The 55655-nt window shown below is 72.7% G+C and carries 54 protein-coding genes, 1 pseudogene and 1 riboswitch (2 of these 56 cut by a window edge); of the genes and pseudogenes, 34 read left to right on the top strand and 21 right to left on the bottom strand.

Annotation, left to right across the window (positions count from 1 at the left end):
• A protein-coding gene (locus tag IRY44_RS21710; protein ID WP_194802088.1) for a S9 family peptidase crosses the window boundary here: on the bottom strand, positions 1 to 1012 show its start. The gene continues 1082 nt to the left of window position 1, outside the view; 1012 of the gene's 2094 nt are visible here — the first part of the coding sequence; it begins with the start codon at positions 1010 to 1012; the stop codon falls past the left edge of the window.
• Positions 1013 to 1112: 100 nt separating this feature from the next.
• Here IRY44_RS21710 and IRY44_RS21705 point away from each other — a divergent pair, with 100 nt between their 5' ends.
• Positions 1113 to 2543 (top strand): FAD-binding oxidoreductase, encoded by a 1431-nt coding sequence (locus IRY44_RS21705; protein WP_228532554.1) that lies wholly within the window; start codon positions 1113 to 1115, stop codon positions 2541 to 2543.
• Between the two features lie 186 nt (positions 2544 to 2729).
• Here the strand turns inward: IRY44_RS21705 and IRY44_RS21700 are convergent, their stop codons facing one another.
• Positions 2730 to 4790, bottom strand: coding sequence for a SpoIIE family protein phosphatase (locus IRY44_RS21700; RefSeq protein ID WP_194802086.1), 2061 nt, complete (start codon positions 4788 to 4790; stop codon positions 2730 to 2732).
• Positions 4791 to 4960: 170 nt separating this feature from the next.
• On the opposite strand from IRY44_RS21700, the gene IRY44_RS21695 reads away from it, so the two are divergent.
• A complete protein-coding gene (locus IRY44_RS21695; RefSeq protein ID WP_194802085.1) occupies positions 4961 to 9325 on the top strand; it encodes a HAMP domain-containing protein in 4365 nt (1454 codons plus the stop codon).
• Positions 9322 to 9879 (top strand): two-component system response regulator, encoded by a 558-nt coding sequence (locus tag IRY44_RS21690; RefSeq protein WP_013283536.1) that lies wholly within the window; start codon positions 9322 to 9324, stop codon positions 9877 to 9879. Before IRY44_RS21695 ends, IRY44_RS21690 begins: the two co-directional genes overlap by 4 nt.
• A gap of 4 nt (positions 9880 to 9883) precedes the next feature.
• Here the strand turns inward: IRY44_RS21690 and IRY44_RS21685 are convergent, their stop codons facing one another.
• Complete coding sequence (locus IRY44_RS21685) at positions 9884 to 10408, bottom strand: GbsR/MarR family transcriptional regulator (RefSeq protein WP_269697991.1); 525 nt, start codon at positions 10406 to 10408, stop codon at positions 9884 to 9886.
• Between the two features lie 53 nt (positions 10409 to 10461).
• Here IRY44_RS21685 and IRY44_RS21680 point away from each other — a divergent pair, with 53 nt between their 5' ends.
• Both IRY44_RS21680 and IRY44_RS21675 read left to right on the top strand, forming a co-directional pair.
• Positions 10462 to 11406, top strand: coding sequence for an ABC transporter ATP-binding protein (locus IRY44_RS21680; protein ID WP_194802084.1), 945 nt, complete (start codon positions 10462 to 10464; stop codon positions 11404 to 11406).
• Positions 11403 to 12995 (top strand): ABC transporter permease, encoded by a 1593-nt coding sequence (locus tag IRY44_RS21675; RefSeq protein ID WP_194802083.1) that lies wholly within the window; start codon positions 11403 to 11405, stop codon positions 12993 to 12995. The genes IRY44_RS21680 and IRY44_RS21675 overlap by 4 nt, the downstream gene beginning before the upstream one ends.
• A 25-nt stretch (positions 12996 to 13020) precedes the next feature.
• On the opposite strand, the gene IRY44_RS21670 is transcribed toward IRY44_RS21675, so the two are convergent.
• Both IRY44_RS21670 and IRY44_RS21665 read right to left on the bottom strand, forming a co-directional pair.
• On the bottom strand, positions 13021 to 14100 hold the full coding sequence (locus IRY44_RS21670) for an IS110 family transposase (protein WP_194802082.1): 1080 nt from the start codon (positions 14098 to 14100) through the stop codon (positions 13021 to 13023).
• 365 nt (positions 14101 to 14465) lie between these two features.
• Complete coding sequence (locus IRY44_RS21665) at positions 14466 to 14798, bottom strand: STAS domain-containing protein (RefSeq protein WP_135242846.1); 333 nt, start codon at positions 14796 to 14798, stop codon at positions 14466 to 14468.
• A gap of 146 nt (positions 14799 to 14944) precedes the next feature.
• On the opposite strand from IRY44_RS21665, the gene hemL reads away from it, so the two are divergent.
• Genes hemL through ccsB form a run of 6 tightly spaced genes read left to right on the top strand, consistent with a single transcriptional unit; the run spans position 14945 to position 20936 of the window.
• Positions 14945 to 16282 carry a glutamate-1-semialdehyde 2,1-aminomutase gene (gene hemL / locus IRY44_RS21660; RefSeq protein WP_194802081.1) on the top strand — a complete coding sequence of 446 codons (1338 nt, stop codon included), beginning with the start codon at positions 14945 to 14947 and terminating at the stop codon, positions 16280 to 16282.
• Between the two features lie 2 nt (positions 16283 to 16284).
• Positions 16285 to 16932 (top strand): histidine phosphatase family protein, encoded by a 648-nt coding sequence (locus IRY44_RS21655; RefSeq protein ID WP_013283542.1) that lies wholly within the window; start codon positions 16285 to 16287, stop codon positions 16930 to 16932.
• A complete protein-coding gene (locus tag IRY44_RS21650; protein WP_091330408.1) occupies positions 16932 to 17507 on the top strand; it encodes a TlpA disulfide reductase family protein in 576 nt (191 codons plus the stop codon). Before IRY44_RS21655 ends, IRY44_RS21650 begins: the two co-directional genes overlap by 1 nt.
• On the top strand, positions 17507 to 18343 hold the full coding sequence (locus IRY44_RS21645) for a cytochrome c biogenesis CcdA family protein (protein ID WP_194802080.1): 837 nt from the start codon (positions 17507 to 17509) through the stop codon (positions 18341 to 18343). Before IRY44_RS21650 ends, IRY44_RS21645 begins: the two co-directional genes overlap by 1 nt.
• Positions 18343 to 19962: a cytochrome c biogenesis protein ResB gene (locus IRY44_RS21640; RefSeq protein ID WP_194802079.1), complete on the top strand. Its 1620-nt coding sequence runs from the start codon at positions 18343 to 18345 to the stop codon at positions 19960 to 19962. Before IRY44_RS21645 ends, IRY44_RS21640 begins: the two co-directional genes overlap by 1 nt.
• Positions 19962 to 20936 (top strand): c-type cytochrome biogenesis protein CcsB, encoded by a 975-nt coding sequence (gene ccsB, locus IRY44_RS21635; RefSeq protein ID WP_013283546.1) that lies wholly within the window; start codon positions 19962 to 19964, stop codon positions 20934 to 20936. Before IRY44_RS21640 ends, ccsB begins: the two co-directional genes overlap by 1 nt.
• Here ccsB and IRY44_RS21630 read toward each other — a convergent pair.
• Positions 20905 to 21120: a hypothetical protein gene (locus tag IRY44_RS21630; protein ID WP_030500721.1), complete on the bottom strand. Its 216-nt coding sequence runs from the start codon at positions 21118 to 21120 to the stop codon at positions 20905 to 20907. The genes ccsB and IRY44_RS21630 overlap by 32 nt on opposite strands.
• 96 nt (positions 21121 to 21216) lie before the next feature.
• Here IRY44_RS21630 and IRY44_RS30795 point away from each other — a divergent pair, with 96 nt between their 5' ends.
• Both IRY44_RS30795 and IRY44_RS30790 read left to right on the top strand, forming a co-directional pair.
• Positions 21217 to 21546, top strand: coding sequence for a hypothetical protein (locus IRY44_RS30795; protein WP_228532552.1), 330 nt, complete (start codon positions 21217 to 21219; stop codon positions 21544 to 21546).
• A gap of 46 nt (positions 21547 to 21592) precedes the next feature.
• Positions 21593 to 21736, top strand: a complete 144-nt coding sequence (locus IRY44_RS30790) for a hypothetical protein (RefSeq protein ID WP_228532551.1) — start codon at positions 21593 to 21595, stop codon at positions 21734 to 21736.
• 9 nt (positions 21737 to 21745) lie between these two features.
• On the opposite strand, the gene IRY44_RS21620 is transcribed toward IRY44_RS30790, so the two are convergent.
• Complete coding sequence (locus IRY44_RS21620; RefSeq protein WP_194802078.1) at positions 21746 to 22216, bottom strand: MarR family winged helix-turn-helix transcriptional regulator; 471 nt, start codon at positions 22214 to 22216, stop codon at positions 21746 to 21748.
• 63 nt (positions 22217 to 22279) lie between these two features.
• Between IRY44_RS21620 and IRY44_RS21615 the strand changes: the two genes are divergently transcribed.
• From IRY44_RS21615 to mqnP, 3 genes are read left to right on the top strand one after another with little or no spacing between them, the layout of a single operon-like run.
• Positions 22280 to 22837, top strand: a complete 558-nt coding sequence (locus tag IRY44_RS21615; protein WP_194802077.1) for a carboxymuconolactone decarboxylase family protein — start codon at positions 22280 to 22282, stop codon at positions 22835 to 22837.
• Between the two features lie 47 nt (positions 22838 to 22884).
• Positions 22885 to 24345, top strand: coding sequence for a menaquinone biosynthesis decarboxylase (locus IRY44_RS21610; RefSeq protein ID WP_194802076.1), 1461 nt, complete (start codon positions 22885 to 22887; stop codon positions 24343 to 24345).
• The gene (gene mqnP, locus IRY44_RS21605) at positions 24321 to 25247 is read left to right on the top strand and encodes a menaquinone biosynthesis prenyltransferase MqnP (RefSeq protein ID WP_370584989.1); all 927 of its coding nucleotides are present in this window, start codon (positions 24321 to 24323) and stop codon (positions 25245 to 25247) included. The genes IRY44_RS21610 and mqnP overlap by 25 nt, the downstream gene beginning before the upstream one ends.
• A gap of 20 nt (positions 25248 to 25267) precedes the next feature.
• Here mqnP and IRY44_RS21600 read toward each other — a convergent pair whose 3' ends face one another.
• Positions 25268 to 26233 (bottom strand): terpene synthase, encoded by a 966-nt coding sequence (locus IRY44_RS21600; RefSeq protein ID WP_194802074.1) that lies wholly within the window; start codon positions 26231 to 26233, stop codon positions 25268 to 25270.
• A gap of 145 nt (positions 26234 to 26378) precedes the next feature.
• Between IRY44_RS21600 and IRY44_RS21595 the strand changes: the two genes are divergently transcribed.
• Complete coding sequence (locus tag IRY44_RS21595; RefSeq protein WP_194802073.1) at positions 26379 to 27023, top strand: UbiX family flavin prenyltransferase; 645 nt, start codon at positions 26379 to 26381, stop codon at positions 27021 to 27023.
• Positions 27024 to 27080: 57 nt separating this feature from the next.
• Here IRY44_RS21595 and IRY44_RS21590 read toward each other — a convergent pair whose 3' ends face one another.
• Positions 27081 to 27347, bottom strand: a complete 267-nt coding sequence (locus IRY44_RS21590) for a BldC family transcriptional regulator (RefSeq protein WP_013473529.1) — start codon at positions 27345 to 27347, stop codon at positions 27081 to 27083.
• A gap of 256 nt (positions 27348 to 27603) precedes the next feature.
• On the opposite strand from IRY44_RS21590, the gene IRY44_RS21585 reads away from it, so the two are divergent.
• Genes IRY44_RS21585 through IRY44_RS21575 form a run of 3 tightly spaced genes read left to right on the top strand, consistent with a single transcriptional unit; the run spans position 27604 to position 30052 of the window.
• Entirely contained in the window at positions 27604 to 28062 is a 459-nt protein-coding gene (locus IRY44_RS21585; protein WP_018787850.1) for an Lrp/AsnC family transcriptional regulator, read from the top strand.
• A gap of 42 nt (positions 28063 to 28104) precedes the next feature.
• Positions 28105 to 28935, top strand: a complete 831-nt coding sequence (locus tag IRY44_RS21580) for an SDR family oxidoreductase (protein ID WP_194802072.1) — start codon at positions 28105 to 28107, stop codon at positions 28933 to 28935.
• Positions 28936 to 28957: 22 nt separating this feature from the next.
• Positions 28958 to 30052: a PLP-dependent cysteine synthase family protein gene (locus IRY44_RS21575; protein ID WP_194802071.1), complete on the top strand. Its 1095-nt coding sequence runs from the start codon at positions 28958 to 28960 to the stop codon at positions 30050 to 30052.
• Positions 30053 to 30068: 16 nt separating this feature from the next.
• Here the strand turns inward: IRY44_RS21575 and IRY44_RS21570 are convergent, their stop codons facing one another.
• The 6 genes from IRY44_RS21570 to IRY44_RS21545 form a co-directional block, all read right to left on the bottom strand.
• On the bottom strand, positions 30069 to 30689 hold the full coding sequence (locus IRY44_RS21570) for a putative glycolipid-binding domain-containing protein (protein ID WP_194802070.1): 621 nt from the start codon (positions 30687 to 30689) through the stop codon (positions 30069 to 30071).
• A gap of 75 nt (positions 30690 to 30764) precedes the next feature.
• On the bottom strand, positions 30765 to 30974 hold the full coding sequence (locus tag IRY44_RS21565) for an AlpA family transcriptional regulator (protein WP_194802069.1): 210 nt from the start codon (positions 30972 to 30974) through the stop codon (positions 30765 to 30767).
• Positions 30975 to 30985: 11 nt separating this feature from the next.
• Positions 30986 to 31201 carry an AlpA family transcriptional regulator gene (locus IRY44_RS21560; RefSeq protein WP_036311366.1) on the bottom strand — a complete coding sequence of 72 codons (216 nt, stop codon included), beginning with the start codon at positions 31199 to 31201 and terminating at the stop codon, positions 30986 to 30988.
• Positions 31202 to 31368: 167 nt separating this feature from the next.
• Complete coding sequence (locus IRY44_RS21555; protein WP_194802068.1) at positions 31369 to 33297, bottom strand: DEAD/DEAH box helicase; 1929 nt, start codon at positions 33295 to 33297, stop codon at positions 31369 to 31371.
• A 190-nt stretch (positions 33298 to 33487) separates the two neighbouring features.
• On the bottom strand, positions 33488 to 35131 hold the full coding sequence (locus tag IRY44_RS21550) for a hypothetical protein (RefSeq protein ID WP_194802067.1): 1644 nt from the start codon (positions 35129 to 35131) through the stop codon (positions 33488 to 33490).
• 109 nt (positions 35132 to 35240) lie between these two features.
• Positions 35241 to 36902 carry a C40 family peptidase gene (locus IRY44_RS21545; protein WP_194802066.1) on the bottom strand — a complete coding sequence of 554 codons (1662 nt, stop codon included), beginning with the start codon at positions 36900 to 36902 and terminating at the stop codon, positions 35241 to 35243.
• Positions 36903 to 37124: 222 nt separating this feature from the next.
• Here IRY44_RS21545 and mqnE point away from each other — a divergent pair, with 222 nt between their 5' ends.
• From mqnE to IRY44_RS21530, 3 genes are read left to right on the top strand one after another with little or no spacing between them, the layout of a single operon-like run.
• The gene (gene mqnE, locus IRY44_RS21540; protein WP_194802065.1) at positions 37125 to 38294 is read left to right on the top strand and encodes an aminofutalosine synthase MqnE; all 1170 of its coding nucleotides are present in this window, start codon (positions 37125 to 37127) and stop codon (positions 38292 to 38294) included.
• Between the two features lie 7 nt (positions 38295 to 38301).
• Positions 38302 to 38730 (top strand): hypothetical protein, encoded by a 429-nt coding sequence (locus IRY44_RS21535; protein ID WP_194802064.1) that lies wholly within the window; start codon positions 38302 to 38304, stop codon positions 38728 to 38730.
• Between the two features lie 26 nt (positions 38731 to 38756).
• Positions 38757 to 39053, top strand: a complete 297-nt coding sequence (locus IRY44_RS21530; RefSeq protein WP_194802063.1) for a DUF4229 domain-containing protein — start codon at positions 38757 to 38759, stop codon at positions 39051 to 39053.
• 90 nt (positions 39054 to 39143) lie between these two features.
• Here IRY44_RS21530 and IRY44_RS21525 read toward each other — a convergent pair whose 3' ends face one another.
• Positions 39144 to 40484: a C39 family peptidase gene (locus IRY44_RS21525; RefSeq protein ID WP_194802062.1), complete on the bottom strand. Its 1341-nt coding sequence runs from the start codon at positions 40482 to 40484 to the stop codon at positions 39144 to 39146.
• 205 nt (positions 40485 to 40689) lie between these two features.
• On the opposite strand from IRY44_RS21525, the pseudogene IRY44_RS21520 reads away from it, so the two are divergent.
• From IRY44_RS21520 to IRY44_RS21505, 4 genes and pseudogenes are all read left to right on the top strand, one after another.
• Positions 40690 to 42009 (top strand): annotated as a pseudogene (locus tag IRY44_RS21520) (M14 family metallopeptidase); the annotation flags it as partial.
• Between the two features lie 120 nt (positions 42010 to 42129).
• Positions 42130 to 42223: riboswitch (cobalamin riboswitch) on the top strand.
• 107 nt (positions 42224 to 42330) lie between these two features.
• The gene (locus IRY44_RS21515; RefSeq protein WP_194802060.1) at positions 42331 to 43263 is read left to right on the top strand and encodes an ABC transporter substrate-binding protein; all 933 of its coding nucleotides are present in this window, start codon (positions 42331 to 42333) and stop codon (positions 43261 to 43263) included.
• A gap of 44 nt (positions 43264 to 43307) precedes the next feature.
• Entirely contained in the window at positions 43308 to 44429 is a 1122-nt protein-coding gene (locus tag IRY44_RS21510) for an iron ABC transporter permease (RefSeq protein WP_228532550.1), read from the top strand.
• Positions 44426 to 45205, top strand: a complete 780-nt coding sequence (locus IRY44_RS21505) for an ABC transporter ATP-binding protein (RefSeq protein WP_194802059.1) — start codon at positions 44426 to 44428, stop codon at positions 45203 to 45205. The genes IRY44_RS21510 and IRY44_RS21505 overlap by 4 nt, the downstream gene beginning before the upstream one ends.
• Before the next feature lie 325 nt (positions 45206 to 45530).
• Here IRY44_RS21505 and IRY44_RS21500 read toward each other — a convergent pair whose 3' ends face one another.
• From IRY44_RS21500 to IRY44_RS21490, 3 genes are all read right to left on the bottom strand, one after another.
• On the bottom strand, positions 45531 to 46289 hold the full coding sequence (locus IRY44_RS21500) for a VOC family protein (protein WP_194802058.1): 759 nt from the start codon (positions 46287 to 46289) through the stop codon (positions 45531 to 45533).
• A gap of 94 nt (positions 46290 to 46383) precedes the next feature.
• Positions 46384 to 47121 (bottom strand): ABC transporter permease, encoded by a 738-nt coding sequence (locus tag IRY44_RS21495; RefSeq protein WP_194802057.1) that lies wholly within the window; start codon positions 47119 to 47121, stop codon positions 46384 to 46386.
• Positions 47122 to 47130: 9 nt separating this feature from the next.
• Entirely contained in the window at positions 47131 to 48018 is an 888-nt protein-coding gene (locus IRY44_RS21490) for an ABC transporter ATP-binding protein (protein WP_194802056.1), read from the bottom strand.
• A gap of 149 nt (positions 48019 to 48167) precedes the next feature.
• On the opposite strand from IRY44_RS21490, the gene IRY44_RS31065 reads away from it, so the two are divergent.
• The 4 genes from IRY44_RS31065 to IRY44_RS21470 are packed head-to-tail and all read left to right on the top strand — an operon-like array spanning position 48168 to position 50393.
• On the top strand, positions 48168 to 48488 hold the full coding sequence (locus IRY44_RS31065) for a type VII secretion target (protein ID WP_194802055.1): 321 nt from the start codon (positions 48168 to 48170) through the stop codon (positions 48486 to 48488).
• Positions 48489 to 48499: 11 nt separating this feature from the next.
• On the top strand, positions 48500 to 49426 hold the full coding sequence (locus IRY44_RS21480; protein ID WP_194802054.1) for a WXG100 family type VII secretion target: 927 nt from the start codon (positions 48500 to 48502) through the stop codon (positions 49424 to 49426).
• Positions 49427 to 49435: 9 nt separating this feature from the next.
• Positions 49436 to 49789: a YbaB/EbfC family nucleoid-associated protein gene (locus IRY44_RS21475; protein ID WP_013283579.1), complete on the top strand. Its 354-nt coding sequence runs from the start codon at positions 49436 to 49438 to the stop codon at positions 49787 to 49789.
• A 4-nt stretch (positions 49790 to 49793) separates the two neighbouring features.
• A complete protein-coding gene (locus IRY44_RS21470) occupies positions 49794 to 50393 on the top strand; it encodes a hypothetical protein (protein ID WP_194802053.1) in 600 nt (199 codons plus the stop codon).
• A gap of 79 nt (positions 50394 to 50472) precedes the next feature.
• Here the strand turns inward: IRY44_RS21470 and IRY44_RS21465 are convergent, their stop codons facing one another.
• Entirely contained in the window at positions 50473 to 52518 is a 2046-nt protein-coding gene (locus IRY44_RS21465; RefSeq protein ID WP_194802052.1) for an AAA family ATPase, read from the bottom strand.
• Between the two features lie 212 nt (positions 52519 to 52730).
• Here IRY44_RS21465 and IRY44_RS21460 point away from each other — a divergent pair, with 212 nt between their 5' ends.
• From IRY44_RS21460 to IRY44_RS21450, 3 genes are all read left to right on the top strand, one after another.
• Complete coding sequence (locus IRY44_RS21460) at positions 52731 to 53312, top strand: helix-turn-helix transcriptional regulator (RefSeq protein WP_194802051.1); 582 nt, start codon at positions 52731 to 52733, stop codon at positions 53310 to 53312.
• A gap of 40 nt (positions 53313 to 53352) precedes the next feature.
• On the top strand, positions 53353 to 54603 hold the full coding sequence (locus IRY44_RS21455; RefSeq protein ID WP_194802050.1) for an MFS transporter: 1251 nt from the start codon (positions 53353 to 53355) through the stop codon (positions 54601 to 54603).
• Between the two features lie 76 nt (positions 54604 to 54679).
• A complete protein-coding gene (locus tag IRY44_RS21450) occupies positions 54680 to 55531 on the top strand; it encodes a menaquinone biosynthetic enzyme MqnA/MqnD family protein (protein ID WP_194802049.1) in 852 nt (283 codons plus the stop codon).
• Positions 55532 to 55550: 19 nt separating this feature from the next.
• Here IRY44_RS21450 and IRY44_RS21445 read toward each other — a convergent pair whose 3' ends face one another.
• Positions 55551 to 55655, bottom strand: the final stretch of a protein-coding gene (locus tag IRY44_RS21445; protein WP_194802048.1) for a hypothetical protein. It continues 831 nt past the right edge of the window; only the last 105 of its 936 coding nucleotides appear in the window; its start codon lies off the right edge, out of view — the gene reads right to left on this strand; it ends in the stop codon at positions 55551 to 55553.

The raw sequence follows: 55655 nt of genomic DNA, 5'->3' as shown, positions 1-55655 counted from the left end.
TCTCGAACGCGTCGACCGCCTCCAGGCGGGTGCCGGGCGTGTGCGGGATCAGCGGCTCCCACTCACCCGGCGCGTCCGCCGAGGTGTACGCGAGTGCGAAGTCCTCCGCGCCGTCGTTGTGCAGGATCAGGAAGCGGTGGCCGTGGTGCTCCACCGCGTACTCGATGCCCTGACGCCGCGGGGCCACGACGGCGGGCGCACCGGTCGGGTTGGACGCCGGGATCACCCACACCTCGCTGGTGATCTTGCTGTGGATGTCGATGACCACGAAGCGCTCGGAGCGGGTCAGCTCGACGCCGACCCAGAACCGCTCGTCGTCCTCCTGGTGGACCACCACGTCCTCGGTGGACGGCGTCCCGACGGTGTGCCGCCAGACCCGGTTCGGCCGCCACGCCTCGTCCACCGTCACGTAGAACAGCGTGGACGCGTCACTGGACCAGGCCGTGCCGTAGAACGTGTCCGGCACCTCGTCCGGCAGCGACTCGCCGGTGGTCAGATCCTTGATCCGCAGCGTGAAGCGCTCGTCGCCGGAGAAGTCGGTGGAGTAGGCCAGCCAGCGCCCGTCCGGACTGACGTCGAACGCTCCGAGGGAGAAGAAGTCGTGCCCCTCGGCGAGCTGGTTGCCGTCGAGCAGCACCTCCTCGCCGTCGAGCGGGGCGCCGTCCACGCTGACCGGGGGCGCCGTCTCGCCCGCCCGCACCGCGCGGCGGCAGTGCACGCCGTACTGCTGCCCCTCGACCGTGCGGGTGTAGTACCAGTAGCCGTCCTTGCGCGTCGGCACCGACAGGTCGGTCTCCTGGGTGCGCCGGCGCGTCTCCTCGAACAGCTCCGCGCGCAGCCCGGCCAGGTGGGCGGTGCGCGCCTCGGTGTACGCGTTCTCGGCGTCCAGGTACGCGATCGTGTCCGGGTCGTCCTTGACGGCGAGCCAGGCGTACTCGTCGATCACGGTGTCACCGTGGTGGACGCGCTCGGACGGGACGCGCTTGGCGACGGGCGGTGGGGTTTCGGTCACGGCGCCACGTTACCGGTCGCCGGGCCGCCGCCGGGCTCGCCCGCCGACCGAAACCCGCGACTCGCCGCCAGGCCTTTCGAACATGTGTACGATAATCGGCATGGCGGATGCGGCACGTTCCACCCCTCGGCTCGGAGCCCTCGACATCACCCGGAAGCTGGCCGCGATCTGCGGCGAACCGTTCGCCCGATTCGCCGGCCCGGCCGACGAGGTGGCCGGCCGTACCGCCCGGTGGGTGGCAGTGCCGGGCGGTCCGCACGCCGCGGCGGAGGTGTTGCGGCTGGCCGCCGCGTACGACCTGACAGTGGTGCCCCGCGGCGCCGGCACGAAGATCGACTGGGGTGCCGCCCCGGCGCAGGTGGACATCATGCTCGACACCGGCCGCCTCGCCGGGGTCTGGCACGCGCCGCGCGACGCGGCGGTGGCCGAGATCGGCGCCGGTACGCCGCTGCGCGCGGTCCAGGCCACGCTCGCGCGCACCAACCGGCGGCTGCCCGTCGATGCGCCCTCGCCGGGCGCGACGCTCGGCGGGGTGCTCGCCGCCGACGAGTCCGGTCCGCTGCGGCACCGGCACGGCAGCCCGTGCGCCCAGCTCGTCGGGGTGCGCTACCTCGACGCCGACGGCGAGTTGGTCAGCGTCGGCGAGTCCGGCACGGAGGCGCTCGGCCGGGCCGCCCCGGGCGGCGGCGCCGGCCGGCCGGGTGGCGGGGACGCGATCCTCGGCCGGGGCGAGGTGCCCGGGCTCGACGTGGCCCGGCTGCTCTGCGGCTCGCAGGGCGGGCTCGGCGTGCTGGTCTCGGCCACCATGCGGGTGCACGCCGTGCCGGCCGGGCGGCTCTGGGTGTCCCGTCCGGTGTGGACGCCGCTGGAGGTGCACGACCTGGTCCGGGCCGTCCTGGCCGCCGACGTCGACCCGGCAGCCGTCGAACTGGACCTGCCGGTGCCGGTGCCGCTGCCCCGGCGTCGCATCCCGGCCACGCACCCGTCGGTGGTCAACCGCCCCGACCACCCGGCCGTGACCGGGCGACCGGCGGCGGGCAGCCTGGTGGTGCTGCTGGAGGGCGGCCCGGCCGACGTGGCCGAGCGGGCCGAGCGGCTCACCGCCGTCCTCGGTGCCGAGGCGATGGTCGGTCACCATGCGCCGGAATGGTGGGGGCGCTACCCGTTCGCGCCCGGCGACACGGCGCTGCGCATCGAGGTGCCGATAGGCGACCTGCACGCCGCCGTCTACGCGTTGCGCGACGCCACCGGCGGCCCGGTGCCGGTACGCGGCTCGGCCGGCTCGGGCACCGTGCACGCGGCACTGTCCGGCGCGCTGCCGCCCGAGCGGGTCGCCTCGATCCTCACCGCCGTCCGCAGCGTGCTGATCGCCCGGCGGGGCCGGTGCGTGGTGGTGGCCGCGCCGGCGGCGGTACGCCGTGCCGTGGACCTCTGGGGCGAGTTGCCAGCGTTGCCGCGCCTGCGCAGCGCCAAGGCCCACCTGGACCCGCACCACCGCCTGGCCCCCGGCCGCCTCCCCGGCGGCCTCTGACCGCCTCGCCCTCCCCGGCGCCAGCCCGCCCCGCCCGGCCCTGCCTGGCCTCGCCCCGGTGATCGAGGCGTCCGTGGCGTGCCGAAGTGGGTTGACCATGAAGTTGACGGGGAGGAAACGGGCGAATTGAGCGGTCAACTTCATGATCGACGGTGCGGGTGCGGGTGCGGGTGCGGGGCGGGAGGGCTAGGGGGTGTCGTTTCGGAGGACGAGGATGGCTATGTCGTCGCGCGGGGGCTCGACCGAGAACGCGATCGTGGCGGCGCGCAGCCGGGCGGCCACCACGTCGGCCGAGTACCCGGCCAGCGGCGCCGCCGACTCGCGCAGCCGGTCGGTGCCGAACAGCTCGCGTCCGCGCCGCCGCTCGGTGACCCCGTCGGTGTAGAAGATCAGCGCGTCCCCGGGCTTGAGCGTCAGCTCGGCGGTCGGGGTGGTGATCGTGTCGAGCAGGCCCAGCGCCGTACCGCCGACCCCGACGAACGTCGCCCCTCCACCGCCGTGCAGCAGCACCGGGCGGTCGTGGCCGGCCAGGTGCAGCGAGACGTCGAGCTGGTCGCCGTCGCCGGGTGCGACAGCCGCCAGCGCCAGCGTGCAGTAGCGTCCGCCGCCGCGCTCCACGAGCGTCTCGTTGAGTCGGCCGAGCACCTCGGGCAGCGGTTTGCCGTCACCGACGAGCACCCGGATCACGTCCCGGACCAGGCCGGTCACGGCAGCGGCCTGCACGCCCTTGCCTGATACGTCGCCGACTACCACGAGCCAGCGGCCGTCCGGAAGCGGGAGCACGTCGTAGAAGTCGCCGCCGACCTCCGCGTCGTCGCCGGTCGGGACGTACTCGGCGGCGAAGCCGATGCCCTCGACCACCGGGAGCACCGGTGGCAGCAGCGACTGCTGGAGCGTCTGCGCGACCCGGCGGCGCTCGGCGTGGATGCGGGCGTTCTCGATGGCGAGGGCGGCGCGGCGGGCCACGTCCTCCAGCACCGACACCTCGTCCGGGTCGTGCCGCTGCCGCTGGTGCCGGCCCACGGCGAGGGTGCCGAGCCGCTGGCCACGGGCGATCAGGGGTACGGCGAAGCCCTCCATCGGTCCGCCGAGCGGTACCTGGGCGGCGTTGCGGGACGCCTCGCGCAGCCGGGACTGGATCGAGTCCGGGCCGGTCTCCTGGAGGATCCGGTGCAGCTGCGGCAGCATCGCCTCGTCGGCGTGGCTCGACGCGGCGAGGCGCAGCCGGCCCCACTCGTCGGTGGTGTGCACGGCGCACCACTGGCCGAGCCGGGGCACCACGAGCTGCGGGACGAGTGCCATGGTCAGCTCGACGTCCAGCGACTGGGCGAGCAGTTCGCTGGCCTCGGCCAGGAACGTCAGCCAGGTGGAGCGGCGTACGTCGGCGCGGCGCAGCCGGTCGTTCTCCAGGTGCAGCGACAGCCGCTCGGCGGCCAGTACGGCGAGCGGCCGGGCGTACGCCGAGGGCGCCGCGTCCAGCTCCAGCTCCCCGGCGTACGGGCGGTGCACGGCGAGCGGTACGCGCAGCAGCTCGTTGCCCTCGCGAGGCGGCCGGCCGTACCGGGCGAAGACCTGGGTGCCGAGTCCGTCGCCCCGGTCCAGCCGGACGGTGCCACCGGCGGCGCCCACCATCTCGGCGACCCGGGTCAGCAGTCCGACGGCGAACTCGGGCAGCGGCTCGTCTGCGTACGCGTCAGGGGTGAGCTGCATCAGGTCGCTCATGGCCGCGGCGCTCGGCGTACCGTCGCCGGTCCGGTCCGGTTCGACGACGCGCAGCGGGCCGGCCGACGGCCGGGCGGACCCACCCGGGCCGGGCCGGTCGAGGCGGAACCAGACGCCCTTGCCGGTGGGCAGGTAGGTCGTGCCCCACCGGCTGGAGAAGTGGTCGACGAGCAGCAGCCCGCGCCCCCGGGCGGCGACCTCGGTGATGTCGGACGTGGTGTTGCGCACGCCCACGATCAGCTCGTCGACCGGGCCGGAGGCGAAGTCGGTGACTGTCACGGTGAGGCCGTCGCGGTCGGTGTCGACCTCGATGTCCAGTTCGGTACGCGCGTGCTCGACGGCGTTCGTGGTCAGCTCGGTGGTGAGCAGCAGCGCCTCGTTCAGCAGTTCGGGCAGCCGCGCTTCGAGCAACATGGTGCGGACCAGTGCGCGGGCCGCCGCCGGCGTGCGGCGGTCGGCGGGGAGGCGGACCCGGCGGACGCGCTCGTCCGCGCCGCCGCTAGCAGGCCCTGCCTCCGCTGACACCTTCGTATCCTCCACCGCGCCCACCCCGGGTGCCAAGCGTCCCGGCGAACCCACCATCCGGGGCGATACCGCACGTGACGCGCGATCACACGCGGTGACCTCGACGGATCGCGCGGCACAATGATGGGATGGCCCGTGTGACCGCACGAGCCCGAGCGGAGCGAGGAACGATGGCCACGGTGAATCAGTCGGTGACCGCTGACCCGTCCGCGTCCGACCACGAGGTGCTCCTCGGCGAACTTGTCGAGGCGTTGCGCCGGGTGGGGCGCGGCGATCTGCGGGTGCGCCTGCCCCGGCGGGCGGGTCTGCCCGGCGAGGTCGCCGACGCCTTCAACGACGTGGTGTCGTTGCAGGAACGGCAGCACCTCGACCTGCGGCGGATCAGCCGGATCGTCGGCCGTGACGGCCGCCTCACCGAGCGCCTGGACGACGAGGGCCTGGACGGCTCGTGGGCGGAGGGGCAGCGGGCGGTCAACTCGCTCATCGACGACCTGGGCCGGCCGACCACCGAGATCGCCCGGGTCATCGTGGCGGTGGCCGACGGCGACCTGTCCCAGCACATGGCGCTGGAGATAGACGGCCGCCCGCTGCGCGGTGAGTACCTGCGCATCGGCCGGACCGTGAACACGATGGTGGACCAGCTCTCGTCGTTCGCCGACGAGGTGACGCGCGTGGCCCGCGAGGTGGGCACCGAGGGCAAGCTGGGCGGCCAGGCCGACGTACGCGGGGTGGCCGGCACCTGGAAGGACCTCACCGACTCGGTGAACACCATGGCGTCGAACCTCACCGGGCAGGTGCGGTCGATCTCCCAGGTGGCGACGGCCGTGGCGAAGGGCGACCTGTCGCAGAAGATCACGGTCGGGGCGCGCGGTGAGGTGGCCGAGCTGGCCGACACGATGAACTCGCTCACCGACACGCTGCGGCTGTTCGCCGAGCAGGTGACCCGGGTGGCCCGCGAGGTGGGCACCGAGGGCAAGCTGGGCGGCCAGGCCGAGGTGCCGGGCGTGGCCGGCACCTGGAAGGACCTGACCGACAACGTCAACTCGATGGCGTCGAACCTGACCGCGCAGGTGCGCAACATCGCCCAGGTGTCGACGGCGGTGGCGAAGGGTGACCTGTCGCAGAAGATCACGGTGGCCGCCCAGGGCGAGATCCTGGAGCTGAAGGACACCGTGAACACGATGGTGGACCAGCTGTCGTCGTTCGCCGACGAGGTGACCCGGGTGGCCCGTGAGGTGGGCATCGAGGGCAAGCTGGGCGGCCAGGCGCAGGTGCGCGGCGTCTCCGGCACCTGGCGCGACCTCACCGAGAACGTCAACCAGCTCGCCGGCAACCTGACCAGCCAGGTCCGCAACATCTCCCAGGTCTCCACCGCCGTCGCCAAGGGCGACCTGGGTCAGAAGATCACAGTGGACGCGCAGGGCGAGATCCTGGAGCTGAAGAACACCGTCAACACGATGGTGGACCAGCTGTCGTCGTTCGCCGACGAGGTCACGCGGGTGGCGCGCGAGGTGGGTACCGAGGGCAAGCTGGGAGGTCAGGCCCAGGTCAAGGGCGTCTCCGGTACGTGGCGGGATCTCACCGACAACGTGAACTCGATGGCGTCGAACCTGACCAGCCAGGTGCGGAACATCGCCTCGGTCACCACGGCGGTGGCGAAGGGTGACCTGTCGCAGAAGATCACAGTGGACGCCCGGGGCGAGATCCTGGAGCTGAAGTCCACTGTCAACACGATGGTGGACCAGCTGTCGTCGTTCGCCGACGAGGTCACGCGGGTGGCCCGTGAGGTGGGTACCGAGGGCAAGCTGGGTGGTCAGGCCCAGGTACGCGGCGTCGCCGGCACCTGGCGCGACCTGACCGACAACGTGAACTCGATGGCGTCGAACCTGACCGCGCAGGTGCGCAACATCGCCCAGGTGTCGACGGCCGTCGCCAAGGGTGACCTGTCGCAGAAGATCACCGTGGACGCGCAGGGCGAGATCCTGGAGCTGAAGTCCACTGTCAACACGATGGTGGACCAGCTCTCGTCGTTCGCCGACGAGGTCACGCGGGTGGCCCGTGAGGTGGGTACCGAGGGCAAGCTGGGTGGTCAGGCCCAGGTCAAGGGCGTCTCCGGTACGTGGCGGGACCTGACCGACAACGTGAACTCGATGGCGTCGAACCTGACCAGCCAGGTGCGGAACATCGCCTCGGTCACCACGGCGGTGGCGAACGGCGACCTGGGCCAGAAGATCACAGTGGACGCGCAGGGCGAGATTCTCGAGCTGAAGAACACCGTCAACACGATGGTCGACCAGCTCTCCTCGTTCGCCGACGAGGTCACACGGGTGGCCCGCGAGGTGGGTACCGAGGGCAAGCTGGGTGGTCAGGCCCAGGTCAAGGGCGTCTCCGGTACGTGGCGCGACCTCACCGAGAACGTCAACCAGCTCGCCTCCACCCTGACCACGCAGTTGCGCGCGATCGCGCAGGTCTCCACGTCGGTGACCCGCGGAGACCTGACCCAGCGGATCAACGTGAAGGCGCAGGGCGAGGTCGCCGAGCTGAAGGACAACATCAACCAGATGATCGTCACCCTCCGGGAGACGACGAAGAAGAACGCCGAGCAGGGCTGGCTGGACTCGAACCTGGCCCGGATCGGTGGCCTGCTCCAGGGCCAGCGCGACCTGGGCGAGGTCTGCCGCATGATCATGCAGGAGGTGACCCCGCTGGTGGACGCGCAGCTCGGCGCGTTCTTCCTGGCGGACAGCTCCGAGGGCAGCATGCGGCTGCGGCTCACCGCCTCCTACGGGTACGTGGCACGCGGCCACGACGTCACCTTCGGCCCGGGTGAGGGGCTGGTCGGGCAGGCCGCCCTGTCCCGCCGGACGATCCGGGTCAAGGCGCAGCCGGACGGGCGCCTCGTCGTACGGTCCGGGCTGGCCGACACGCCCCCGGCCGACCTGGTGGTGCTGCCGGTCCAGTTCGAGGGCGAGCTGCTCGGCGTGATCGAGTTCGCCGGCGTGGCCACGTTCTCCGAGCTGCACCTGGCGTTCCTGGAGCGGCTGGTGCTCACCATCGGCGTCGCGGTGAACACCATCCAGGCCAACCGGCGTACGGAGGAACTGCTGGCGCAGTCGCAGCGGCTGGCGCACGAGATGCAGGACCAGTCGGCCGAGTTGCAGCGCACCAATGCCGAGCTGGAGGACAAGGCGAAGCTGCTGTCCGAGCAGAAGGCCAACATCGAGACGCAGAACCGGGAGATCGAGCTGGCCCGCCTCGGCCTGGAGGAGAAGGCGCAGCAGCTCACCCGGGCGTCGGCGTACAAGTCGGAGTTCCTCGCCAACATGAGCCACGAGCTGCGGACGCCGCTGAACTCGCTGCTCCTGCTGGCCCGGCTGCTGGCCGAGAACCCGGAGCGCAACCTCAGCGCGAAGCAGATCGAGTTCGCCCGGACCATCCACGGCGCCGGGTCGGACCTGCTGTCGCTGATCGACGACATCCTCGACCTGTCCAAGATCGAGGCGGGCCGGATGGACGTGGAGCCCACCGAGATCCAGTTCGCCGAGATCCGCGGCTACGTCGAGCAGGCGTTCGCGCCGCAGGCCGAGGAGAAGGGCCTGGACTTCCAGGTCCGGGTGAGCCGCGATCTGCCGCCCGCGCTGGTCACCGACGCTCAGCGGTTGCAGCAGATCCTGCGCAACCTGCTGTCGAACGCGGTGAAGTTCACCGACAACGGTGCGGTGACGCTGCGGATCGGCCCGGCGGCCGAGAACGCCGTCTTCGACGTGCCGGCGCTGACGAACGCGCAGCGGGTGATCGCGTTCACCGTGATAGACACCGGCATCGGGATCTCCGACGACAAGCTGTCGCTGATCTTCGAGGCGTTCCAGCAGGCGGACGGCACCACCAGCCGCCGCTACGGCGGCACCGGGCTGGGCCTGTCCATCAGCCGTGACCTGGCCCGCCTGCTCGGCGGCACGATCACCGTCTCGTCCGCGCCCGGGCAGGGTTCGACGTTCACTCTCTTCGTACCCGATGTGCTGGCGCCGGACGCGGTGGTGGCGCCGGCGCCACCGTCGCCGAGCCGCGCGGGCCTGCCGTCGTCGCTGCTCATGCCGATGGAGTTGCCGCAGCCGCAGGAGACGCCCGCGACCCGGCGCCTGGACGGCGTGACCGTATTGATCATCGACGACGACGTGCGGAACGTGTTCGCGCTGACGTCCGCGTTGGAACTGCACGGGATGACCGTGTTGTACTCGGACAACGGGGCGGACGGTGTCCGCCAGCTCGCCGAGCACCCGGAGGTGGACATCGTCCTGATGGACGCCATGATGCCGGACCAGGACGGGTACGAGACGACAGCGCAGATCCGCCGCAACCACCGGTTCGCGGACCTGCCGATCGTCTTCCTGACCGCGAAGGCGATGCCCGGCGACCGGGAGTCGGCGCTCGGCGCCGGCGGCAGCGACTACATCACCAAGCCGGTGGACCTGGACGAGCTGATCGAACTGATGGCGTCCTGGATCGGCCGGAGTCGAGGCGAGGAGAACGCGTGACGCAGACGGCCAAGGCCCTGCTGGTGGACGACCGGCGGGAGAACCTGATGGCGCTGGAGGCGATCCTCCAGGGTCTCCCGGTGCAGTCGGTCGCGGTGGAGAGCGGCGAGGCGGCGCTCAAGCAGCTCCTGGTGGACGACTTCGCGGTGATCCTGCTGGACGCCCAGATGCCGGACATGGACGGGTTCGAGACCGCCACCCACATCAAGCGGCGCGAGCGCACCCGGCACGTACCGATCATCTTCCTGACCGCCGCGGACAAGGACGCGCAGCTCGCGCTGCGCGGCTACGCGGCCGGCGCGGTCGACTACCTGACCAAGCCGTTCGACCCGTGGGTGCTGCGCGCCAAGGTGACGGTCTTCGTCGACCTGTGGGTGAAGACGCGGCAGCTCGCCGCCCAGTCGGACCTGGTGCGGGAACGGGACCTGCAGTGGCGGCACCTGACCGACGCGGTCGACGAGGCGACGGCGCTGCTGCGCGCCGACGACGACCCGTCCACCCGGGAACGCGCGGTGGAGCTGCTGGAGCAGGCGCGCTGGGGCAACACCCGCTGACGGTTCAGCCGCCGGCCGGGCCGCCGTGCCCGGTCGCGGCCCGCCGGGCCCGCCAGCGGTCGCCGAGCGATTCCAGTTCCTCCTGTACGAAGAGGAAGAAGTCCCGCATCTCGGCCACCCGCTCACCGGCCGGCGTGCTGCGGCCGTGCAGTGCGTCGACCCCGCCGGCGGCGATGTCGATGAAGTTCTTGTAGAGCGTGGTCTTGGTGATGGTCGCCTCGTACCACGGGTTGTCGGGCATCCGGTAGCGGTCACTCCGCGAGCCCTTGACCGGCTCGCGGATCAGCATGGCGAACTGGGTCAGGTAGCGCACCGCGCCGCTCACCGCCGCCGCGCTGACGCCGAGCCGGCCGGCGATCTCGCCCGCGGTGAGCGGGTCGTCGGCGCTCATCACCGTGAACAGGACCCGGGCGGCCATCCGGGGGAACCCCACCTCGGCGAAGGCCATCGCCATCCGCTCGACGAAGAGGTGGACCTCTTCCTCGTCGTGCTGGGGCGGCACGTTCATGGTCGGCTCCTCGACACTCACCCCGTGACCCTACAGTCTTCACAAGTTTGTGAAACGAGCGTAGCTTCTGAAGTATGGAAACGGCAATCGATGTGTCCGGCCTGGTGAAGACCTTCGGCCGCACCCGGGCCCTCGACGGGCTCGACCTGACCGTTCGCACCGGAGAGGTGCACGGCTTCCTGGGCCCGAACGGCTCCGGCAAGTCGACCACCATCCGGGTGCTGCTCGGCCTGCTGCGGGCGGACGCGGGGGCCGTCCGGCTGCTGGGCGGCGACCCGTGGCGGGACGCGGTGGCGCTGCACCGGCGTCTCGCGTACGTGCCCGGCGACGTCACGCTCTGGCCCCACCTCAGTGGCGGCGAGGTGATCGACCTGCTCGGCCGGCTGCGCGGCGGGCTCGACCCGAGACGCCGCGCCGAACTGCTGGAGTCGTTCGAGCTGGACCCGCGCAAGAAGGGCCGCACCTACTCCAAGGGCAACCGGCAGAAGGTCGGCCTGGTCGCCGCGCTCGCCTCCGACGTCGAGCTGCTCATCCTCGACGAGCCGACCTCCGGGCTCGACCCGCTGATGGAGGAGGTCTTCCAGCACTGGGTCCGCCGGGCCCGGCAGGACGGGCGCACGGTGCTGCTCTCCAGCCACATCCTGGCCGAGGTGGAGGCGCTCTGCGACCGGGTGACGATCATCCGGGCCGGCCGGACCGTCGAGACCGGCACGCTCGGCGACCTGCGCCACCTGCACCGCACCGCTATCGACGCCGAGGTCACCGCGCCGCTGGACGGCCTGGCCGAGCTGCCGGGAGTGCACGACCTGCGGGTGGACGGGCAGCGGGTCCGCTTCGACGTGGACACCGCGTCGCTCGACGCCGCGCTGCGCCGGCTCACCGAGCTGGGGGTACGCAGCCTGGTCAGCACGCCGCCCACGCTCGAGGAACTGTTCCTGCGGCACTACGAGACGGCGTCCTCTTCCGAAGCGGCGTCCTCCTCCGACGTGGCGCGCCCCGAGACGGCGGACCGGTCATGAGTGCGCTCACCGGCACGCGTCACCTGGTCCGGCTGATCCTGCGCCGGGACCGCCTCCTGCTGCCGCTGTGGGTGCTCGTGCTCGCGGTGCTGCCGATGACGTACGCGGCCAGCTACTTCGAGCTGTTCCCGACCGCAGCCGAGCGGGCCGCGTACCTGGAGGGCACCGCCCGCAACCCGTCGATCGTCGCGCTGCTCGGCCCCGCGTACGGCGACAGCATCGGCGGGCTGACCGCCCAGCGCAGCGGCTTCCTGCTGCTCATCGTCGCGCTGGCGAGCCTGCTCACGGTCATCCGGCACACCCGCACCGAGGAGGAGGCAGGGCGGCGGGAACTGCTCGGCGGCAGCGTGCTCGGGCGGCACGCCGGGCTGACCGCCGCGCTGCTCGTCACGTACGCCGCAGACCTGGTGCTCGGGCTGCTCACCGCCGCCGGGCTCGTCTCGACCGGGCTGCCGGTCGGCGGCTCGGTCGCGTACGGGCTGGTCACCGTGCTGACCGGTGCTGTCTTCGCCACGCTCGGCGGGCTGGCCGCCCAGCTCACCGAGACCGCGGGCGGGGCGCGGGGCGTCGGCCTCGCCGGTCTCGGCGCCGCGTTCGGGCTGCGCCTGGCCGGGGACACCGCCGGCAACGACTGGCCGAGCTGGCTGTCCCCGCTGGGCTGGGCAGCCCGCGTCCGGCCGTACGAGGGGGAGCGGTGGTGGGTGCTGCTGCTGCCGCTGGCCGCAACGGTGCTGCTCGCCGCGCTCGCGTACCCGATCTCGGTCCGCCGTGACCTGGGCGCGGGCGTGCTGCCGCCCCGGCTCGGCCCGGCCGGCGCGGGCGGCGCGTTGTCCGGGCCCTTCGGGCTGGCCTGGCGGCTGCACCGGGGGCAGATCCTCTGGTGGTCGGTCGGGTTCGGCCTGCTCGGGCTGATCCTCGGTGGCGCCGCGGAGGCGGCCGGCCGGTCCGTCGAGGGGAGTCCGCGGATGGAGGAGATCGTGGCCCGGCTCGGCGGGGCGTCCGGGATGGCCGATGCGTACCTGGGGGTCACGCTGAGCCTGGCCGGGCTCGCCGCCGCCGGGTACGGCATCCAGGCCGCGCTGCGGATGCGCGCCGAGGAGGCCGCCGGGCACGCCGAACCGGTGCTCGCCACCGGTACCCGGCGCTCGACCTGGCTGCTGTCGCACGTGACGTTCGCGCTGCTCGGCCCGGTGGTGGTGCTCGCGGTGACCGGGTTGGCGACCGGCCTGACGTACGGGCTGAGCACCGGTGACGTTCCCCGCCAGCTGGGCCGGATGCTCGCCGCCGGGCTGGCTCAGGTGCCGGCGGCATGGGTGCTGGCCGGGCTCGCCGTGCTGCTCTACGGCCTGCTGCCCCGGCTCGCGTCCGCCGCGTGGGTGGTGCTGGCGGTCTGCGTGCTGCTCGGACAGCTCGGCGCGGTGCTGGAGCTGGACCAGTGGCTGCTGGACGTGTCCCCGTTCACCCACACTCCCCAGGTGCTGCGCGCCACGTGGACCGCAACCCCGCTCTACGTCCTCACGGCCCTGGCGGTGACCCTGGCCACAGCCGGCCTGCTGACGTTCCGCCGCCGCGACGTCCCCGTCCTCTAGCGCCGTTGATCTGTGAGTGGGGTTGTCAAGTGGTGCGGTGGTGGTTGGTGATGGTGCGGTAGATCTGTCGGGCGATGTAGCGCTTGAGGCAGCGGGTGATTTCTTTGGTGGTGCGGCCTTCGGTGCGGCGGCGGGTGATGTAGTCGCGGGTTTCGGGGTGGATGCGGCGGCGGGTGAGGGCGATGGTGTGTAGGGCGCTGTTGAGGGTTCTGTCGCCGCCGCGGTTGAGGCGGTGTCGGTTGGTGCGGCCGCTGGCCACGGGGATGGGGGCGGTGCCGGCGAGGGTGGCGTAGGCGGCTTCTGATCGGACGCGGCCGGGGTGGGACCAGGCGGTGAGGGCGATCGCGGCGGTGACGGGTCCGATGCCGGGTTGGTCGAGCAGGGGTGGGCACAGTTCGGTGACGAGGGTGCGTAGGCGTTGGTGGTTGTCGGCGAGGGTGGCGTCGAGGGTCTGGATGTGCCGGGCGAGGGTGGTCAGTTCGCGGCGGCGGGTGTGTTCCTCGCAGGGCAGGTCGGTGTGCTCGGGTAGGTCGAGGGCGGCCAGGCGGGCGATCTGGGTGGTGGTGGATAGTCCGCGTAGCGCCTCGCGCAGGGTGTCGTCGGCGGTCAGGATCAACGCTTTGACCAGGTTGACTGCTGCGGTGCGGGCATCGGTGTGGTGTCGGCGGCAGATCAGCAGCAGACGCAGTGCCTCGCGTGGTCCGTCGCTTCGGGGCACGGCGATGCGCTCAGCGGGCAGGGCAAGCACCGTATGGGCGGCGGCGACCGCATCCAGGTGGTCGGACTTGCCGCCCCGACGACGGGACGCGGCGGGGGGTTTGGGTGCCTCGCAGACCGCTTCACCGGCAGCGTCCAGCACCCGGCACAGCCCTTGCCCGTGCGATCGGGTGCCTTCCACCGCCCACAACCGGCGCCCCTGCGGTGGGGTGTGCGCGACGGCGAAGGTCAGCAACCGGGCCAACCCGTCCGGGTCGGTGGGCACGGTGACCTGCGCCAACACGGCGCCGAGACGGTCGACCACGGCGGCGGTGTGCGTGTCGGTGTGGGTGTCGACCCCTACCACCACGTCGTAGCGATCCGCGACTCGCTCTACGATCCTTGTCATCTCGGATTGTTGCTCCTTTGCCAGCGACGACCGGGACAGTCGGCGTCGGCTCGGGAAGCAGTCACCTCGGCGGCAGATCTGTGATGGGCCACGTGTGCTCGCACGGGCAGGCTTCTGATCAGGCCAGCAGGGTGGGCCGGGCCGGCGCCGACGATCACCCGGGGACAGGTCTTGCACAAGGCACACCCACACCACGGGCAGCCGGATCAACGGAGAGTCACCCGAGTGATCACCAACGCCGAACCCTAACGGCAACCAGCCGAACCGATCACCACACACATAGAAGTGTCTTGCACTTGTGGCCCCGGCAAAAGGTGTGAATCACCCTCGCCGAGGGCCGCAAGTGCAAGATCGCGGGGGAGGGCCTACGGGGTGGCCTCGTTGCGGATCATCAGGGCGCTGCGGAGGCCGGTGATGTCCAGTACGCGGATCAGGAAGTCGCCGACGTTGGTGAGCATCAGCAGGCACTGGGCGTGACTGGCCTTGCGGCTGAGCACCACGAGCGTGCCGAGGCCCTGCGAGTCGCAGAACGTGACCCCGGCCAGGTCGAGCACGATGCGCGGGGGCGGATCCGCCAGCACCTCGTTGACCACCGTCGAGAGCTGGGCGGCCGTGAGCATGTCGATCTCACCGGCCAGGCGAAGCACTGCTTCGTCACCCGTCCGGTGTACGGTGATGGACAGTTCGGCACGATCCACCCGGTCAGCCTATCGCGATCTCGACCAACGGGCCTGTCGAGCGGATCGCCGTCGGCCCGTCGCCCCGCTCAGGCGGGTGAGCCTGGTAACCCCCGTCGCGGGGTGCCTGCCAGGCAGCACTCCGGCGCTGACACAATGGCCCCATCGTGACCGAGACCTTTTCCGCCGGATCCGGCCGTTACCCGGCCGACGCCCCGGCCTCCGAGGCCCTGTTCGACCGCGCCAAGGCCGTCGTGCCCGGCGGGGTCAACTCTCCCGTGCGCGCGTTCCGTGCCGTCGGCGGCACCCCGCGCTTCATGGTCCGGGGGGAGGGTCCGTGGCTCTTCGACGCAGACGGTCGTCGCTACGTCGACCTGGTCTGCTCCTGGGGCCCGCTGATCCTCGGCCACGCGCACCCGGCGGTGGTGGAGGCGCTGCGCGAGGCGGCGCCGCTCGGCACCAGCTTCGGCACGCCGACGCCGGGTGAGGTCGACCTGGCCGAGGAGATCATCGCGCGGACGCCGGTGGAGCAGGTGCGCCTGGTCAACTCCGGCACCGAGGCGACCATGTCGGCGATCCGGCTGGCCCGCGGCTTCACCGGCCGCGCCAAGATCATCAAGTTCTCCGGCTGCTACCACGGCCACTCGGACGCGTTGCTCGCCGCCGCCGGCTCCGGCGTGGCCACGTTCGGCCTGCCCGACTCGCCCGGCGTGACCGGGGCGGCAGCGGGCGACACCATCGTGCTGCCGTACAACGACCTGCGCGCGGTCGAGGAGGCGTTCGCCGCCGAGGGCCAGCACATCGCCGCGATCATCACCGAGGCCGCGGCCGGCAACATGGGCGTGATCGCGCCCCGCGACGGCTTCAACTCCCAGCTGGCCCGGATCGCCCACGCGAACGGTGCGCTGCTCATCGTCGACGAGGTGATGACCGGATTCAGGGTGTCCCGCGCCGGATGGCACGGCCTCGACCCTTCGGACGCGGACCTGTGGACGTACGGGAAGGTCATGGGTGGCGGCCTGCCCGCCGCGGCGTTCGGCGGGCGCGCGGAGATCATGGCGAAGCTCGCCCCGGCCGGCCCGGTCTACCAGGCCGGCACGCTCTCCGGTAACCCGCTGGCCTGCGCGGCCGGGCTCGCCACGCTGCGGCTGGCCGACGACGCGCTCTACCGGCGGCTCGACGAGACCGCCGCCGCGCTCGGCAAGCTCACCACCGAGGCGCTGTCCGCGGCCGGCGTGCCGCACCGCCTCTCCACCGCGGGCAACATGTTCTCGGTCTTCTTCACCGACGCGGACGTGCACGACTACGACAGCGCCCGCACCCAGGTGGTGCCGGCGTTCAAGGCGTTCTTCCACGCGATGCTCGCCGGCGGCGTCTACCTGCCGCCGAGCGCGTTCGAGTCGTGGTTCGTCTCGACCGCGATCGACGACGCCGCGTGGGAGCAGATCGCCGCCGCCCTGCCGGTGGCGGCGCGGGCGGCAGCGGCGGCGGGAAGCGGGGGATAACAATGGCGGAGACCGTGGTGCACGTGCTGCGGCACGGTGAGGTGCACAACCCGGACGGCATCCTCTACGGCCGCCTGCCCGGGTTCCGCCTCTCCGAGCTGGGCGTGCAGATGGCCAAGGCGGCGGCGCAGGCGCTCGCCGACCGGACCGTCGTGCACGTGGTGGCCAGCCCGCTGGAGCGCGCCCAGCAGACCGCCGAGCCGATCGCGGCGCAGTTCGGCCTCTCCGTCGGCGTCGACGAGCGCCTGATCGAGAGCGCGAACTGGTTCGAGGGCAAGAAGGTCTCGCCCGGTGACGGTTCGTTCCGCGACCCGCGTAACTGGTGGGTGCTGCGCGACCCGGTGACCCCGTCGTGGGGCGAGGCGTACCGGGCCATCGCCGAGCGTATGTTCGCCGCGCTGCACGCCGCCCGGGTCGCCGCCGAGGGGCGGGAGGCGGTGCTCGTGTCGCACCAGCTCCCGATCTGGACGCTGCGCCGGCACGTCGAGCGCAAGCGCCTCTGGCACGACCCGCGCCGCCGCCAGTGCGGCCTGGCCAGCCTCACCTCGTTCCACTTCGACGGCGCCAAGATCGTCGGCATCGGGTACTCCGAGCCGGCCGCCCACCTCGTGTCGATCTCGCCGACCGCCCGGACGGCCAAGGGGGCCTGATGCTCACCCGGAGGCTCGCCGCCGCCCTGCTCGCCGCCGTCACCGCCGGTACGGCGCTGGTCGGCTGCTCCTCCGGCAGCCAGGAGAGCCGGTGCGCGGCCGACGGCTCGACCGTCACCTGCGCCCCCGACCAGCGCTCCAAGACGCCGAAGGTGAGCGGTGAGCTGCTCACCGGCGGCAGCTACGACATCTCCCGCGACCGCGGCCAGGTCGTCGTGGTCAACTTCTGGGGCTCCTGGTGCGCGCCCTGCCGCGCCGAGGCGGACGACCTGGAGGCCACGTACCAGGCCACAAAGGGCTCCGGCGTGACGTTCCTCGGCATCAACGTGCAGGACAGCAAGGACAAGGCGATCGCCTTCGAGGAGGGCCGGGTCACGTACCCGAGCATCTTCGACCCGGCCAGCCGGCAGGCGTTGAACTTCGACATCCCGCCGAACACCACCCCGGCCACCGTCGTGCTCGACCGCGAGGGCCGGATCGCCGTGGTGATCCGCCGGGCCGTCACCCGTGACGAACTGCGGCCGATCGTCGAGGACATCGCGGCCGAGTCGCCGCCGCCGAACGGCGCCCGCTGATGGGCGAGACGTTCCGGCAGCTCGCCGAGTCCGGCCCGCTGCTGCTCGCGGTCGGCGCGGCGGCGCTGGCCGGCCTGGTCAGTTTCCTGTCGCCGTGCGTGCTCCCGCTGATGCCCGGCTACCTGTCGTACGTGACGGGTCTGGCCGGCTCCGACCTGGAGGGCCGCCGCCCGGGCGCGCCGCAGCCACCGGACCCACCGTCGACCGGGGGCGGCGTCGCGGTGGCGGAACGGACGCAGGCCCGGACCACCGCCGCCGTCAAGGGCCGGGTGCTCGCCGGCACGCTGCTGTTCATCGCGGGCTTCACCGTCGTGTTCGTCGCCACCGCGATCCTCTTCTCCGGCGTCGGCAAGCTCTTCTTCCGGTACGAGCGCACGCTGGAGATCGTCATCGGCGCGCTCGTGGTGGTGCTCGGCCTCGGCTACCTCGGGGTGATCCCCGGCATGCAGCGGGAGTTCCGCATCCGCTGGCTGCCCTCCGCCGGGCTGCTCGGCGCACCGGTGCTCGGCGCGGTCTTCGCGCTCAGCTGGCTGCCCTGCACCGGCCCGACGCTCGGCGCGGTGCTCGGCATGGCGGCCACCGAGGGCGGGACCGACCGGGCCGTGGTGCTCGCCGTGGCGTACTGCCTCGGGTTGGGGATACCGTTCGTCGTCTTCGGGCTGGGCTTCCAGCGCCTGCTCGGGGTCTTCCGCGCCGTCCGGCGCAACAGCCGCTGGGTCACCCGGATCGGCGGCGCGCTGCTGATCGCTATCGGCCTGGCGCTGATCACCGGTGGCTGGGTGAACGTGGTGATCTGGTTGCAGACGAACGTGGGCGTGGGCGAGGTGAGCATCTGATGACGACCGTCGACGACAGGCCGTCGACCCCACCCGCGCAGGCGCCCCGGCGGCGGGTCAACCCGGTGCTGGCCCTGCTGCGCAACTCGTGGCGGCAGCTCACCAGCATGCGTACGGCGCTGATACTGCTGTTCCTGCTCGCCATCGCGGCCATCCCCGGCTCGGTGCTGCCCCAGCGCGGCGTCAACCCGGAACGCGTCAACCAGTGGTTCGTCGACCACCCCGACCTCGCGCCCCGGCTGAACCAGATCGGCGCGTTCGAGGTCTTCGGCTCGGTCTGGTTCTCCGCGATCTACCTGCTGCTGTTCACCTCGCTGATCGGCTGCATCCTGCCCCGCGCCCGCGACCACGTCCGCGCGCTGCGGATGAGGCCACCGGCCGCGCCGAGACGGTTCGAGCGGCTGCCGCAGCACGCGGTGCTGGAGGCCCCGGCCGCCGCCGATCCCGAGGCGATCGCGGCGGTGCTGCGCCGCCGCCGGTGGCGGGTCACCGTGCGCGGCAACGAGGTCTCCGCCGAGAAGGGCTACCTCAAGGAGACCGGCAACCTGCTCTTCCACGTGTCGCTGGTCGCCGTCCTGCTCGGGGTGGCGCTCGGTTCCTGGTACGGATGGCACGGCAACCGCATCCTGGTGGCCGGCGAGGACAACGCGTTCTGCAACACCCGCCAGCAGTACGCCGAGGCGTCGCTCGGCCCGCGCGTGGACAGCTCCGACCTGCCGCCGTTCTGCCTGACGCTGGAGAAGTTCGAGGCCGACTACCTGCCGTCCGGGCTGGCGTCCCGCTACTGGGCCACGGTGACAGTGGACGAGCCGGGCGGCACGGAACGGACCGCCGGGTTCTCGGTCAACTCGCCGCTGCGGCTCGGCTCGGCGAACGTCTACCTGCTCGGCAACGGCTACGCGCCGCTGCTGAAGTACACCGACAAGTACGGCCGCAGCCAGACCAGCGAGGCGCCGTTCCTGCGCACCGGCGACTCCAACGCGACCGAGGAGGGCGTGGCGATCTTCCCGGACGCCAACGTCGACCCGAAGACCGGCGCGCGTGCCCCGGACCAGCAGATCGCCTTCGACGGGCTCTACCTGCCGACCGCGCCGGAGAGCGCGCCGTACGTCTCGTCGCAGTACCCGGCCGAGCGGAACCCGGCGGTGAACCTGACCGCGTACCGGGGCAACCTCGGACTGGACGCGGGCATCCCCGGCTCGGTGTACGCGCTGGACCGGCGGCAGATCGACGACGGCAAGCTCAAGGAGATCGGCACCAAGCTGCTGCGGCCGGGGGAGAAGTGGACCCTCGACGACGGCAGCACGCTGGAGTTCGTCGGCACCAAGCCGTACATCACGCTCGCGGTCCGGCACGCGCCCGGGCAGACGTTGCTGCTGGTGGCGAGCGGCACGCTGCTGCTGGGCCTGATGGGCTCGCTGTTCGCCCGGCGGCGCCGGGTCTGGTTCCGGGTTTCGCCCCCCGAGGGTGGATCTCCGACGAGCGGTAGTAGTTTGGTGGAGGCCGGTGGGCTGCCGCGCACCGAGCACCCTGGGTTCGCCGACGAGTTCGCGCAGCTCGTCGCCGCGGTGAGCGGTGACGCGCCGGACGTACGGCGGGCGCGAGAAGGAGACGACTGATGTCCGCACTCTCCGACCAGCTGGTCGCGTTCGCGATCCTGGCGTACCTGATCGCGATGATCAGCCACGCCGTGGAGTTCGCGCTGGGCAACGCGCGGAAGGTGCCCGCGGCCGCGCCGGCGCGGGAGCTGGTCGGCGCGGGCGTCGGCGGCGCCGGCGGCACGATCGACGAGCCGGCCGTCGCGGCGACGCCGCCGCGCCCGGACCGCACCGGCGCGCGGGCCGTGCTCGCCGGCCGGATCGCCGCCTGGCTCACCGTGCTGGCTGCCGCCGTGCACCTGGGCGCCGTGGTCACCCGGGGCCTCGCCGCCGACCGGATGCCCTGGGGCAACATGTACGAGTTCGTGCTGACCGGCACCTGGATCGGGGTGGCGGCCTGGCTCGTGGTGCTCTGGAAGCAGCCGTGGCTGCGCCGGCTCGGGCTGTTCCTGACGCTGGTCATGGTGCTGCTGCTGGCGTTCGCCGAGCTGAAGCTCTACGTGCCGATCGAGCCGCTGATGCCGGCGCTTCAGTCGTGGTGGTTCATCATCCACGTCTCGACGATCATCTTCGCCTCGGGCATCTTCCTGCTGGGCGTGGTGCCCGCCGCCGCGTACCTGATGCGGTCCGGCTGGGAGCAGGGGCGGCGCAGCTTCCCGTACACCCTGGCCCGCCGCCTCCCGGAGGCGGCCGGGCTGGAGCGGCTGACCTTCATGCTGCACGCCTTCTCGTTCCCGATCTTCACCTTCGCGGTGATCGCTGGGGCGATCTGGGCCGAGGCGGCCTGGGGTCGCGCCTGGGGCTGGGACCCCAAGGAGACCTGGGCGTTCATCTCCTGGGTGGTGTACGCGGGCTACCTGCACGCCCGGGCCACGCCGAGCGTGAAGCGCAACGTGGCGACCTGGATCTCCATCGTGGGCTTCCTGACCGTGATGATGAACCTGTTCGGCGTGAACTTCTTCTTCACCGGTCTGCACTCGTACGCCGGGGTGTAGTGCCGCTCAGCACCTCGTCCACCCGGCGCGTGACCTGGTAGGCCACCTCCGGCAGGTCGGCCAGTTCGAGGCGGTCCGCCCGCAGCGCGAACTGGGCGTGCAGCTCGCGGGCCACCGCGTCGCGGATCTCGGCCTGGAGCGGGCTGAGGCCGTCGGGGTCACCCACCACGTATGCGTCGTCCATCCGTCGATGATGAACCGCCGACGGCGAAGCTGTCAGTGACGCAGAATGTAGGACTTCACTTCTTAGAACTGTAGTTATAAGAAGTGTGGTGTAGGTATGCCGCTGCTCGGAAAGCCCGCGGAGATCTTCGACCGGGACGTCGAGTGGGCCGAACTGGCCCGGTTCGTGGCCGACGACCGGCCCGGCGCGACGCTCGGGGTGGTCAGCGGCCGCCGGAGGCAGGGCAAGACCCTGCTGCTGTACCAACTGGCGCAGGCGAGCGGCGGCTTCTACTTCGGCGCGACCGAGGCGACGTCGACGGAATCGCTGCGCCGGTTGGGTGAGGCGCTGGGCGCGTACTCCGGGTCACCAGGCCCCGTCCACCTGCCGGACTGGGGTGCTGCGGCTACATCGGGCGGAAGGCCACCGACCTCCAGCACCCGCTGACCGTGCTGGAGGACGCCGGACTGCTGGTGCGTGAGCCCGACCCGCTGTGCGGCAGCGACCCGGCTTCGACGCGGGCGGAGCGCGGCTGCTGCTGGCGAGCGGCCACGGCTTCGAGGACGACCTCCTCGACGCCGCGGCCGGTCGGGCGGATGTGGTCCTGGTCGACCCGGCACTTCTCTACGGGCGCTGAGCGGGCGCCTCACGCGCCGAACCAGCCGGGTACGTCGAGGCGGAACACGTCGGCGGGGACCATCCGGCGCAGGTCGTCCTCGATGGCGGCGACCCGGTCCGCGCCGAGCGTGGCCGCCCAGCGGTCGCGTAACTCGTCGAAGATCACAGCCGAGCGGTGCAGCCCGTCGCGGCCCTTCGCTGTCATCCGGACCAGCTTGCGGCGGGCGTCGGCGGGGTCGTCCACGCGTTCCAGGTAGCCGAGCGCGACCAGCCGGTCCACCGTCTTGCCCGCGGCCTGCTTGGAGACGCCGAGGCGTTGCCCGAGGTCGGAGGCGGTGGTGCCGGCCGGGCCGACGGCCTGGAGGACGAAGCCGTGTGCCGGGCGCAGCTCGGGGTGCCCCTGGCGGGCCAGTTCGGCGTGCAGGTCGTCGACGAGCGTGCGGAAACCGGCGAGCAGGAGCAGCGGCAGCGCGAAGCCGGGGCGGTCAGGCGTTGCCATGTTCGTCAACCACGTTTACTATTTCGTCAACCACGTTGACTATCTTACGAGAGGGGCCCTGTCATGTCCCGCTTCACCGCGTACGAGCCGGACACCGCGCCCGCCGCCGCCCGCCCGGTCATGGCCGGAGTACGTCGCTCGCTGGGGCACCTACCGGCCGCCGTGAGCCTGATGGCCGGCTCGCCCGAACTGCTGAAGGGCTTCCTCGCCGCCAACGCCGCGTTCGAGGCCACCGACCTGGACCCGGCCGCCCGGGAGGTGGTCGTGCTGACCGTCGCCACCCGCAACGGCTGCCACCTCTGCGTGGCCATGCACACCGCGACGCTGGTCCGGCACGGCGCCACGCCCGAGCTGATCGAGGCGCTGCGGACCGGCGCGACGCTGCCCGACCCCCGGCTGGAGGCGCTGCGTCGGTTCACCGTCGCCGTGCTCGACCACCGGGGCGCGGTCCCCGACGCCGATCTGGACGCGCTGCTCGCCTCCGGATGGCAGCGCCGGCACGCGCTGGACGTGGTGCTCGGCGTCGGCACGTACACGATCTCCACGTTCGCCAACCGGCTCACCGAGGCGCCGCTCGACGAGCCGCTGGCCGCGTACGCCTGGCAGCCCGCCCCCTGTTGACCGGGGGCGCGCCCGGCCCGAGGAAGCGAGTGCGGGAGGATGGGGGCATGGCGGCTCGCTTCCCGTACACCGATCTGAAGGACTTCCTCGCGGCGCTGGAGCGTGCGGGCGAGCTGCGGCGGGTGAGCGCGCCGGTCGACCCCACGCTGGAGATCAGCGAGATCGTCACCCGTACCGTCCGGGCCGGCGGGCCCGCGCTGCTGTTCGAGCGCCCCACCCGGGGCGAGATGCCGGTGGCGATCAACCTGTTCGGCACCGAGAAGCGGATGGCGATGGCGCTCGGGGTGGAGCACCTCGACGAGATCGGCGAGCGGATCGGCGACATGCTCAAGCCGGAACTGCCGCAGGGCTTCTCCGGGATGATGGGCGGCCTGGGCAAGGTCATGCAGCTCAAGTCGATGCCGCCGAAGAAGGTCAAGACCGCCCCCTGCCAGCAGGTGGTCTACCGGGGCGACGACGTCGACCTGAACCGGCTGCCCGGGTTGCAGGTGTGGCCCGGCGACGGCGGGATCTTCCACAACTTCGGGCTGACCCACACCAAGCACCCGGAGACCGGCAAGCGCAACCTCGGGCTCTACCGGCTCCAGCAGCACTCGCACAACACCATCGGCATGCACTGGCAGATCCACAAGAACTCGACCGCCCACCACGCGGTCGCCGAGCGGCTCGGCCAGCGGCTGCCGGTGGCGATCGCGATCGGCGCGGACCCGGTGGTGGCGTACTCGGCCAGCGCGCCGCTGCCCGCCGACATCGACGAGTACCTGTTCGCCGGGTTCCTCGCCGGTGAGCGGGTCGAGATGGTGGACTGCCTGACCGTCCCGTTGCAGGTTCCGGCGCACGCGCAGATCGTGCTGGAGGGCTACATCGAGCCGGGCGAGCGCCTGCCCGAGGGGCCGTTCGGCGACCACACCGGCTTCTACACGCCGGTCGAGCCGTTCCCGGTCATGCACATCGAGTGCATGACCATGCAGCGCGACCCGGTCTACCACTCGATCGTCACGTCCCAGCCGCCGCAGGAGGACCACGGCCTGGGTAAGGCCACCGAGCGGATCTTCGCGCCGTTGCTGCGCTTCCTGATCCCGGACATCGTCGACTACGACCTGCCCGCCGCCGGTGTCTTCCACAACTGCGCGATCGTGTCGATCCGCAAGCGCTACCCGAAGCACGCGCAGAAGGTCATGAACGCGATCTGGGGCGCGCACATGATGTCGCTGACCAAGCTGATCGTGATCGTGGACGAGGACTGCGACGTGCACGACTACAACGAGGTCGCGTTCCGCGCCTTCGGCAACGTCGACTACGCCCGCGACCTGATGGTCACCGAGGGGCCGGTGGACCACCTCGACCATGCGTCGTACCAGCAGTTCTGGGGTGGCAAGGCGGGCATCGACGCGACCCGCAAACTGCCCGAGGAGGGCTACAGCCGGGGCTGGCCGGAGGAGATGCGCATGTCGCCCGAGGTGGTCTCGCTCGTCGACAAGCGCTGGAAGGAATACGGGATCCGATGACGGCGGCAGTACAGGAACGACCCGGCCGGGTCTCGTCCTTCCTCAAGCTCGTCGCCATCGAGCACTCGGTCTTCGCGCTTCCGTTCGCGTACCTGTCGGCGCTGACCGCCATGCAGCTCAACGGCGGGCGGGTGCGCTGGGGAGACCTGCTGCTGATCACCGTGGCGATGGTCGGCGCGCGGACGTTCGCGATGGCCGCGAACCGCATCCTGGACCGGCGCATCGACGCGCGGAACCCGCGTACGGCGAACCGGGAACTGGTCACCGGCGCGGTGAGCGTGCGGACGGCCTGGACCGGCGCGGCCGTCGCGCTCGTGGTGTTCCTGGCCGCCGCCGCCCTGCTCAACCCGCTCTGCCTGGTGCTCGCGCCGCTCGCCGTGGTGCCGCTCGTGGTCTACCCGTACGGCAAGCGGTTCACCAACTGGCCGCACGCCATCCTCGGGGTGGCGCAGGCGGTCGGCCCGGTCGGCGCCTGGCTGGCGGTCACCGGCACGCTCGACGGCTCCGGCCCGGCCTGGCTGCTCGGCGCCGCCGTCGGCCTGTGGATCGGCGGCTTCGACCTGATCTACGCCTGCCAGGACTCGGAGATCGACCGGGAGATCGGCGTGCACAGCGTCCCCGCCCGGTACGGCCGGCGCTTCGCGCTGCACGCCTCCACCGTCGCGCACGTGGTGACGTTCGCGCTGTTCATCTGGTTCGGCGCCTGGGTCGGCTTCGGCTGGCTGTGGTGGATCGGGCTGGCGCTCACCGCCGTCGCCTTCGCCTACCAGCACATGGTGGTCAGCCCCACCGACCTGAGCAAGGTCAACCGGGCGTTCTTCACCGCGAACGGCTTCGTCGGCATCGCGTTGTTCGTCCTCGCGCTGCTCGACCTGGTGGTCCGGCTCGGCCTGCGGCCGTAACGGCGACGCCGGGCGCCGGGTCAGGACGCCGCGGCGAGCGGGTAGCGGGCGCTCTCCAGCGTCCAGTCGACGGTGCCGCGCACGGCGGCGGCCAGCCCGTCGAGGTGGATCGCGACGGCCTCGTCGAGCGTCGGGCCGAACGACGGCGCCGCCGCCAGGAGCGCCGCGAACCGGTCCATCTCGGCCCGCCAGTGCCCGGCCACCAGGTCGACCGCCGCCGGCAGCGGCACGCCCCGCTCGGCGGCCGTCGCCAGCACCAGGTTGTGCCCGCCGCCGGTGGCCCGGTCGCGCTCCAGCGAGGCGATGTCGTTGAACCAGGAGAGCAGGTCGTTGGCGAGGCCGGCGAGCCGCCGCAGCGCCGGATGGTGGTAGACCGCGTCGGGCAGCGGACGCCCGGATGCGAACTCGATCAGCGGGTACGACACGTACGCCGCCGACGTGGCCCGGCGCAGCCGCACGTACTCGGCGACGCCCGGTGGACGGCCGGACGTGGTGGCGGTGGCCTCCCGGTGGACCCCGTCGAGGTGGTCGGCGACCGCGTCGGCGAAGCGCAGCCGCCACCGGGCCGGCATCCGGCGGCGGGGTTCCCGCCACGCCTGCACCAGCAGCCGCCGCAGTGGGCCGGAGAAGCCCGGGTGGCGGGCGCGCGGACCCTCGCGCAGCAGGGCGAGTGCGCCGTCGCGCAGCGCGCGGATCTGCGGCGGGGTCAGGCCGTCCCGCCCGTCGCAGGCGTCGTCGACGAGGAAGAACCAGGTGAACAACGCGGTCAGCACCCGCAGGTCGGGCTCGGTGGCGTCCGGGTAGAGGCGGCCCGCGTACCGGGCGAAGCCGGCCCGCACCAGCCGTCGCCGGGTCACCGGGTCAGCAGGCAGGCCGAGCCGGTCGACCTGCTCCACCAGCCAGCCCTGCACGTCGTCGGCGTACGGGGAGAGGCGGGGCGGGATGGGGCAGTCGGAGCGCAGAGCCCGCAGCACCGCAGCCGTCATCACCGGCCCTTCCCACGGAAGTGGACTTGCCGATCGAAGAATTCCACGTCGCGGGAACTTCCGTGAACCCTCTGGACATCCCGGACGGGCCGACCGAACGGGGGTCGCCGCCCGCCGTCGGCGGCGACCAGGCACGCTTGAGGGCATGCGCGAATCATGGGTGGTGGGTGTCTCCGGCGCGTCCGGGACGCCGTACGCGGCGGCTGTCGTCCGGGGACTGCTCGACGCCGGTCAGGCGGTGGACCTGATCGTCTCCCGGGCGGCCCGGCTGACGGTGCTGGACGAGACCGGCCGGCCCTTCCGGGACGCGCACTGGACCGAAGACCTGGCCGCCTGGCTCGACCGCGACCTCACCGGCGCGGACCTGCGGCACTGGCCCGCCGGCGACCTGGCCGCCGGCCCGAGCAGCGGCTCCTACCCGGTACGCGGCATGGCGGTGGTGCCGGCCAGCACCGCCGCGTGCGCGGGTATCGCGATCGGGTTGTCGAAGGATCTGCTCCAGCGCGCCGCCGAGGTCAACCTCAAGGAGCGCCGCCCGGTCGTCGTGGTGCCCCGGGAGACGCCGGTTACCCGCAGTCACCTGGAACATCTCATCGCGCTGCACGACGCGGGCGCGGTGGTGCTGCCGGCCAGTCCGGGCTTCTACGGCGCCGGGGCGTCGGCGTCCGCCGGGCAGCTCGTGGACTTCGTGGCCGGGAAGGTGCTCGACGCGCTCGGTGTCGAGCACACGCTGTTCCGGCGGTGGTCCGGCGAGCTGGCCGCCGGTCGCCGGGAGGCGGATCCGCACTGACGGAACCGGTGGGCGACGTTCGGGGCGCGGCCCTCGGCCGGACCGCGCCCCGCACGTTCAGTACATGCCGGCGTTCGCCGGTCCGGGGCCGGTGGAAGCGGTCGGGCCCATGTTGCGGGCCTTGCCCATGTCCTCCGCCTCGTCCAGCATGCCCTCCCCCTCGAGCAGGGCCCGCACCTCGGATTCCCGAAACCGGCGGTGCCCTCCTGGAGTCCGGATACTGCCGATCCGGCCGGCCGCTGCCCATCTGGTCACGGTCTTCGGGTCCACCCGAAACAGCGCAGCGACCTCACCCGGTGTCAGCAGGCGATCTCCAGTGTCCACAGCCCCCTCCTCGCGTCGACGAAGCCCCCGGCTGAACACACTGCCCCCGGCCGGTGCGAGCCCAGAGCCGTCATGAGGGACGTATGGCAATTACAGCACCGGCTACCGGACGTGTCCGCCAAACGCGAAAAACGCACACACTGGGAAGGATAGGAAATGGTACCGGTGGAGAACCCCCTCATCGTACGTTTGTGAAGGGTTGATCCACCGGTACCGAGAGTGTTCCGTGGTCGCCGAACGGATAGGGTCACTCTCCGTGGACACGATCGACCTGAGCCTCGTGGAGTTGTTGCGGGGCAACGCCCGTCTGTCGTACGCCGAGCTGGCCCGTCAGGTCGGCCTCTCCGCCCCGGCCGTGCACGAGCGGGTCGGCAAGCTGGAGTCCAGCGGCGTGATCCGGGCGTACCGGGCCGAGGTCGAGCCGGAGTCGATCGGGCTCGGCGTGACAGCGCTCATCGGCATCATCGAGGACTCCGACGCGGACACCGACGACGTGCTGGAGTCGTTCCGCCGCATCCCCGAGATCGAGTCCTGCTACTTCATGGCCGGCGTCGAGTCCTTCCTGCTCAAGGCGCGCGTCGGCACGATCGCCGAGCTGGAGCAGCTGATCGTCCGGCTGAACCGGACGGCCGGGGTGGCGTCCACCCGTACCAGCATCGCCCTGTCGACCAAGTGGGAGAACCGCCCGCAGCCGCTGGAACCCCCCACCGCCTGACGCCTCTGGCCCCGGGGCGGGGGTTGCGGTTACCGTGCGCCGATGACGAGCTCGGAGCGCGGCGCCGCAGTGGTGACAGGAGCGGCCGGCGGGCTGGGGCGGGCGATCGCCGCCGCGCTGCACGCCGACGGGTGGAACGTGCTGCTCACCGACGTCGACGCCGGGGCCGCGTCGGCCGCCGCCGCGCCGCTGGGTGGCTGGTCCCGCCCGCTCGACGTACGCGACGAATCCGCCTGCACGGACGTGGCCGCCGAGGCGGCGGCCGCGCCCGGCGGCCTCGGGCTCTGGGTGAACAACGCGGGCATCCTGGTCACCGGGCCGTCGTGGGCGCACGACGCCCCGGCCCGGAGCGCGGTGGTCGAGGTCAACGCGCTCGGCGCGATGAACGGCACGCTCGCCGCCGTCGCGGTGATGCGCGAGCAGGGTCGCGGCCACGTGCTGAACGTCGTCTCGCTGGCCGGGCTGATCGCCGCGCCGGGCGAGACGGTGTACGCGGCCAGCAAGCACGCCCTGCTCGCGTTCAGCCTCGGCACCCTGAGCGACCTGCGGATGGCCGGCGTCCGGGGCGTACACGTGTCGTGCCTGTGCCCGGACGGGATCTGGACGCCGATGCTGCACGACAAGCTGGACGACCCGGGAGCGCTGGCGTCCTTCACCGGCTCGCTGCTCACGCCGGAGCGGGTGGCCGCGCGGGCCGTCCGGCTGGCCCGGCGGCCCCGGCCGGTGGTCAGCCTGCCGCGCTGGCGCGGCGCCCAGGTACGGCTGTTGGACGCCTTCCCCCGGCTCGCCCTGGCCCTCACGCCGGTGATCCGGGCCACCGGACGAGCCGGTCAGCGGCGGCAGGCCCGCCGGGTCCAGGAGAACCCGAGCTGACCTCGCTTGTAACGTTGCCGGCGTGACTCACTTCGACAGGTGCGACGAGGCCAGCCGACGCTGGGTGACCGAGGCGATCGCCACTGTCGAGGCCGACGCCAACCGCTCCGCCGACACCCACCTGCTGCCGTTCCCGCTGCCCCGCGAGTGGGGGATCGACCTCTACCTCAAGGACGAGTCGGTGCACCCCACCGGCTCGCTGAAGCACCGGCTCGCCCGGTCGCTGTTCCTCTACGGGCTCTGCAACGGCTGGATCGGCCCGGACACCACGATCGTCGAGGCGTCGTCCGGCTCGACGGCGGTCTCCGAGGCGTACTTCGCCCGGATGCTCGGGCTGCCGTTCATCGCCGTCATGCCCGCCTCCACGTCGCCGGAGAAGATCGCCCAGATCGAGTTCCAGGGCGGACGCTGCCACCTGGTGGACGACCCGTCGAAGGTCGTGGTGGAGGCGCGCTGGCTCGCCGAGGACAGCGGTGGCCGGTTCATGGACCAGTTCACCTACGCCGAGCGGGCCACCGACTGGCGGGGCAACAACAACATCGCCGAGTCGATCTACGCCCAGCTCGCGCTGGAACGGCACCCGGTGCCCGCCTGGATCGTGGTCGGCGCCGGCACCGGCGGCACCAGCGCCACCATCGGCCGGTACGCCCGGTATCGGCGGCTGCCCACCAAGCTCTGCGTGGTGGACCCGGAGAACTCCGCCTTCTACCCCGCCTGGCAGGCCGGCGACTGGTCGGTGCGCACCGACCGCGGCTCCCGGATCGAGGGCATCGGGCGGCCCACCGTCGAGGCGTCGTTCCTGCCCAGCGTGGTGGACCGGATGGTGCAGGTGCCGGACGCCGCGTCGCTCGCCGCCATGCGGGCCGGTTCGGCGGTGCTCGGCCGCCGCGTGGGCGGCTCCACCGGCACCAACCTGTGGGGCGCGTTCGGGCTGATCGCGCAGATGCGCGCGGCCGGGCGTACCGGCTCGGTGGTCACGCTGATCTGCGATCCGGGCGACAGGTACGGCGACACCTACTACTCCGACGAGTGGGTGGCCGCCCAGGGCCTCGACCTCGCCCCGCACCTCGCCATCATCGACCGGTTCCTGACCGACGGCACCTGGCCGGCGGCCTGAGCCGGACCGCGGACGGTCAGCGCGGGTCGACCCGCTCGGCAAGCCCCGGATAGCGCACCACGAAGCCCTCCGGGTCGACCTCCAGGTCCGCGGTGAACGTGCCGCTCGCGTACCGGACCCGGCCCGGGCCCAGCGAGGTGTAGACCTGCTCGGCGGGCACCACGGCCAGGCCGGGCAGCAGCACCCAGGCCACAGTCACGGCGGTGGCCAGGTCGGCGGGCAGCCGGCCCAGCCCGATCCGGCGGATCGGCAGCGTGTTCGTCAGCGGGGAACCGCCCAGGTCCACGTCGAGCGCCTCGACCAGCCGGCCCGGGTCGTCGGTACCAGGCAGGCCCGCCGGTGGGTGGCCCGCCGCGCTCAGCGCCGCGTCCAGGTCACCCTCCTCGCCGGTACGCACGCGCCACCCGTCCCGGCCCCGCTCCAGGCGTACGCTCCGCGACCAGCCGGCGCCCTCGGACTCGACCTCCAGCCGGTTCGTCGACCAGTCCGGCCCGACGGTCAGGCGATACCGGCACGTGTACGGGATCGGATCCACGGCGAGCGCCACACCCTGCGCGGTCAGCCCCTGACCGTCGTCGAGCACGACGTGCTCGGAGCCGGCGGTGTCGGTCCGGGCCCAGAAGAGCGACTTCGGCATGGTCCGGACGTTACGCGACCCGGCCGTCCGCGGCAGCGGATGCGCGAACGCCGCCGCGAGCCGGGGCGTTACCGACTACCCCTGCTCGTCGCCCTCGGTGGGGCGGGGCGGCCGGTTGTGGCGGGCCCACTCGTCGACCTCATCGGCGTCCCAGACGTTCATGCCGATCAGTCGGGCGAGCGGCTCGGGAAACCCGGGGCGACGGGTGATCTGGAGGACCCGCTGACGCGACACGCCGAACAGGGCGGCCAGCTCGCCGGGCCCGTACAGCCGCGGTGTGTTCATACGTTGCCGGGCTACTCGTCGTCGTCCGCCGGCCGGGGCGGCCGGTGCTCTCGGATGTACCGCTCGACGTCCCGCTTCAACCAGACCGCGCCGACCGACAGCTCTTGATACGGCGCGGGGAATGCGGGATGCCGCCGGATCTCGCGGAATCTCGATCTGCCCACGCCGAGCATCTTCAAGATCTCACCGGCCGCGACAAGTTCGCCCGGTCCCGTCTCCTTGGTCACGACTTCAAAGGTAGGAGCGGGCGCAAGTGAGCGATCTGATGGATCAGGCCCTCCGCCCGGTGGCGAGTTCACGACGCCACCGCGCAGCTAGAACGGGAGCCGACATCGCCCCAGACGCACCGCCGCCGCCGAGCGGATGCTCGGCGGCGGCAGTGGGTGCGCTCAGATCAGTGGGTACGTGCCGGCGGGCGCCCGCCGAAGCCGCGCCTGTCGTCCCGGCCCCGCCCTTCGGCCCGGAAACCGCCGGCCCGGCGCTCGGCCGGACGCGCGTCGCCCCGGTCACCGAAACGCCGCTCGGCGTGCGGGCGGTCGTCCTGGCGCCGGTCACCGAAGCCGCGCGAGCCGCCCGGCCGGTCGTCGTACCGCCGCTCGTCCCGGTCGTACCCGCGTCCGGCCGCCGGCTGCTGCCGGTCGCCGTACGGCCGGTCGGCCCGCTCGCCGAAGCGCCGGTCGTCGCCGCGCTGGCCGCCGAAGCGCTGGCCGCGGTCGTCGGACCGCTGCTCGCCGAAGCTCCGGCCGTCGGACCGCCGGTCGCCGAAGCGCTCGCCCCGGTCTCCGAAGCCCCGGTCGTCGCGACGCTCCGGCCGCCCGAAGCGGCGCTCGCCGCCGCCGGACCGCTCGCCCGAGTAGCGCTCACCGGCCGGCCGGTCGCCGAACCGGCGGTCACCGCCACGATCAGCGAACCGGTCACCGGACCGCTCGCCCGCGGGCCGGTCGCCGAAGCGGCGCTCGCCCCGGCCGTCACGGTCGCCGAACCGGCGCTCGCCACGGTCGGAGAAGCCGCCCCGCCCGCCCCGGTCGAAGCCCCGGCCGTCGCGGTCGCCGAAGCGGCGCGAGCCGCCGCCGCGTCGCGGCTCCGGCTCGTCCCGCACCGGCACGCCGCTGGGCTCGCGCGCGCCGGTCAGCTCGGCCAGCGCCTCGTCGCCCGCCCGGACCCGGGTCTCGGCCGGCTCGACGCCCGCCTTCTCCATCATGGCCAGCGTGGTGCGGCGCTGCTTGGGCAGCACCAGCGTCGCCACCGCGCCCGACTCGCCGGCCCGAGCGGTACGGCCGGCCCGGTGCAGGTAGTCCTTGGGGTCCTTCGGCGGGTCCACGTGCAGCACCAGCGAGACGCCGTCGACGTGGATGCCCCGGGCCGCCACGTCGGTCGCGACCAGCACGGGCGTCCGGCCCTCGCGGAACTCGGCGAGCGTCTTGGTGCGCATGCGCTGGGTCTTGCCGCCGTGCAGCCCACCGGCCCGTACGCCGACGGCCGCGAGCTGCTCGACGAGCCGGTCCACGCCGAGCTGCGTACGGGCGAACAGCATGGTGCGGCCCTCGCGGGCGGCGATGGACGCGGCGACCGCGAACTTGTCGTGCGGCGGGATCAGCAGCAGGTGGTGATCCATCGTGGACACGGCGGCGGTGGCCGGCGCGGTCGAGTGGGTGACCGGGTCGGTCATGAACCGCTTGACGAGCGTGTCGACGTCGTTGTCCAGAGTGGCCGAGAACAGCAGCCGCTGCGCGTCCGCCGGAGTCTTCGCCAGCAGCCGGGTGACCTCGGGCAGGAAGCCCATGTCGGCCATCTGGTCGGCCTCGTCCAGCACGGTGATCTCGACGTCGTCGAGCCGGCACACGCCGCGCTCGATCAGGTCGCCGAGCCGTCCCGGGGTGGCCACGACGATCTCCACGCCGCGGCGCAGCGCGTCGATCTGCCTGTCGTACGGCACGCCGCCGACGGCGGTCTTCAGGAACACGCCCACCGCCTTGCCGAGCGGCACGAGGGCGTCGTTGACCTGCATGGCAAGTTCACGGGTGGGGACCAGGACCAGGGCGCGCGGGTGCAGCGGCCGGGCCCGGTTGCGGTCGGCGACACGGGCGATCACCGGCAGGCCGAAGGCGAGCGTCTTGCCGGAGCCGGTCTGGCCCCGGCCGAGGACGTCGCGGCCCGCCAGCGAGTCGGGCAGCGTGGCCCGCTGGATCTCGAACGGGGTGGTGATGCCCTGCCGGGCGAGCGTCTCGACGACCTGCCGGGGCAGGCCGAGCGAGGCGAAATCGACGGTGTCGGGCGTCGGGTCGACGGACGGGGACGTGCTGGGTTCAGCGAACGTGGTCAAGAAATACCTCTCGAGCGGGGCGCATCTTCGCGATGGCCCGCCGCGGCCTGTCACGCCGCCGAATCGCCCGCAAGATCGCCCATGGGCGCGCGCAGTCGGGCGCGCCAGGTCAGTGATCGCAGACAAGTGTACGGCGCATCGCCCGCTCCGCCACGGCGACGCGAGAACGTAGTGGGCGGGCTCACCCCCGTCACTCGATGAGCATGGTCCCGGTCAGCCCGCTCAACGCGTCGTTGGCCAGGAAGACCACGAGCAGACTGATCGCGATCAACATGGTCAGCGCGACGGCCAGCACGATGAACACCTTCGTGTTGCCGCCCCGGGCCGCCGGGCCCTCCTCGGACCAGCCCTGAGCCAGGATGTGCCCGGTCAGCGATCCGGAGTTCTCCAGCGGGTTGCCCTGCGGGAACGACACGGTGGCGAACCCGGGCCCGTCGGTTCCGCCGTACGCGGTGGTGGCGAGATCCGGCTCGGCGGGCTGTGGGCGTACCGGGCGGGTGGTGTCGGCGTCGCGGGCGGGCGTGGCCGGCGGCGGCCAGGTCGGCAGCGCCGGGGCCGGCACCACGGGCGGCGGCGGGTCCGACACGGGTGCGGCGGCCCACGACGGCGGCGCGGCGGCCGGCGGCGCGACGAGCGGCGCCGGCGGGGTCGGGACGGCGGCCCGCGCGGGCGGGAACGCCGGCGTGGCGGGAGGCGCCGGGAACAGCGGCGCGGGCAGCGGGTCCGCCGCGCCGGTCATCGCCGGTGGCGGCGGGAACGGCGGCGCGGGCATCGGACCCGGTGGCGGCGGGGGCGGGGGTACGGGCGGACCCGGCGGCGGTACCGGCGGCCCGGGGACCGGCGGCACCGGGCCGGGCGTCGGCGTCGGCGGGGTGGGCGCGGGCGGCACGGGCAGGGGCGGCGTGGGCCGTAGCGGCGGCTCCGGCTCGGGTACCGGCGGCGCCGGTGACGGCGGCGTCGGACCGGGCACCGGGGTCGGCGCCGGCTCGGGCTCCGGTCCGTTCGGCGCCGGGGGTTGCGCGGGCTCCGGCGGCTGGACCGGCTCCGGCGGTTCCGGGTTCACCGGCCCGGCCCGGTAGACGGTGGCGGCGGCGGGCGGCGCGGCCACCACGGAGGCGGCGACCTCCTCGGCCGAGACGCGGCTCAGGCCGGGCACCGATGCGCTGGCCCGGGCGGGCGCGGATCCGGCCTGCTCGGCGGCCGTGGACGCGCCGGTGAGCGGGGCCGGGCGGTCGGCGGCGGAGGCCGGTGCCGCGTTCGGCGGCGGGTCGACCGAACCGGCTGCCGGGGACGGGGAGTCGTCGGTCCCGTCCGCCTGCTCGGCCGGTGCGCTGTCGCGCTCCGGTGCGGCGTCGGCCGGCGCTGCCGCGTCCGCGGTTGCGGCGGCCGGAGCGGGCACGCGTGCAGACCCGGAGACGCGGGGTGCCGGGATGGCGGCCGGAGCACTGCCGGGCGTACCCGGGGAGGCGTCGCCGTCGGCCTCCGCGGCGGCGGGCGTGGGCGCCGTGCCGGCGGCGGGCTGGGGTGTCGCCTGGCGTTCGCCCACGGCGAAGGCGGACCAACTGGACGGCGGCACGGTGGCGCCGGGCAGACGCCGGTCCAGCGGTGGTGGGGTCTCCGCCTGGGTGCCTGCCCGGTACGTCGTCGGGCCGGCCTGCGGAATCGGCTGCGCGTCACCGGCGGGCGGCGGTACGGCCGCGCCGGCGACGGACACCCGCGCCCGCGCGACGGCCACCGGTGGACCCGAACCGCTGTCGTCGTCGCCGGCCGGGTCGGCGGGGCCGGGCGTCGGTCCCGGGTGGACCTTCTCCGCCGGAACGTCCTGCTCGCCCATCTCGCCCCTCCGCACCCACGCTCGCCTCCGGCCGTGGCGCCGACCGGAAGTGCCTGGATCTCACCGTGCCACATTCCGGCCCGGGAGCACAGCCGGAGTGGCGGTTGGGTCAGTCGGCGCTGCTGCTGGGGCTGGCGGAGCCGCTGCCGGACGTGCTGCTCGACGGGGCGACGCTGCTTCTCGACGGGGCGACACTGCTGCTGCTCGGCGCGGCGCTGGTGGTGTCCGGCTCCGCGCTCTCGCTCTGGCTCGGCGTCGGGTCGGGCGAGTCGGTCGGGCTCGGCGGCGGCGTGGTCGGCGCCGGGCTGGACGTCGTCGGCTTCGGCGTCGGCGTGGTGGGCTTCGGCGTGGTCGGCGTCGGCTTGGGTGTGGTCGACGGCTTCGGGGTGGTGGGCGTCGGCTTGGGCGTGGTCGACGGCTTCGGCGTGGCCGGCACGGTGGGCGGCGGGACGGGCGTGGCCGGGGCGGGAACCGCTCCGATCACCCGGGTGGCGGCGTAGAGGCGGGACCAGCGGACCACCGAGATCTTGACGACGTCGCCGGTCCGCGGCGCCTCCACCATCTTGCCGTTGCCGATGTACATGGCGACGTGGTGGACGCTGGTCCAGCTGCTGCTGGAGGCGAAGAACAGCAGGTCACCGGGGAGCAGGGCGGTCGGCGAGACGGTGCGGGACCGGGTGGCGAAGTACTGGTCCTTGGCGACGCGGGGCAGGCCCCGGTAGCCGGCCGCCTGGTAGGAGGCGAGCATCAGGCCGGAACAGTCGAACCGGTCCGGGCCCTCCGCAGCCCACAGGTAGGGGTCGCCGAGCTGGGCGAGGGCGTAGCGCACGGCGGCGAGCGCCTTCGGGTCCGCCACCAGGCCGTCGATGCTCTGGTCGACCACGTACGAGGTGCCGAGCCGTTGCTCGGCGGCGTCCGCAAGGCGCTCGATCTCCAGCAGCTTGGCCGCGTTCTCCTTGCGCAACGCGACGAGCGCGGTCTCCTGCTTGCGCAGGTCGGTCTCGGCGCGGGTGAACTCGGCGGCCTTCTCGCCGGCCCGGCGCTGGGCCGACTCGTGTGCCTTTCGGGCGGCCTCCTCGGCGCTTGTGGCACGCAGGAGTTCGCCGGTCACCGACGTGGTGGCGCCCTCGGCCTTGTCGCCGCGGGTGATGCGCTGGAGGTTGGCGAAGTCGCGCAGGCTGGCGCCGAACTCGCCGGGCGGCAGCGCCGCGTCGGCCTTCACGGCGTCGGCGGCGGCGCTCTTGGCGTTGTCCTGGGCGCGGCGGAGCGCTTCCTGGGCCTCCTTGAGCCGGGTGGCGGACTGGGCCAGCTCGGTCTGCGCGGCGTCCCGCTCGGTCTTGATCCCGAGCAGCGCCTCGCCGAGCTGGGTCACCCGGGCGTCGAGCTGGTTGATCTGCGCGATCAGCGGGCCGTCGGCCGGGTTGGTGACGCCGGTGGTGCCCGGCAGGCCGGTCGCGCCACCAGGGGTGGTGACGCCGGGCAGACCCGGGACGGTGCCGGGGAGGCCGGGAACGGTGCCCGGCACGCCGGGAACGGTGCCGGGTACGCCGCGGACGGTGCCGGACGCGCCGGGCAGCTGCAGCGGGCCGGTGACCTGGGGCCGGGAACCGGTGTCGGGCACGACGTCGGGCAGCGGGTCGGCCCAGGCGGGTGTGGCGAGCGCCGCGGCCGCGACCGCCCCCAGGAGGGCGGACCAGAGCGCCGGGCGCAGGATCGGTGAGATCACCGGCTGCCGTCCTCGTCGCCGTCGGGCCTTGGTGCTGTGAGCCATACCGCTCCCCGTCCGGTCTGGGGTCCGTCACGCGTGGTTGGGGCGTGTCGGGACAGGACGGCCCTGGTGTGTGTTCCGCCCCACCCTGTCTTACCTCACGGTTGCGACGATGTCGATGTGCGGAGCGTGACCACGGGTGAACCGGCACGCCCAGGTCGGCGGCCGGTCGGACCCGCGACGTACGCTCGATCGGGAACCCAGGTGGAAGGACGTGGCTTTCGGATGGACGCCGGACTCAAGCGCGAACTCGAGGCGAAGGTGTACGCGGGGGAGCGGCTGACCCGCGAGGACGGCATCGCCCTCTACGACAGCGACGACCTGACCTGGCTGGGCCGGCTGGCTCACCACAGGCGTACCGAGCTCAACGGCGACCGGGTGATGTTCAACGTCAACCGGCACCTGAACCTGACGAACGTCTGCTCCGCGTCGTGCGCGTACTGCTCGTTCCAGCGCAAGCCGGGCGAGAAGGACGCCTACACGATGCGCATCGACGAGGCGGTCCGCAAGGCCAAGGAGATGGAGGACGAGCAGCTCACCGAGCTGCACATCGTCAACGGCCTGCACCCGACGCTGCCCTGGCGCTACTACCCGAAGGTGCTGCGCGAGCTGAAGGCCGCGCTGCCGAAGGTCAACCTCAAGGCGTTCACCGCGACCGAGGTGCAGTGGTTCGAGAAGATCAGCGGGCTCACCGCCGACGCGATCCTCGACGAGCTGATGGACGCCGGCCTGGAGTCGCTCACCGGCGGCGGCGCGGAGATCTTCGACTGGGAGGTCCGGCAGCACATCGTCGACCACAACTGCCACTGGGAGGACTGGTCGCGCATCCACCGGCTGGCCCACTCGAAGGGCATGAAGACGCCGTCGACGATGCTCTACGGCCACATCGAGGAGCCCCGGCACCGGGTCGACCACGTGCTGCGGCTGCGTGAGCTCCAGGACGAGACCGGCGGTTTCCAGGTGTTCATCCCGCTGCGCTACCAGCACGACTTCGTCGACTCGGCGGACGGCAAGATCCGTAACCGGATCCAGGCCCGGACCACGATGGCATCGCCGGCCGAGTCGCTCAAGACGTTCGCGGTCTCCCGGCTGCTGTTCGACAACGTGCCGCACGTGAAGTGCTTCTGGGTCATGCACGGCCTGTCGGTCGCGCAGCTCTCGCTGAACTTCGGCGTCGACGACCTGGACGGCTCGGTCGTGGAATACAAGATCACCCACGACGCCGACTCGTACGGCACGCCGAACACCATGCACCGCGACGACCTGCTGCACATGATCTGGGACGCGGGCTTCCGTCCGGTCGAGCGGAACACCCGCTACGAGATCGTCCGCGAGTACGACGGGCCGCCGTCGCTGGCGGAGCGCCGGTCCGAGCCGCAGCAGGTCTGGGCCTGACCTGGCGATGAGCGACGAGGAACAGCAGCGCGGCTTCCCCCGGCGCGACGCCGAGGGCCGCATCCTCACCCTCGGTGACCTGCTCGGGGTGAGCCTGGCCGGCCTGGTCATCGGGGTGCTGGCGCTGCTGGTCTTCGAGTGGGCGTTCGCCACAGTGGGCGACAGCGGCTTCGGGGGTACGAACGGCTGGCTCGCGGTGATCCTGCCGCTCTGGTTGTTCTGGGACGAGTTCCGGGCCTGGGAGTTCGGCGCCGCCCGGGTGGTGGCCGCGCTGGCCGGTCTCGGGCTCGGCATCGTCGCCGGTCTGCTGGCCGCGGGCCTGGCCTCCGGGCTGCCCGCGCTGTTCACCGGCGCGCTGGCCGCGGCGGTGTTCACCGTGGTCTACGCCGTCATCTGGTTTCATGGCGTGCACTGGCTGGCCCGGCGTACGGGCTGAGGCACGGAGAGAGTGGGAATGCGGGAATGAGCGCGGCGGTCAAGTACACGCTGGGCCGGGTCGGGCTGTTCGTCGCCGTGCTGGCAGCCCTCTGGTTCGTCGAGATGAACATGTTCCTGCGGCTGATGGTGGCGCTGATCTCCTCCGCCGCGCTGTCGTTCTTCCTGCTGCGCAACTGGCGGGACGAGATGGCCGGCGAGATGGCGGAGGCGTCGGAGCGGCGTCGCGCGGAGAAGGACCGGCTGCGCTCGGCGCTCGCCGGTGACGACGAGCCGGGCACCGCGCCGGCCACCGAGCCGGACGCCGAACGCCGCGACGGCTGAGCGGACGAACGAGGGGCCCGGCGCCGGACACGGCACCGGGCCCCTCGTCGTCATCGGCCGGCCGAACCGTTCACCGGCCGGCCGGGCGATTCACCAGTTGGTCGAGCCCGGGACGACCGGCCACGGCCGGTCGGCCGGCTTGATCAGGTACGCGATGCCGCCGGAGCCGGAGGCCACGGTGCCGTTGGCCCGGTAGCGCTTGGTGCGCAGCCAGATCTGCTCGAACTGCTCCCGCTTGTAGACGTTGCGGACCGCGTCGTTGGACGAGGACGCCGGGTCGTTGACGATCACGTCGCCGTCGGCGGTGAAGCCGACGATCACGAACAGGTGCCCGGAGGTGCCGTAGTTGGCCCCGTCCAGTTCGCTGGCGAGGAACGACTGCGAGGTGACCACCGGGATGCCCGCCTTGATGAACCGTTCCGCCTCGTCCAGCGAGTGCAGCCGGGTGACCCGCGCCTCCAGGCCGGGGAAGCTCGCCGCGTACGCGGTGTTGAACGGCCAGTTGCCGGCGCCCTCGTATTCGTAGTCGTAGGTCATCCGGGCGGCGTGGTCGACGGTCGGGTCGGGGTAGGAGGGGTCGACCCAGGAGGTGTCCTCGGCCGAGGGCTTGCGACCCCAGTACTCGACCACCATCTCCGTCGAGGTGGGTGAGCACCACGCCTCACCGCCGCCGTCGTACTCGGGGTACTCGCCGATGTGGATGTTCTGCGAGTAGCGCGGCACGGCCAGTTCGGTGCCCCAGGCGATACCGCCCCGGCTCGGCGTGACGGTGAACCGGTCCGGCACGTTCGACGCCATCGCGCCGAGCATCCGGACCTGCGGCGCGGCTGCCTGGCCGGGCGCGCGGTAGAGCGTCAGCCGCAACTGGTACGAGCGCAGCAGCACCCCGGCGTCGGCGTCGTCGACCGAGAACGTGTCGGTCCAGATGCTCGACCACGGGTCGCCCTGGCCGTCCAGCGTGGAGCGCTTGATGTCCTGGTCGCCGGAGGCCCAGCGGCCCATGACGTACCAGGGGGTCTGTGCCCCGGTGTTGTACGTGCCGTGCAGTTCGACCTGGATCCAGGTGCCGGCCGGGGTGGCGGCGTTCCACGACGCGACCATCTCGGTGGCGTCGAAGCCGATCCGCCGCTCCGGCGAGGTCCAGGTGGCGTACTCCCAGGTGCGTGTCGTGCCGGTGTGCTCGTCGGTGAACTCGGTGGTGCCCGCCGGGCGGTCGATGGTCAGCGCCGGGTGGCGCCCCGGTACGGCGCGGGTGCCCTGGTGGGTGCCGGTACGCCAGTCGGGGAAGCGGGAGAACTCCTGGAAGGTGATCTGTTCGTCGTGCGTGACGCCCGGTCGCGGCGCTTGTGCCTGGACCGGAGTGCTGGTGCCGAGGAGGGTGAGCGCGGTGAGGCCGGCGAGGGCGGCCGCGCGCATGGGTCGTCCGAACATGGCAGCTCCACAGGGAGACGGCATCGTTGCCGTTCACTGTCGCGCTTGGCGGGAAGTTTCGCCAGATGTTCAGGCATAGAAAATCATTGCCGAAGTGACGATCAGGTCGGGATGGCCGAAGGCAAAGACAGATATTGATATGACCATGTGTCTCCTGGTGGAGTGTGCGGACAACGGGATCTCCCGTACCCCCAGGAGGTTGTCCATGGCCTTCCGCGCCTCTCCGCTCCGCCGCCGGCTGGCGCTCGCCGCCGCCGTCGGCCTCACCATCGTCGCCGCGGCCGCAGCCCCCGCCGTCGCCCGACCCGCACCGGAAGGCTCCGGCGAGCCGACCACAGTCGCCTACCGGGTCCTCGGCCCGCGTACGGCGGCCGACCGCACCGCGGTCGCCTCCACCGGTGCCGCGATCGACTACTCCGAGCACGGCGTGCTGCACGTCACGGCGACCAAGGCCGAGGCCAACGCGATCACCCGGCTCGGATTCCGGCTCGAGAAGGACGCCGTGCCGGAGCACGACCACGCCGACGGGGGCATGACCGCCAACGCGTTCCCGCCCGCCGACTCGAACTACCACGACTACGCCGAGTTGACAGCGGTGGTGAACAAGGTGGTCGCCGACCACCCGACCATCGCCCGCAAGCTGAGCATCGGCACGTCGTACCAGGGCCGGGACCTGATGGCGGTGAAGATCTCCGACAACGTCGCCACCGACGAGGCCGAGCCGGAGATCCTGTTCAACGCCCAGCAGCACGCCCGGGAGCACCTGACCGTCGAGATGGCGATCTACCTGCTCAACCTCTTCACCGACAACTACGGCAGCGACTCCCGGATCACAAGCATCGTCAACTCCCGGGAGATCTGGATCGTCCCCACCGTCAACCCGGACGGCAGCGAGTACGACATCGCCACCGGCTCGTACCGCTCCTGGCGCAAGAACCGGCAGCCCAACAGCGGTTCCACAGCCATCGGCACCGACCTGAACCGCAACTGGGCCTACCAGTGGGGCTGCTGCGGCGGCTCGTCCGGCACCAAGTCGTCGGACACCTATCGGGGCCCGTCCGCCTTCTCCGCCCCGGAGACCGCGGCGCTGCGCAACTTCGTCAACAGCCGGGTCGTCGGCGGCGTGCAGCAGATCAAGGCGAACATCGACTTCCACACCTATTCGCAGCTGGTGCTCTGGCCGTACGGATACACGTACAACAACACCGCCACCGGGATGAACACCGACCAGTACAACACCTTCGCCACCATCGGACGGCAGATGGCGGCGACGAACAACTACACCCCGGAACAGTCGAGTGACCTCTACATCGCCGACGGCACCAGCATCGACTGGATGTGGGGCGCTCACAAGATCTGGGCGTACACCTTCGAGATGTACCCCGGCTCGGCCTCCGGCGGCGGCTTCTACCCGCCGGACGAGGTGATCCCGGCGCAGACCTCACGCAACCGGGAGGCCGTGCTGATCCTGTCCGAGTACGCCGACTGCCCGTACCGGGCGATCGGCAAGCAGAGCCAGTACTGCTGACCTCACCACCGGGCGGGAACCCCGGTTCCACCCCCGCCGGGGTTCCCGCCCACCCCGCCCGTCCGGACGATCTCCGCTGGTCGTGCGCTACCGTGGCACCGACCGTGCCACAGCGAAGCCGGTGCGAAACCGGCGCTGTCCCGCAACTGTGATGCCCCGTACGCGCGGCGCCGGCCTTCCGCCGGCGCCGACGGACGTGGGACGAGCCAGGTCGCCTGCGGCCCGGTCGCGACACGCGCTCTCGAGGAAGGGCGCCTCGCGGACGGGCCTTTCTTCCTGTCGGCGAAGCACCACACTCCTCGACCGACAGGAGGTTCCATGTCCAGACGTACCCCCCGGCTCTTCGCCACCGCGCTCGCGGCCGGCGTGCTGCTCCTCGGCGGCTGCGCCGAGAAGACCTCGACCGACACCCCCGCCGCCGGCGGCTCCGGCGGCGCGTTCCCGGCCACCGTCGGCAAGCTGACGCTGGAGAAGCGGCCCGAGAAGATCGTCTCGCTCTCGCCGACCTCCACCGAGATGCTCTTCGCCATCGGCGCCGGGAAGCAGGTCACCGCCGTCGACGACCAGTCGAACTACCCGGCCGAGGCGCCCCGCACCGACCTGTCCGGCTACCAGCCGAACGCCGAGGCGGTCGCCTCCCGCAACCCCGACCTCGTGGTGATCTCGGACAACCTCAACAAGATCGCCGACCAGCTCGTCGCGCTGAAGATCCCGGTCCTGCAGATCCCCGCCGCGGCCACGCTCGACGACACGTACCGGCAGCTCACCGACCTGGGCACGCTCACCGGCCACCGGGCCGAGGCGGACGCCGTGGTGCAGAAGATGAAGGACGACATCACCGCGCTGACCAAGGACCTGCCGAAGCGTACGGAGAAGCCGACCTACTTCCACGAGCTGGGCCCGGAGCTGTACAGCGCGACCAGCAAGACCTTCATCGGCACCATCTACGCGCTCGCCGGCCTGGAGAACATCGCCGACGCGTCCGACGCCGACGGGAAGAACGGCGGCTACCCGCAGCTCTCCCAGGAGGTCATCGTCAAGGCGAACCCCGACTTCGTCTTCCTCTCCGACACCAAGTGCTGCAAGCAGAACGCCGACACGGTGAAGGCGCGCAGCGGCTGGTCCGGCATCACCGCCGTGAAGAACAACCAGATCGTGGAGCTGGACGACGACATCGCCTCGCGCTGGGGCCCGCGCGTGGTCGACCTGCTCAGGGTGATCGTCGACGCCACCGCCAAGGTCCCGGCCTGACCGTGGCCCTCCGACAGGCGGACTCCGCCCCTCGCCCGGCCGGGATGTCCGAGACGTCCCGGCCGGGTGCCCGGCTACCCCGGCCCCTGCGGCGTGGGTCGCGCGGCACCGGCGCCCCGGTCCGGCCCGCCGGGCTGCGTAAGCGCTGGCTGTTCGCCGGAGTCGTGGCGGTGCTCGTCGCGCTGGTGGCGGGCGTCTCCCTCGGCCCGGTCAGCCTGCCGCCCGGCAGCGTCGCGGCCGAACTGCTCAACCTGCTGCCCGGCGTGCACCTGGACAGCGGGCTCACCGAGCGGGAAGTCGCGATCATCACCGAGCTGCGGCTGCCCCGGGTCGTGCTCGGCCTGCTCGTCGGCGCGCTCCTCGCCCTGGCCGGCGGCTGCTACCAGGGCGTCTTCCGTAACCCGCTGGCCGACCCGTACCTGCTCGGCGTGGCGGCCGGCGCCGGATTCGCGGTCACCGCGGCGATCGTGCTCGGCGCCGGTGCGGGCGGCGCGCTGACCGGGCTGCCGATCACCATTCCGCTCGCCGCGTTCGTCGGATCGCTCGGCGCGGTCGTGCTGACGTACCTCCTCGGCGCGGCCGGCGGCCGGGACCGGTCCCCGGCCACGCTGATCCTGGCCGGCGTGGCGGTGTCCGCGTTCTTCGCCGCCGGGCAGACGTACCTGCTGCAACAGCACTCCGACAACATCCAGCAGGTCTACTCCTGGCTGCTCGGGCGGCTCGCCACCGCCGGCTGGCACGACGTGTGGCTGGTCCTGCCGTACTTCGTGCTCACCTCCGTGGTGGTGCTGCTGCACCGGCGTGAGCTGGACGTGCTCTCCGTCGGCGACGACGAGGCCGCCGGTCTCGGCCTGCACCCGCAGCGCTCCCGCTACCTGCTGATCGCCGCCGCGTCGCTCGGCACCGCCGCCGCCGTCTCCGCGTCCGGGCTGATCGGCTTCGTCGGCATCATCGTGCCGCACACCATGCGGCTGCTCGCCGGTTCCAGCCACCGGGTGATCCTGCCGCTGTCGATGCTGTTCGGCGGCGCGTTCCTCGCGCTCACCGACGTGGTCGCCCGTACCGCCGCCGCACCCGCCGAGATCCCGATCGGCGTGGTCACCGCGCTGCTCGGCGGCCCGTTCTTCGTCCTCGTCCTGCGTACCGCCCGCCGGGTGGCGATGTGAACGCCCCCGCCGTGCGCGTCCACGACCTGCGGGTCGACCTCGGCGGCAACCCGATCCTGACCGGCGTCGACCTGACCGTCGCCGCGGGCGAGTGGGTCACCGTGATCGGCCCCAACGGCGCCGGCAAGTCGACCCTGTTGCGCGCCGTCGGCGGCCTGCTGACCGCACCGGGCGAGGTGGCCCTCTTCGGTACGCCGATCGGCGCGCTCCGCCGGCGCGACCGCGCCCGGATCGTGGCCACGGTGGCGCAGTCCCCGGTAGTACCGTTCGGCATGTCGGTGTTCGACTACGCGCTGCTCGGGCGCACCCCGTACATCCCGGCGCTGGGCCGCGAGTCCGCCGCCGACCTGGCCGCCGTGCACGAGGTGCTGGACCGGCTCGACCTGGGCCCGTTCGCCCACCGCGAGCTGGCCACGCTCTCCGGCGGCGAGCGGCAGCGCGTCTTCCTGGCCCGGGCGCTGGCCCAGGGCGCCACCCTGCTGCTGCTCGACGAGCCGACCAGCGCGCTGGACATCGGGCACCAGCAGGAGGTGCTGGAACTGGTCGACCAGCTCCGCCGCGAGCACGGCCTGACCGTGCTCGCCACCATGCACGACCTCTCCATCGCCGGCGAGTACGCCGACCGCCTGGTCCTGCTCGCCGACGGCCGGGTGGCAGCCGCCGGCCCGCCGGAGGAGGTGCTCACCGAGGACCTGTTGGCCCGCCACTACCGAGCCCACATTCGGGTGATCCCCGGCGACCACGGCCCCTTGGTGGTCCCCGTCCGCCCCACCTGACCCCGCCCACCCCGCTCTTCGCGCCGTCGATCTTGCACTTCCGGCTCCGGAAAAAGGTGCGAATGTCGCGCGGCGAGGGCCATAACCGCAAGATCGACGGAGGCGGGTGGCCCTGCCCGCCACGGCGTTCCGCCTTACGGGGAGGGCGGATAGATCTTGGTACGAATCGGCCCTCCTGGGGGCCGTCCCGTACCAAGATCTCCGAGGCTCCCGTTTCGCCCTCTCGATCTTGCACTTCCGGTCCCGGCGAAAGGTGCGTATGCCCCACCGCGGGGGCCGCAACTGCAAGATCGGCGGGGTGGGGTTTGGGTGGGGTGGGGTGGGGTCAGCGGAGGGTGGAGATGGAGAAGAGGGCGCCGGCCGGGTCTCGTAGGGCGGCGCTGCGGCCGGCCGGGTTGTCGCGCGGCGGGACCAGGATCGTGCCGCCCAGCTCGGCGGCCCGGGCAGCGGTCGCGTCGGCGTCCTCCACCGCGAAGTACACCGCCCAGTACGCGGGCAGGTCCCCCGGCATCGGCTCGGCCCGCGGGAGCATGCCGGCGACGATCCGGGCGCCGCAGCGCCACCCGGTGTACGCGACCGGCCCGGCCGGGCGTTCCTCCGGATGCCAGCCGAAGACAAGCGCGTAGAACTCCTTCGCGCCCTCCGGGTCGGGGGTGACCAGCTCGTTCCAGCACATCGCGCCGGGCGCGTTGTACAGCTCGGCCCCGCGCATCGCCATCGGCTGCCACACGCTGAACACCGCGCCGGCCGGGTCGGCGAGGACCGCCATCCGGCCCTGCTGGGCGACGTCGAACGGGGAGACGACGACCTGCCCGCCGGCCGCCTCGGCCCTTGTGGCGACCAGGTCGGCGTCGTCGGTCGCCACGTACGTGGACCAGACCGGCACCTGGTCCGGCGTACCGGGTGGGCCGGCCCCGGCGACCGCCTTGCCGTCCTTGCGGAAGACGGTGTAGCCGCCGGCTTCCGGTTCGGGGGAGATCTCTCCGGTCCAGCCGAACAGCTCGGGGTAGAACCGTCGTGCGTCGTCCAGACCGGGCGTGGCCAGGTCGGTCCAGCAGGGCGTGCCGGGCTCGACGCCGTTCACGGTGACCCCTCTCGCCGGGGGCGGCTCCGCTCGCCCGCCCTGTCGGCATCGTGGCACCGCCGGGTCGGCCACCGGGCCGGAACCGGACAAAAGGTCAGCTGAAGCGGCGTCCCTCGTCCCGCCGGTACGCCCAGCCGGCGAGCGCGGCGAGCACCAGCACCCAGACCACGAGCATCACCAGCGCCCGGGTGTCCGGCCGGAAGTCGGTGACCGCCGCCCAGATCAGTTCCACGGCGCCCCTGGTCGGGAGGTAGGGCGCGATCGCCTTGATGAAGCCGGGCGCGTCGTCCGGCCCGGAGAGCAGGCCACCGCCGAACGCGAGCGGGAAGAAGATCACCTGCGCCACCACGATCGCGGCCTTGCTCGGCAGCGAGTAGCCGATCGCCAGGCCGAGCAGCGTGAACGGAACCGAGACCACGGCCACCGCGCCCAGGCCGAGCAGGAACCGCACTGCGCTGACCCGGGCGTCCGTGGCGACCGCCGCGATCACCACCACCGGAATCATCGAGACGTAGGTCAGGACCACCCCGGCCAGGATCCGCCCGGCCAGCCGCGGCGCCGGCCCGGTCGGCAGGGTCCGGGTGTACGGGTTCCAGGGCTGGTCGCGGTCCTCGGAGACGCCCACTCCGTACTGGAAGATGTTGGCGGTCATCACCGCGAAGGTCACCATGGCGGCGGTGGCGTAGGTGGCGCCGACCGGATCGTCGCCGGCGAACGGCACCACGAAGAAGAGCATCGAGGCGGCGGGGAAGAACGCGCTGCCCACCACCGCCACCGGCACCCGGACGATCTCCAACAGGTGGTAGCGGGCGTGGACCAGGGCGAGCGGCACGGCGGTCTCCTAGGCGGGGGTGGGCGCGGGCCGGTCGTCGGCCGTGATGGCGAGGAACGCCTCCTCCAGCGAGGTGGGCCGGACCTCCAGATCGTGGAACGGCACCCCGGAGGTGACCAGGTCGCGGACGAGCTGGTCGGCGTCGGTGGTGAGCAGGTGCACCCGCCCGTCGGCGCGTTCGGTGGTGACCACGCCCGGCAGCGCCGGCAGGTCGTCGGCGACCAGGCTGACCCGGCGTACGCCGACGATGCCGCGGATCGCGGCCACCGAGTCGTCGGCCAGCACCCGCCCGTGGCCGATCACCACCACCCGCTGCGCGAGCGCCTCCACCTCCTCCAGGTAGTGGCTGCTCAGCAGCACGGTGCCGCCGCCGGCGTGGAAGCCGCGGATCGCGTCCCAGAGCGCGTGCCGCGCCTCCACGTCGAGGCCGGTGGTCGGCTCGTCGAGCACCACCAGCCGGGGACGGCCGACGAACGCCAGAGCCACGGCGAGCCGGCGACGCTGGCCGCCGGAGAGGCCGCCGGTCTGCCGGCGTACCTGGTCGGCGAGGCCGAACCGGTCGAGCAGTTCGCCCCGCGGCACCGGGTCGGGGAAGTGCGCGGAGACGAAGTCGACCACCTCGCCGACCCGCAGCGTGCCGGGCAGGCCGGTCTCCTGCGGGGTGACACCGAGTTGCCGCCGGCTCGCCGGGTCGCGCGGGTCGCCGCCGCACAGCTCGACCCGGCCGGTGGTCGGGCGGCGCAGCCCGACCAGCAGGTTGATCAGCGTGCTCTTGCCGGCGCCGTTCGGGCCGAGCAGGCCGACCAGCTCCCCGGACCGGACGGTCAGGTCGACCCGGTCCAGCGCCAGCACGTCGCCGTAGCGGCGGCTGACCTGTTCGGCGCGGGCCAGGATCATCGGCGATCTCCTCGCAGGTAAGTGCTGTGCCTCCCTTGTCTACCGTGCGTGCGCCAGCCCCGCTGTCCCCTGACCGGGTGCTCACATCCCCTAGTCTGGTGGCGCCGTCGACGACGGTGGAAGTTCCGACCGGACACTGGGGAGGGTCCGTGACCAGTCCGAGCAGGAATCTCGACGTCCAGCCGGAGGCGCTGAGGGCGTTCGCCGCCGCCTCCCGGGACCGGGCCGGCCGGTTCCGCGAGCTGGAACGGGTGTTCCGCGACGGCCACGTGGCCCGGCACTCCTTCGGTGTGATGCCCGCGTCGTTCAGCCTCGCCGCCGCGTACGAGCAGCAGTTCGAGGCGTGCCTGCAGGGGCTGGCGGACGGTGCCGAGACCATGCTGACCGTCGCCACGGGGCTCGCCGAGACCGCCGCCGCCTACGACGACACGGACTCGGCGAACGACACGATGTTCACCGCCGGCGGCTGAGGGGGAACGGCATGAGCACCGAGGCGCTCCAGCGCAACAAGACCTACTTCGAGCAGATCGTGTCGGGCACGCCCGACCCGTTCAAGCCGCTGTCGAACGCGGTGCTGTGGCCGTTCGAGCAGCTCCTGGAACTGGTCGCCGGTGAGCCGGACGACCTGATGCGGGCGGCCCAGCTCGCGATGACCACCGGGGAGGCGGTCCGGCAGATCGCCGGTGACCAGATCGCCGACCGGGCGCGGCTGCGCGGCGCCTGGGACGGCGACGCGGCGGAGAAGTTCCACGCCTCGATGCAGTCCATCGAGGAGGCGATGGACGATCTGGCAAAGGGGCTGGACGGCACCAAGGAGGTGCTCGTCGACTCCGCGAACGCGTCGGTGGACGCGTTCAACCTGCTGGTCGAGCTGATCCTGGAGTTCCTGCTCTGGTTCCTGACCGAGATCATCATCGCCGCGGTGGCGGCGGCGCTGAGCGCCGGCGTGAGCCTGGCCGCCACTGTGGTGCGGGTGCTGGCCCGGCTCGCCACCACCGTCGGCCGTATGGTCAAGATCGTGGCGCGGTTCGCGGAGATCCTCACGAAGCTCGCCACCAAGCTCCAGAAGGTCGCCAACCTGCTCGACCACTACGCCAAGGTGGTGATGGAGCTGCGCCGGGCCAAGAAGGCGTACAGCGCGTTCAACAAGTCCGGCTACACGAAGGCGGCGCTCGCCTTCAAGGTCGAACGCGCCGCCGTGCTCTTCCCGGGCAAGTTCGCCATCAACCAGGCGTCCCCGGTGAACATCCCCGGCATCGGCGGCGCCCTGCTCGACACCGGGATGGGCCTGCACGACGTCTCCGACGGGCGCAAGGACCGCAACTACCTGGTGGACGGCACGTACCGCGACGACCTCGGCCCGTACACAAAGGGCGTGCAGAACGTGTTCGACTCGATCGTGAACTGAGAGGCAGCAATGACGTTCCCGGCCCTGGACCGGATCGAGGCGCTGGCCCGCAACCTGGACGGGTGGCAGCGCGAACTCGGCGCGCGGATGGCCGAGCTGGAGCAGAGCAGCGCCGAGGGGGTCAGCGACTCCGGTCTGGTCACCGTCGTGGCCGCCGCCGACGGCAAGATCCTCTCCACCGACATCAACGCGCGGGCCATGCGCTTCGACTCCTACACGCTCGCCGAGGAGATCACCTCGGCGGCGAACCGGGCGCAGGAGGCCGCCGCCGCCCGGGTACGCGAGATCGTCGGCGAGGTGATGGGCAACGCGCCGGGCGCGGAGCGCCCCGCCGACGACGGCTACGGCCACGACCGATACTGATTCGATGGACGAGACCAGATACCGCGACCGGATCGGCCTGCTCGTCGAGCCGGGCGAGCGCGTCCTGGCCCACGCCAAGGCCGACGTCGGCCAGGGGCTCGCTCCGGCACCGCCGCCCGAGCCGGAGTCCACCGCCGAGCCGAGCCGGCGGACTGTCGGCTCGGTGCTGCTCAACATCCTGCTGCCCCTGGCCACCTGGGACCGCGGCGACCGCCTGGTCGACGCGATCGGTTGGGGGATCGCCGGACGCGGCGCCCCCGGTTCGGCCGCCTCCCGGCTGCACCGCGCGCTCCGCCCGCCCCGGCCCGACCTCCAGGTCCGGGAGACGCTGCTCGCGGTCACCGACCGGCGGCTGGTGGTCTGCCGTACCGGCGGGGTCAAGCTGCTGGCCGGGCGCGAGGCCGAGGAACGCGCGCTGGCCGAGACCGCCGTGGCCTGGTCGGCCGCGCGCGGCGAGGTCGCCTCCGCGCGGGTGGGCTGGCACCGGCTCAACCCGAAGCGGCTGCGGATCGACTTCACCGACGGCTCCTGGCTGTCGTTCACCGTGCCGATCGCCGAGTCCGGCCGCCCGCTGCGCGAGGTCGCCGCCGCACTGTCCGCCTGACCGGACCGCCCTGCCGGGCCCGCGACGGGCCGTCCGGGACCGCTGTCGGCCGGCCACGTCAGCGCGGCCGGGCCCCGCGTCAGGCGGTCAGCGGCCCGGGCAGCGGCTCGCGGTGCAGCACGGCCAGGCGGGAGACCGCCCGGGTCAGCACCACGTAGAGGCGGTGCAGCCCGCGCGGCTCGGCGGCCACGATCGCGGCCGGCTCGACGACCACCACGTGGTCGTACTCCAGGCCCTTGACCAGCGTCGCCGGGACCACCGTGACCCGCGTCGCGGCCTCGACGTCGTCGGCCGTAGCGGTCTCGACGCCCGCGTCGGCGAGCGCCGCGCGGAGCCGGTCCACCGCGTCGTCGGCGGCGATCACACCGACCGAGCCGTCGTGCGCGAGCGCCGCCCGCACCTCGGCCACCGTCGCGGCCGTCAGGTCCTCGGCGGTACGCACATCGAGCGCGCCGTCGTTGCGGAGCGACCGGGCCGGGGGTACGTCGACGGCGAGCGCCGGCAGCAGCCGGTTCGCGAACGCCACCACCGCGGCGGGCACCCGGAAGCCTACGCTCAGCGGCACCACAGCGGCGTCCGGCTTGCCCAGGTGGGCCAGGGACTCCCGCCAGTCGGTCGCCGCCCAGGGCGCGGTGCCCTGGGCCAGGTCGCCGAGCAGCGTGATCGAGCCGTGCTCGCTGCGCCGGGCGATGGCGCGGCACTGCATCGGGGAGAGGTCCTGCGCCTCGTCGACCACCACGTGCCCGAAGCCGGCGGGCCGTTCCAGCAGCCCGGCCACCTCGTCGATGAGTACCGCGTCGGCGGCGGTCCACCGGGTCGCCTTCGCGGTGCGTGCGACCTTGCCGGACCGGAACAGCTCCTGCTCCTCGGGCGTGAGCAGGCCCTCCGCGGCGGCGGCCAGCGCGTCCGCGTCGGTACGCAGCCGGTGCAGCAGTCCGTCCGGCGTGAGTGCCGGCCAGACCGTGTCGAGCAGGTCGGTGACCGGCTTGATCCGGCTCATCCGGCGTAGCCAGGCGTCGTTCGGTGACTCCGCCCGGCGCGCCTCGGCCTGGCGTTGCAGCAGCCCCACCACCCGGGCCCGGACCCGCTCCCGGCCGGTGGCGTAGGGCAGACCCTCCTGCCGCGTCTCGGTGACCAGCCGGTGCAGCGGGTCCAGCCCGATCCGCCACCGGTACGAGCCGTCCGACACCATGATCGGCTCGGTCGGCGTACCGATGTGGGCGTCGACGGCCCGGCGCAGCACCTCGGCCATCCGGACGTCGTGCTTGAGCGCGGCGGCGGCCGGGTCGTCGACCGCGCGGACCGGCACCCGCGCGACCAGGTCCTCCACTGTGGCCTGCTCGACCTCGACCTCACCGAGCGCCGGCAGCACCGCCGCGATGTACGACAGGAACGCCCGGTTCGGCCCGACGATCAGCACGCCCGAGCGGCGCAGCCGTTCCCGGTGCAGGTAGAGCAGGTACGCAGCGCGGTGCAGCCCGACCGCCGTCTTCCCGGTGCCGGGCGCGCCCTGGACGCAGATCGAGTCGGCCAGGTCGGCCCGGACCAGCTCGTCCTGCTCCGGCTGGATGGTGGCGACGATGTCGCGCATCGGGCCGACGCGGGGACGCTCGATCTCGGCGGTGAGGATGCGGCTGGCGGTGCCGAGTTCCTCGCCCCGGTCCAGGTGCTCGTCCTCGAAACTGGTCAGCGTCCCGGCGCTGAACCCGAACCGGCGGCGTACGGCGACACCCTGCGGGTCACGTGCGCTGGCCCGGTAGAACGACCGGGAGACCGGGGCACGCCAGTCCAGCACCAGCGGCTCGCCCAGCTCGTCGGTGACGTGCCGGCGCCCGACGTGGTACTCCCGTCCGGCGTGGTCCGGGTCGTCGCCGCCGAAGTCCAGGCGGCCGAAGAACAGCGGGGTGGTCGGGTCGTCGGCCAGTTCCTTGACCCGCCGGGCCATGTGCCGGCCGAGCTGCTCGGCGGTGTACGAGTCACCGGCCACCTTGTCACCGGTGGCGAAGAGCGCCTCGGCGCGTTCCCGCATCCGTTTAAGCGCGGCGCGGGAGGCGCCGAGGTGGGCACGTTCGGCGGTCAGTTCGGCGTCGAGACCGGGTGTGGCGTCAAGATCGGTTGCGGGCACTGTGAACTCCGATGGCTCAACTGAGGCTCGCTCGCGTGTCCGGGGCGGTTGGCCTGCTCCCGGCGCGGGGACGTCCGCTGCGGTGCATGCTCACCGCGGCCGTCGGGCGGCCATCGACTTTACGGGAGCACCGGCAGGTCGCGCCAACGATTTTCGGGTGTCGGCCGCGGGGTGTGTGTCGGCCGGTCCGGCCTGGCGGCAATCATTGAGGCATGACCGAGGCGCTTCCCGGCCGGAGCCGGGTGACGATCAGTGATCCGCAGGTGATGCGGGCGCTCGCTCACCCGGCCCGCATGGCGATCATGGAACATCTCGGCACGCTGGAGGGCGGTGCGACGGCCACCGAGTGCGCCGAGATCGCCGGCCTGTCGCCGAGCGCCACCAGCTACCACCTGCGCGAGCTGGCGAAGTTCGGGCTGGTCCGGCAGGCGCCGGGCCGGGGTGACGCCCGGGAGCGGGTCTGGCAGGCGGTGAATCCGTCGTTCCATGTCGAGGTGGGGCCGGACGCCGACCCGGAGGCGCGTGCCGCCGAGGCGGCCCTGGTCGAGGCGCACATGGTCCGTGACGCCCAGCGGGTCCGGGACTGGTTGCGCCGCGCGCCGGACGAGTCGCCGGAGTGGTACGCGGCCACCTGGTTCAGCGACAGCATGCTGCTCATGACCGCCGAGGAGCTGACCGAGCTGAACCAGGCGGTCCAGGCGCTGATGGAGCCGTACCGGCGGCGGACCCGGACCGATCCGCCGGCAGGCGCTCGGCCGGTGGCGACGCAGTACCGGGCGATGCCCGTCGACTGAGGGGTTGCGCGCGTCAGTTGTGAAGGATTACTTTCGAAGTATGTCCTTCACAACTGACGAGTCGCGCTGGCCGGACGTCTGGCTCGCGGCCACCGCGCGCGGCATCTCCAGTTGCGGGGACTTCCTCGCCGCCGCCACGCTCACGCTCGCCCTCCAGTCCGCCGGTGCCGGCGGACTCGCCGTCTCCGGGCTGCTGCTCGCCGCGACGCTGCCGCTCGTGGTGCTCGCGCCGCTGACCGGCCGGCTCGCCGACCGCGTGGACAGCCGGGTGCTGCTCGTCGCCGCCGGTCTCGCGCAGGCCGCGGTCTGCCTGGCCCTCGCGTACGCGCGGGATCCGGTGCTGGTGATCGCGCTGGTGGCGCTGCTGGCGACCGGGCTCGCGGTCACCCAGCCGGCGATCGCCGCGCTGGTTCCGGTGATGGTGCGGCCCGAGGACCTGCCCCGGGCGGGCGCGCTCAACCAGACCGCCGGGACGCTCGGCGCGCTCGCCGGTCCGGCGCTGGCCGGGCTGCTCGTCGGGCAGTTCGGCACCCGGGTGCCGCTGCTCGTCGACGCGTTCAGCTACCTCGCGCTGGTGGCGGCCGGGCTGCTCATCCGTACCCGCCGGGGAGGGCGCCGGACGCCGGCCGCAGTCGCCGCGGCGGTCGCGCCCGCCTGGCGGCTGCGCCGTGACCCGCTGCTGACGGTGATGGTCGGCAGCGTGGCCGCGGTGATCGGCGCGGTCGGCGCGGTGAACGTGATCGAGGTCTTCTTCATCCGGGAGACGCTCGGCAGCAGCACCACCGTGTACGGCCTGGTCACCGGCTCCTGGACGCTCGGCATCGTGCTCGGCGCGTGGCTGTTCGCCCGGGTCGCCCGCCGGCTCGCCGACGACGGCGCGCTGCTCGGCGCCGGGCTGGTGCTGCTCGGCGGCTGCTGCCTGGCGGTGCTCGTCTCGGCCGCGGTGCCCTCGGCCTGGCTGCTCGTGCCCATCTGGCTGGCCGGCGGCGTGGCAAACGGCGGCAACAACGTCTTCGACCAGTTGCTGCTGGCCCGGCGGGTGCCCGAGGCCTCCCGGGGCCGGGCGTTCGCCGTCTTCGGAGCGGCCGCGCAGGGCGCGGCGATGGGCGGCTACCTGGTCGGCGGCCTGCTGCTGGAGGTGGCCGGCCCGCGCGTCCTGATCGCCGGCTGCGGCGCGGCCGGCCTGCTGGTCGTGGTGGCGCTGCTCGGGCCGGTCCGACGCGCGGCACGCGCCGAGCGAGCCGCCGTCGCCCGCGCGGCCACGCCTGCCGCCGCCGTGGCAGGCGGTTAGGCGCGGAGGTGCGGAGTTCACCACTCGATCGGATCCCCCGGCGGCGAGGTCGGAGCCACGGCGATACGGTCGGGTCATGGCCGACCGCATCGCCCGCCCCCGCGTGGGGCACATCCAGTTCCTCAACTGCCTGCCGATCTACTGGGGGCTGATGCGGTCCGGCGCGCTGATCGACGTCGACCTGCACAAGGACTCGCCGGATCGGTTGAGCGCCGACCTGGTCGCCGGTGACCTGGACATCGGCCCGATCACGCTGGTTGAGTTCCTCAAGCACGCCGACGACCTGCTGCTCCTGCCGGACCTGGCGGTCGGCAGCGACGGGCCGGTGCTCTCGGTGAACGTGGTGTCCACCCGCCCGCTGGGCGAGCTGGACGGCGCCCGGGTGGCGCTCGGCTCCACGTCGCGTACCGGGGTGCTGCTGGCCCAGCTGCTGCTCGCCGAGCGGCACGGGGTGCGCCCGGAGTACTTCCGCTGCCCGCCGGACCTGACCCAGATGCTGCTGGAGGCCGACGCCGGGGTGCTGATCGGTGACGTGGCGCTGCGCGCCCTCTACGAGGCGCCGGCCAAGGGCCTCGAGGTGACCGACCTGGGACAGGCGTGGCACGACTGGACCGGCCTGCCGATGGTGTTCGCCGTCTGGGCGGTACGTCGCGAGTTCGCCGCAGCCCACCCGGGCCTGGTCAAGGAGGTGCACGAGGCGTTCCTGCGCTCGCGTGACCTGTGCCTGGCCGAGCTGGACCAGGTAGCGGAGGCGGCGGCCCGCTGGGAGACGTTCGACGCGGCGACGCTCGCCACGTACTTCCGGGCGCTCGACTTCTCGCTCGGTGAGCGGCAGGTGGCCGGGCTGCGTGAGTTCGCCCGCCGGGCGGCCGCGTACGGGGAGGTGCCGGCGCTGCCGGCCGGCGGCCCGGAGTTCTTTCAGGGCTGACCGCGCCGCCGCCCGGGGCTCAGGTCGCGGGGCGCAGCAGCGCCTTGGTGATCCGTTCGCAGGCGTCCATGCCGTACTCCCAGCCGCCCTCGACGCCGAACGGGGTGCGCAGCATCACGCCCAT

The organism is Micromonospora sp. ANENR4 (genome assembly GCF_015354395.1).
In the GTDB taxonomy this organism is placed as follows: Bacteria; Actinomycetota; Actinomycetes; order Mycobacteriales; family Micromonosporaceae; genus Micromonospora; species Micromonospora aurantiaca.
This window is presented reverse-complemented; position numbering and strand designations above follow the sequence as displayed.

Bases quoted from the DNA above. Each gene is read 5' to 3' on its own strand.
- IRY44_RS21655 (WP_013283542.1), top strand. From the start codon at position 16,285: ATGGCGGAGACCGTGGTGCACGTGCTGCGGCACGGTGAGGTGCACAAC.
- IRY44_RS21450 (WP_194802049.1), top strand. From the start codon at position 54,680: ATGGCCGACCGCATCGCCCGCCCCCGCGTGGGGCACATCCAGTTCCTC.
- IRY44_RS21670 (WP_194802082.1), bottom strand. From the start codon at position 14,100: ATGACAAGGATCGTAGAGCGAGTCGCGGATCGCTACGACGTGGTGGTA.
- IRY44_RS30795 (WP_228532552.1), top strand. From the start codon at position 21,217: ATGCCGCTGCTCGGAAAGCCCGCGGAGATCTTCGACCGGGACGTCGAG.
- IRY44_RS21455 (WP_194802050.1), top strand. From the start codon at position 53,353: ATGTCCTTCACAACTGACGAGTCGCGCTGGCCGGACGTCTGGCTCGCG.
- IRY44_RS21475 (WP_013283579.1), top strand. From the start codon at position 49,436: ATGACGTTCCCGGCCCTGGACCGGATCGAGGCGCTGGCCCGCAACCTG.
- IRY44_RS21610 (WP_194802076.1), top strand. From the start codon at position 22,885: ATGGCGGCTCGCTTCCCGTACACCGATCTGAAGGACTTCCTCGCGGCG.
- IRY44_RS21620 (WP_194802078.1), bottom strand. From the start codon at position 22,216: ATGGCAACGCCTGACCGCCCCGGCTTCGCGCTGCCGCTGCTCCTGCTC.
- IRY44_RS21705 (WP_228532554.1), top strand. From the start codon at position 1,113: ATGGCGGATGCGGCACGTTCCACCCCTCGGCTCGGAGCCCTCGACATC.
- IRY44_RS21680 (WP_194802084.1), top strand. From the start codon at position 10,462: ATGGAAACGGCAATCGATGTGTCCGGCCTGGTGAAGACCTTCGGCCGC.
- IRY44_RS21470 (WP_194802053.1), top strand. From the start codon at position 49,794: ATGGACGAGACCAGATACCGCGACCGGATCGGCCTGCTCGTCGAGCCG.
- IRY44_RS21550 (WP_194802067.1), bottom strand. From the start codon at position 35,131: ATGGGCGAGCAGGACGTTCCGGCGGAGAAGGTCCACCCGGGACCGACG.
- IRY44_RS21535 (WP_194802064.1), top strand. From the start codon at position 38,302: ATGAGCGACGAGGAACAGCAGCGCGGCTTCCCCCGGCGCGACGCCGAG.
- IRY44_RS21630 (WP_030500721.1), bottom strand. From the start codon at position 21,120: ATGGACGACGCATACGTGGTGGGTGACCCCGACGGCCTCAGCCCGCTC.
- IRY44_RS21640 (WP_194802079.1), top strand. From the start codon at position 18,343: ATGACGACCGTCGACGACAGGCCGTCGACCCCACCCGCGCAGGCGCCC.
- IRY44_RS21580 (WP_194802072.1), top strand. From the start codon at position 28,105: ATGACGAGCTCGGAGCGCGGCGCCGCAGTGGTGACAGGAGCGGCCGGC.
- IRY44_RS21565 (WP_194802069.1), bottom strand. From the start codon at position 30,974: ATGAACACACCGCGGCTGTACGGGCCCGGCGAGCTGGCCGCCCTGTTC.
- IRY44_RS21515 (WP_194802060.1), top strand. From the start codon at position 42,331: ATGTCCAGACGTACCCCCCGGCTCTTCGCCACCGCGCTCGCGGCCGGC.
- mqnE (WP_194802065.1), top strand. From the start codon at position 37,125: ATGGACGCCGGACTCAAGCGCGAACTCGAGGCGAAGGTGTACGCGGGG.
- IRY44_RS21695 (WP_194802085.1), top strand. From the start codon at position 4,961: ATGGCCACGGTGAATCAGTCGGTGACCGCTGACCCGTCCGCGTCCGAC.
- IRY44_RS21600 (WP_194802074.1), bottom strand. From the start codon at position 26,233: ATGACGGCTGCGGTGCTGCGGGCTCTGCGCTCCGACTGCCCCATCCCG.
- IRY44_RS21530 (WP_194802063.1), top strand. From the start codon at position 38,757: ATGAGCGCGGCGGTCAAGTACACGCTGGGCCGGGTCGGGCTGTTCGTC.
- IRY44_RS21510 (WP_228532550.1), top strand. From the start codon at position 43,308: ATGTCCGAGACGTCCCGGCCGGGTGCCCGGCTACCCCGGCCCCTGCGG.
- IRY44_RS21615 (WP_194802077.1), top strand. From the start codon at position 22,280: ATGTCCCGCTTCACCGCGTACGAGCCGGACACCGCGCCCGCCGCCGCC.
- IRY44_RS21525 (WP_194802062.1), bottom strand. From the start codon at position 40,484: ATGTTCGGACGACCCATGCGCGCGGCCGCCCTCGCCGGCCTCACCGCG.
- IRY44_RS21650 (WP_091330408.1), top strand. From the start codon at position 16,932: ATGCTCACCCGGAGGCTCGCCGCCGCCCTGCTCGCCGCCGTCACCGCC.
- IRY44_RS21645 (WP_194802080.1), top strand. From the start codon at position 17,507: ATGGGCGAGACGTTCCGGCAGCTCGCCGAGTCCGGCCCGCTGCTGCTC.
- IRY44_RS21675 (WP_194802083.1), top strand. From the start codon at position 11,403: ATGAGTGCGCTCACCGGCACGCGTCACCTGGTCCGGCTGATCCTGCGC.
- ccsB (WP_013283546.1), top strand. From the start codon at position 19,962: ATGTCCGCACTCTCCGACCAGCTGGTCGCGTTCGCGATCCTGGCGTAC.
- IRY44_RS21545 (WP_194802066.1), bottom strand. From the start codon at position 36,902: ATGGCTCACAGCACCAAGGCCCGACGGCGACGAGGACGGCAGCCGGTG.
- IRY44_RS21480 (WP_194802054.1), top strand. From the start codon at position 48,500: ATGAGCACCGAGGCGCTCCAGCGCAACAAGACCTACTTCGAGCAGATC.
- IRY44_RS21460 (WP_194802051.1), top strand. From the start codon at position 52,731: ATGACCGAGGCGCTTCCCGGCCGGAGCCGGGTGACGATCAGTGATCCG.
- IRY44_RS21595 (WP_194802073.1), top strand. From the start codon at position 26,379: ATGCGCGAATCATGGGTGGTGGGTGTCTCCGGCGCGTCCGGGACGCCG.
- IRY44_RS21570 (WP_194802070.1), bottom strand. From the start codon at position 30,689: ATGCCGAAGTCGCTCTTCTGGGCCCGGACCGACACCGCCGGCTCCGAG.
- IRY44_RS21490 (WP_194802056.1), bottom strand. From the start codon at position 48,018: ATGATCCTGGCCCGCGCCGAACAGGTCAGCCGCCGCTACGGCGACGTG.